This is a genomic window from Nocardioides immobilis (assembly GCF_003515065.1).
Taxonomy (GTDB): Bacteria; Actinomycetota; Actinomycetes; order Propionibacteriales; family Nocardioidaceae; genus Nocardioides; species Nocardioides immobilis.
Genome location: NZ_QXGH01000012.1, coordinates 109,659 through 165,270 on the forward strand (window position 1 = coordinate 109,659; position 55,612 = coordinate 165,270).

At 70.9% G+C, this 55,612-nt stretch carries 58 protein-coding genes and 1 other RNA gene (2 of these 59 only partly in view); 37 read left to right on the forward strand and 22 right to left on the reverse strand.

Translation table 11 applies throughout. The annotated features are described in order from the left end of the window. From D0Z08_RS07850 to D0Z08_RS07865, 4 genes are all read right to left on the reverse strand, one after another. A protein-coding gene (locus D0Z08_RS07850) for a DEAD/DEAH box helicase (RefSeq protein ID WP_118924382.1) crosses the window boundary here: on the reverse strand, window positions 1-331 show its 5' end (the start). The gene continues 2,093 nt to the left of window position 1, outside the view; only the first 331 of its 2,424 coding nucleotides appear in the window; the start codon lies at window positions 329-331; its stop codon lies beyond the left edge, outside the window. 43 nt (window positions 332-374) lie between these two features. Then, entirely contained in the window at window positions 375-1,187 is an 813-nt protein-coding gene (locus tag D0Z08_RS07855; RefSeq protein WP_118924384.1) for a GSU2403 family nucleotidyltransferase fold protein, read from the reverse strand. Continuing rightward, on the reverse strand, window positions 1,159-2,322 hold the full coding sequence (locus tag D0Z08_RS07860) for a hypothetical protein (RefSeq protein ID WP_118924385.1): 1,164 nt from the start codon (window positions 2,320-2,322) through the stop codon (window positions 1,159-1,161). The genes D0Z08_RS07855 and D0Z08_RS07860 overlap by 29 nt, the downstream gene beginning before the upstream one ends. Window positions 2,323-2,390: 68 nt before the next feature. Next, a complete protein-coding gene (locus D0Z08_RS07865) occupies window positions 2,391-2,672 on the reverse strand; it encodes a hypothetical protein (protein WP_118924713.1) in 282 nt (93 codons plus the stop codon). 93 nt (window positions 2,673-2,765) lie between these two features. Here D0Z08_RS07865 and D0Z08_RS31630 point away from each other — a divergent pair, with 93 nt between their 5' ends. The 5 genes from D0Z08_RS31630 to D0Z08_RS07885 all read left to right on the forward strand — a co-directional run bounded on the left by D0Z08_RS31630 (window position 2,766) and on the right by D0Z08_RS07885 (window position 8,689). After that, the gene (locus tag D0Z08_RS31630) at window positions 2,766-2,975 is read left to right on the forward strand and encodes a hypothetical protein (protein WP_147381362.1); all 210 of its coding nucleotides are present in this window, start codon (window positions 2,766-2,768) and stop codon (window positions 2,973-2,975) included. 314 nt (window positions 2,976-3,289) lie between these two features. Beyond that, the gene (locus D0Z08_RS07870) at window positions 3,290-5,332 is read left to right on the forward strand and encodes a thioredoxin domain-containing protein (RefSeq protein WP_118924387.1); all 2,043 of its coding nucleotides are present in this window, start codon (window positions 3,290-3,292) and stop codon (window positions 5,330-5,332) included. Between the two features lie 8 nt (window positions 5,333-5,340). After that, a complete protein-coding gene (locus tag D0Z08_RS07875) occupies window positions 5,341-6,108 on the forward strand; it encodes a matrixin family metalloprotease (RefSeq protein ID WP_182481222.1) in 768 nt (255 codons plus the stop codon). Between the two features lie 35 nt (window positions 6,109-6,143). Next, window positions 6,144-7,046 carry a DUF1353 domain-containing protein gene (locus tag D0Z08_RS07880; protein ID WP_118924391.1) on the forward strand — a complete coding sequence of 301 codons (903 nt, stop codon included), beginning with the start codon at window positions 6,144-6,146 and terminating at the stop codon, window positions 7,044-7,046. Between the two features lie 149 nt (window positions 7,047-7,195). Further along, complete coding sequence (locus D0Z08_RS07885; RefSeq protein ID WP_118924393.1) at window positions 7,196-8,689, forward strand: aldehyde dehydrogenase family protein; 1,494 nt, start codon at window positions 7,196-7,198, stop codon at window positions 8,687-8,689. Window positions 8,690-8,701: 12 nt separating this feature from the next. Here the strand turns inward: D0Z08_RS07885 and D0Z08_RS07890 are convergent, their stop codons facing one another. After that, window positions 8,702-9,424, reverse strand: coding sequence for a hypothetical protein (locus D0Z08_RS07890; protein ID WP_118924395.1), 723 nt, complete (start codon window positions 9,422-9,424; stop codon window positions 8,702-8,704). A 57-nt stretch (window positions 9,425-9,481) separates the two neighbouring features. Between D0Z08_RS07890 and D0Z08_RS07895 the strand changes: the two genes are divergently transcribed. Next, window positions 9,482-10,129 (forward strand): UdgX family uracil-DNA binding protein, encoded by a 648-nt coding sequence (locus tag D0Z08_RS07895; RefSeq protein ID WP_118924397.1) that lies wholly within the window; start codon window positions 9,482-9,484, stop codon window positions 10,127-10,129. A 4-nt stretch (window positions 10,130-10,133) separates the two neighbouring features. Next, window positions 10,134-11,285 carry a methyltransferase domain-containing protein gene (locus tag D0Z08_RS07900; protein ID WP_245993756.1) on the forward strand — a complete coding sequence of 384 codons (1,152 nt, stop codon included), beginning with the start codon at window positions 10,134-10,136 and terminating at the stop codon, window positions 11,283-11,285. Here D0Z08_RS07900 and trhA read toward each other — a convergent pair. Both trhA and D0Z08_RS07910 read right to left on the reverse strand, forming a co-directional pair. Continuing rightward, on the reverse strand, window positions 11,282-12,022 hold the full coding sequence (gene trhA / locus D0Z08_RS07905; RefSeq protein ID WP_118924399.1) for a PAQR family membrane homeostasis protein TrhA: 741 nt from the start codon (window positions 12,020-12,022) through the stop codon (window positions 11,282-11,284). The genes D0Z08_RS07900 and trhA overlap by 4 nt on opposite strands. An 82-nt stretch (window positions 12,023-12,104) precedes the next feature. After that, window positions 12,105-13,283 carry an AIM24 family protein gene (locus tag D0Z08_RS07910; protein ID WP_118924401.1) on the reverse strand — a complete coding sequence of 393 codons (1,179 nt, stop codon included), beginning with the start codon at window positions 13,281-13,283 and terminating at the stop codon, window positions 12,105-12,107. Window positions 13,284-13,394: 111 nt separating this feature from the next. On the opposite strand from D0Z08_RS07910, the gene D0Z08_RS07915 reads away from it, so the two are divergent. Beyond that, window positions 13,395-14,168 (forward strand): isoprenyl transferase, encoded by a 774-nt coding sequence (locus D0Z08_RS07915; protein ID WP_118924402.1) that lies wholly within the window; start codon window positions 13,395-13,397, stop codon window positions 14,166-14,168. Window positions 14,169-14,201: 33 nt separating this feature from the next. Here D0Z08_RS07915 and D0Z08_RS07920 read toward each other — a convergent pair whose 3' ends face one another. Then, on the reverse strand, window positions 14,202-17,303 hold the full coding sequence (locus tag D0Z08_RS07920; protein ID WP_147381363.1) for a patatin-like phospholipase family protein: 3,102 nt from the start codon (window positions 17,301-17,303) through the stop codon (window positions 14,202-14,204). Between the two features lie 110 nt (window positions 17,304-17,413). Between D0Z08_RS07920 and D0Z08_RS07925 the strand changes: the two genes are divergently transcribed. The 7 genes from D0Z08_RS07925 to D0Z08_RS07950 all read left to right on the forward strand — a co-directional run bounded on the left by D0Z08_RS07925 (window position 17,414) and on the right by D0Z08_RS07950 (window position 26,342). Then, window positions 17,414-18,172, forward strand: coding sequence for a siderophore-interacting protein (locus tag D0Z08_RS07925; RefSeq protein WP_118924406.1), 759 nt, complete (start codon window positions 17,414-17,416; stop codon window positions 18,170-18,172). Window positions 18,173-18,206: 34 nt separating this feature from the next. Continuing rightward, the gene (locus D0Z08_RS07930; RefSeq protein WP_118924408.1) at window positions 18,207-19,544 is read left to right on the forward strand and encodes a serpin family protein; all 1,338 of its coding nucleotides are present in this window, start codon (window positions 18,207-18,209) and stop codon (window positions 19,542-19,544) included. Between the two features lie 34 nt (window positions 19,545-19,578). Further along, complete coding sequence (mfd, locus tag D0Z08_RS07935; protein WP_118924410.1) at window positions 19,579-23,151, forward strand: transcription-repair coupling factor; 3,573 nt, start codon at window positions 19,579-19,581, stop codon at window positions 23,149-23,151. Window positions 23,152-23,171: 20 nt separating this feature from the next. Next, window positions 23,172-23,837, forward strand: a complete 666-nt coding sequence (locus D0Z08_RS32615) for a hypothetical protein (RefSeq protein WP_220454099.1) — start codon at window positions 23,172-23,174, stop codon at window positions 23,835-23,837. A gap of 13 nt (window positions 23,838-23,850) precedes the next feature. Further along, on the forward strand, window positions 23,851-24,480 hold the full coding sequence (locus D0Z08_RS07940) for a nucleoside triphosphate pyrophosphohydrolase (protein ID WP_220454100.1): 630 nt from the start codon (window positions 23,851-23,853) through the stop codon (window positions 24,478-24,480). Between the two features lie 297 nt (window positions 24,481-24,777). Beyond that, the gene (locus D0Z08_RS07945) at window positions 24,778-25,323 is read left to right on the forward strand and encodes a hypothetical protein (RefSeq protein ID WP_118924414.1); all 546 of its coding nucleotides are present in this window, start codon (window positions 24,778-24,780) and stop codon (window positions 25,321-25,323) included. A gap of 140 nt (window positions 25,324-25,463) precedes the next feature. Next, entirely contained in the window at window positions 25,464-26,342 is an 879-nt protein-coding gene (locus D0Z08_RS07950; protein ID WP_118924416.1) for an alpha/beta fold hydrolase, read from the forward strand. Window positions 26,343-26,419: 77 nt separating this feature from the next. On the opposite strand, the gene D0Z08_RS07955 is transcribed toward D0Z08_RS07950, so the two are convergent. Next, window positions 26,420-27,337, reverse strand: a complete 918-nt coding sequence (locus tag D0Z08_RS07955; protein ID WP_118924418.1) for a LysR family transcriptional regulator — start codon at window positions 27,335-27,337, stop codon at window positions 26,420-26,422. A gap of 97 nt (window positions 27,338-27,434) precedes the next feature. Here D0Z08_RS07955 and D0Z08_RS07960 point away from each other — a divergent pair, with 97 nt between their 5' ends. The 8 genes from D0Z08_RS07960 to D0Z08_RS07990 all read left to right on the forward strand — a co-directional run bounded on the left by D0Z08_RS07960 (window position 27,435) and on the right by D0Z08_RS07990 (window position 32,438). Beyond that, complete coding sequence (locus D0Z08_RS07960) at window positions 27,435-27,617, forward strand: hypothetical protein (protein WP_118924420.1); 183 nt, start codon at window positions 27,435-27,437, stop codon at window positions 27,615-27,617. 300 nt (window positions 27,618-27,917) lie between these two features. Then, a complete protein-coding gene (locus D0Z08_RS07965) occupies window positions 27,918-29,159 on the forward strand; it encodes a TadA family conjugal transfer-associated ATPase (protein WP_245993757.1) in 1,242 nt (413 codons plus the stop codon). A gap of 1 nt (window position 29,160) precedes the next feature. Beyond that, window positions 29,161-30,015, forward strand: coding sequence for a type II secretion system F family protein (locus D0Z08_RS07970; protein ID WP_118924422.1), 855 nt, complete (start codon window positions 29,161-29,163; stop codon window positions 30,013-30,015). Then, window positions 30,012-30,947 carry a type II secretion system F family protein gene (locus D0Z08_RS07975; RefSeq protein ID WP_118924424.1) on the forward strand — a complete coding sequence of 312 codons (936 nt, stop codon included), beginning with the start codon at window positions 30,012-30,014 and terminating at the stop codon, window positions 30,945-30,947. The genes D0Z08_RS07970 and D0Z08_RS07975 overlap by 4 nt, the downstream gene beginning before the upstream one ends. Window positions 30,948-30,987: 40 nt before the next feature. Beyond that, complete coding sequence (locus D0Z08_RS32025) at window positions 30,988-31,164, forward strand: hypothetical protein (RefSeq protein ID WP_182481223.1); 177 nt, start codon at window positions 30,988-30,990, stop codon at window positions 31,162-31,164. Continuing rightward, on the forward strand, window positions 31,161-31,547 hold the full coding sequence (locus tag D0Z08_RS07980; RefSeq protein ID WP_118924426.1) for a TadE/TadG family type IV pilus assembly protein: 387 nt from the start codon (window positions 31,161-31,163) through the stop codon (window positions 31,545-31,547). Before D0Z08_RS32025 ends, D0Z08_RS07980 begins: the two co-directional genes overlap by 4 nt. After that, window positions 31,544-31,993 (forward strand): hypothetical protein, encoded by a 450-nt coding sequence (locus tag D0Z08_RS07985; protein WP_118924428.1) that lies wholly within the window; start codon window positions 31,544-31,546, stop codon window positions 31,991-31,993. Before D0Z08_RS07980 ends, D0Z08_RS07985 begins: the two co-directional genes overlap by 4 nt. After that, the gene (locus D0Z08_RS07990) at window positions 31,986-32,438 is read left to right on the forward strand and encodes a pilus assembly protein TadG-related protein (RefSeq protein ID WP_118924430.1); all 453 of its coding nucleotides are present in this window, start codon (window positions 31,986-31,988) and stop codon (window positions 32,436-32,438) included. The genes D0Z08_RS07985 and D0Z08_RS07990 overlap by 8 nt, the downstream gene beginning before the upstream one ends. A gap of 7 nt (window positions 32,439-32,445) precedes the next feature. Here D0Z08_RS07990 and D0Z08_RS07995 read toward each other — a convergent pair whose 3' ends face one another. The 3 genes from D0Z08_RS07995 to D0Z08_RS08005 all read right to left on the reverse strand — a co-directional run bounded on the left by D0Z08_RS07995 (window position 32,446) and on the right by D0Z08_RS08005 (window position 35,750). Then, window positions 32,446-33,696, reverse strand: a complete 1,251-nt coding sequence (locus tag D0Z08_RS07995; protein ID WP_118924432.1) for a lysozyme family protein — start codon at window positions 33,694-33,696, stop codon at window positions 32,446-32,448. Window positions 33,697-33,853: 157 nt separating this feature from the next. Next, entirely contained in the window at window positions 33,854-34,843 is a 990-nt protein-coding gene (locus D0Z08_RS08000; protein ID WP_118924434.1) for a YihY/virulence factor BrkB family protein, read from the reverse strand. Window positions 34,844-34,904: 61 nt separating this feature from the next. After that, a complete protein-coding gene (locus tag D0Z08_RS08005) occupies window positions 34,905-35,750 on the reverse strand; it encodes a hypothetical protein (RefSeq protein WP_118924436.1) in 846 nt (281 codons plus the stop codon). A gap of 83 nt (window positions 35,751-35,833) precedes the next feature. Here D0Z08_RS08005 and prfB point away from each other — a divergent pair, with 83 nt between their 5' ends. Beyond that, entirely contained in the window at window positions 35,834-36,952 is a 1,119-nt protein-coding gene (gene prfB, locus D0Z08_RS08010; RefSeq protein ID WP_118924438.1) for a peptide chain release factor 2, read from the forward strand. A 12-nt stretch (window positions 36,953-36,964) separates the two neighbouring features. Here prfB and D0Z08_RS08015 read toward each other — a convergent pair whose 3' ends face one another. From D0Z08_RS08015 to D0Z08_RS08035, 5 genes are all read right to left on the reverse strand, one after another. Continuing rightward, entirely contained in the window at window positions 36,965-37,159 is a 195-nt protein-coding gene (locus tag D0Z08_RS08015; RefSeq protein ID WP_147381364.1) for a hypothetical protein, read from the reverse strand. Window positions 37,160-37,242: 83 nt separating this feature from the next. Beyond that, the gene (locus D0Z08_RS08020) at window positions 37,243-37,947 is read right to left on the reverse strand and encodes a histidine phosphatase family protein (protein ID WP_118924442.1); all 705 of its coding nucleotides are present in this window, start codon (window positions 37,945-37,947) and stop codon (window positions 37,243-37,245) included. Further along, window positions 37,944-39,020 (reverse strand): phosphotransferase family protein, encoded by a 1,077-nt coding sequence (locus D0Z08_RS08025; protein ID WP_118924444.1) that lies wholly within the window; start codon window positions 39,018-39,020, stop codon window positions 37,944-37,946. Before D0Z08_RS08025 ends, D0Z08_RS08020 begins: the two co-directional genes overlap by 4 nt. Next, the gene (locus tag D0Z08_RS08030; RefSeq protein WP_118924446.1) at window positions 39,017-39,772 is read right to left on the reverse strand and encodes an SDR family oxidoreductase; all 756 of its coding nucleotides are present in this window, start codon (window positions 39,770-39,772) and stop codon (window positions 39,017-39,019) included. Before D0Z08_RS08030 ends, D0Z08_RS08025 begins: the two co-directional genes overlap by 4 nt. Before the next feature lie 189 nt (window positions 39,773-39,961). After that, window positions 39,962-41,224 (reverse strand): acyl-CoA dehydrogenase family protein, encoded by a 1,263-nt coding sequence (locus D0Z08_RS08035; protein ID WP_118924448.1) that lies wholly within the window; start codon window positions 41,222-41,224, stop codon window positions 39,962-39,964. A 39-nt stretch (window positions 41,225-41,263) separates the two neighbouring features. On the opposite strand from D0Z08_RS08035, the gene D0Z08_RS08040 reads away from it, so the two are divergent. Further along, window positions 41,264-41,869 carry a TetR/AcrR family transcriptional regulator gene (locus D0Z08_RS08040; RefSeq protein ID WP_220454101.1) on the forward strand — a complete coding sequence of 202 codons (606 nt, stop codon included), beginning with the start codon at window positions 41,264-41,266 and terminating at the stop codon, window positions 41,867-41,869. Here the strand turns inward: D0Z08_RS08040 and D0Z08_RS08045 are convergent. Then, on the reverse strand, window positions 41,866-42,513 hold the full coding sequence (locus tag D0Z08_RS08045) for a hypothetical protein (protein ID WP_147381365.1): 648 nt from the start codon (window positions 42,511-42,513) through the stop codon (window positions 41,866-41,868). The genes D0Z08_RS08040 and D0Z08_RS08045 overlap by 4 nt on opposite strands. Before the next feature lie 104 nt (window positions 42,514-42,617). Between D0Z08_RS08045 and ftsE the strand changes: the two genes are divergently transcribed. From ftsE to D0Z08_RS08075, 6 genes are all read left to right on the forward strand, one after another. Next, on the forward strand, window positions 42,618-43,307 hold the full coding sequence (gene ftsE, locus D0Z08_RS08050) for a cell division ATP-binding protein FtsE (protein ID WP_118924454.1): 690 nt from the start codon (window positions 42,618-42,620) through the stop codon (window positions 43,305-43,307). Window positions 43,308-43,375: 68 nt separating this feature from the next. Beyond that, window positions 43,376-44,314 carry a permease-like cell division protein FtsX gene (gene ftsX, locus D0Z08_RS08055; RefSeq protein ID WP_118924456.1) on the forward strand — a complete coding sequence of 313 codons (939 nt, stop codon included), beginning with the start codon at window positions 43,376-43,378 and terminating at the stop codon, window positions 44,312-44,314. 53 nt (window positions 44,315-44,367) lie between these two features. After that, window positions 44,368-45,669 (forward strand): M23 family metallopeptidase, encoded by a 1,302-nt coding sequence (locus D0Z08_RS08060; protein ID WP_118924458.1) that lies wholly within the window; start codon window positions 44,368-44,370, stop codon window positions 45,667-45,669. Between the two features lie 42 nt (window positions 45,670-45,711). Further along, window positions 45,712-46,215, forward strand: a complete 504-nt coding sequence (gene smpB, locus D0Z08_RS08065) for an SsrA-binding protein SmpB (protein ID WP_118924460.1) — start codon at window positions 45,712-45,714, stop codon at window positions 46,213-46,215. 111 nt (window positions 46,216-46,326) lie between these two features. Further along, window positions 46,327-46,694: a transfer-messenger RNA gene (gene ssrA, locus D0Z08_RS08070) on the forward strand. 57 nt (window positions 46,695-46,751) lie between these two features. Continuing rightward, window positions 46,752-46,997, forward strand: coding sequence for a hypothetical protein (locus D0Z08_RS08075; protein ID WP_118924462.1), 246 nt, complete (start codon window positions 46,752-46,754; stop codon window positions 46,995-46,997). Window positions 46,998-47,010: 13 nt separating this feature from the next. Here the strand turns inward: D0Z08_RS08075 and D0Z08_RS08080 are convergent, their stop codons facing one another. Then, window positions 47,011-48,924: a linalool dehydratase/isomerase domain-containing protein gene (locus D0Z08_RS08080; RefSeq protein WP_118924464.1), complete on the reverse strand. Its 1,914-nt coding sequence runs from the start codon at window positions 48,922-48,924 to the stop codon at window positions 47,011-47,013. Continuing rightward, on the reverse strand, window positions 48,921-49,280 hold the full coding sequence (locus D0Z08_RS08085; RefSeq protein ID WP_118924466.1) for a hypothetical protein: 360 nt from the start codon (window positions 49,278-49,280) through the stop codon (window positions 48,921-48,923). Before D0Z08_RS08085 ends, D0Z08_RS08080 begins: the two co-directional genes overlap by 4 nt. Window positions 49,281-49,365: 85 nt before the next feature. On the opposite strand from D0Z08_RS08085, the gene D0Z08_RS08090 reads away from it, so the two are divergent. Beyond that, the gene (locus tag D0Z08_RS08090; RefSeq protein ID WP_182481224.1) at window positions 49,366-49,980 is read left to right on the forward strand and encodes a TetR/AcrR family transcriptional regulator; all 615 of its coding nucleotides are present in this window, start codon (window positions 49,366-49,368) and stop codon (window positions 49,978-49,980) included. On the opposite strand, the gene D0Z08_RS08095 is transcribed toward D0Z08_RS08090, so the two are convergent. Continuing rightward, entirely contained in the window at window positions 49,981-50,640 is a 660-nt protein-coding gene (locus tag D0Z08_RS08095; protein ID WP_118924470.1) for an SDR family oxidoreductase, read from the reverse strand. An 82-nt stretch (window positions 50,641-50,722) separates the two neighbouring features. Between D0Z08_RS08095 and D0Z08_RS08100 the strand changes: the two genes are divergently transcribed. From D0Z08_RS08100 to D0Z08_RS08120, 5 genes are all read left to right on the forward strand, one after another. Next, window positions 50,723-51,766 (forward strand): glycerophosphodiester phosphodiesterase, encoded by a 1,044-nt coding sequence (locus D0Z08_RS08100; protein ID WP_245993759.1) that lies wholly within the window; start codon window positions 50,723-50,725, stop codon window positions 51,764-51,766. A 142-nt stretch (window positions 51,767-51,908) separates the two neighbouring features. Next, a complete protein-coding gene (locus D0Z08_RS08105; RefSeq protein WP_118924472.1) occupies window positions 51,909-52,325 on the forward strand; it encodes an HIT family protein in 417 nt (138 codons plus the stop codon). Between the two features lie 61 nt (window positions 52,326-52,386). Further along, the gene (locus D0Z08_RS08110) at window positions 52,387-53,157 is read left to right on the forward strand and encodes an SDR family NAD(P)-dependent oxidoreductase (RefSeq protein ID WP_118924474.1); all 771 of its coding nucleotides are present in this window, start codon (window positions 52,387-52,389) and stop codon (window positions 53,155-53,157) included. Window positions 53,158-53,206: 49 nt separating this feature from the next. Continuing rightward, window positions 53,207-54,232: a DUF3048 domain-containing protein gene (locus D0Z08_RS08115; protein WP_182481225.1), complete on the forward strand. Its 1,026-nt coding sequence runs from the start codon at window positions 53,207-53,209 to the stop codon at window positions 54,230-54,232. A gap of 57 nt (window positions 54,233-54,289) precedes the next feature. Then, on the forward strand, window positions 54,290-54,841 hold the full coding sequence (locus tag D0Z08_RS08120; RefSeq protein ID WP_118924478.1) for a GNAT family N-acetyltransferase: 552 nt from the start codon (window positions 54,290-54,292) through the stop codon (window positions 54,839-54,841). 23 nt (window positions 54,842-54,864) lie between these two features. Here the strand turns inward: D0Z08_RS08120 and D0Z08_RS08125 are convergent, their stop codons facing one another. Further along, window positions 54,865-55,612, reverse strand: partial view of an HNH endonuclease signature motif containing protein gene (locus D0Z08_RS08125; RefSeq protein ID WP_182481226.1) — the 3' portion only. 746 nt of this gene lie beyond the right edge of the window; only the last 748 of its 1,494 coding nucleotides appear in the window; the start codon falls outside the window, past its right edge; the stop codon is at window positions 54,865-54,867.

Consider the following 55,612-nt stretch of genomic DNA (forward strand, 5'->3'; position numbering starts at 1 on the left):
CCTCGGGCGTCAGCGGCAGGTGTCGTATGTCGGAGGCAGAGCGTCCCTTGCGCCAGCCGCCCTCGACGGCGGGCATCCATCCCGACTTGCTGGTGCGGGCGTTCTCCCAGCGCACGGCGTAGACGTCACGTCGTGCGCCGAACAATGAGGCATAGAACTCAAGCTTCGCCTGTGAAGACGACCGAGCATCCACCGGGCCCGGCGCTTTGTCGAACCATGCTGTCTGGGTGCCTTGGGCTGGGGCAACCTCGGCGTCGGTGAGCTTGAGGAGTCTGCGTAGGCGCGCGTTCTCGGTCCGTAGGCTCTCCAACTCGGCTTGCAGGTCGGTCACGGTGTCAATCCTCCCGGTTCAGAACCGCGGGCCCCGTCGCCGATCACGCCAAGGCCGACAGCAGGTCCTGTGCGAGGAAGCTGACCGAAGCCGAAACAGTGTCTGGCTGGCCGACTCCTTCCTCGGCGCGACCGGCCATCGTGGCGCCGAGGGCATCTGCGCTTGCGAAGAGTTGCTCCAAGTAGCCCAGCGCCTGGGTTGTGGCCACTTGGGAGATCTCGTCGGCGTGTAGCCGCTGCATGGTCTCGGCGAGATCTGGGGTCTCCGTCGCAACCAGCAGTCGGTAGATGTCGTGTGCGTCCTTGTCGTTGAGACGGGCTGGAGTGTCGACCCGTTCGCCGAGCTTGTGGAGCTTCGCCACGAGCAGTGCCGCCGGACCCGCGACGTTGATCACGGCGCTCCGGCCGTCGCCATCGAGCGACTCGACGCTCATGGGCGACCGGTCGATGATCGCCGCCTCAAGTCCGGCCGCGCGGCGTGCCGAATGCTTGTCGTGGGGCGGGATGCGGACGCCGCGTCGGCTGCCGGAGCCAGCGAGGTGCTCGGGGACCATAAGATCCACGGGTACTCCGTTGGGCGACATCCAGGCACCGGGCTGTCGGCTGACCGGGTTGAGGATGAAGCCTGCTTTGGTCATCGCTTCTTCGAGACGCGGATCCTCGCCGAGCTTCCGTGGATCGATCGCCAGGTCGGTGTCCTTGGTGGCCTCGGCCAGCGCGAAGGTGGCGCTGCCGGTGCGCAGGTAGATCGCCTGAGCGCCGATGAGGGTCACCGAGTCCTTCTGCGCTTCGAGAGCTGCGACCGCGTCGAGCAGAGCCGCGCGAGCTTCAACGATCAAATTGCCGGCGCCAGGCATCCGGGTTCTCCTTCATCCAGTCCAACAGGTAATCGCCCTCGGCGGGGTTTCGGCCCGGGCCGCCAAGGAGGTCGGCGACTGCCTGGCTGGGAGCAACGATGGTGATGCCTCTCCAGGTCGACGTGCGCTCGAAGACCACCGGGGAGCGCGGCGCCGCGAGGATGACATTGGCACCGGCCTCCACAGGGCGCAGCCCAAGGTCCGACGCGAGCCTCGGTGGATCGTCCGCGTAGATGAGCCCCAAACGGGCTTCCGCGTATGAGGCATAGGGCTGGGTGGCTATGGAGCCACTCACTGCGTAGCCACGCGATGGTGTCTGCTTGCCGAGCTTCTCGACGAGGCTGTCAAGCCCGCGCGGTTCGAGGAAGCCACGCGTCGTACTCGTGTCCAGGTATCGAGCGTCTTGGCTCCACCGCCGCAGCACCTCGGGCCAGTCGACATCCGAGATCGGCCCGCGTTCGCCGCGGGTCAGCAGCCCTTCGCTGACGAGGTAGTCGCTGAGGCGGTAGGCCGCGCCGAGCGATGCGCCAGCCAGGTCGGCGAGATCAGCGACGGAGTACGGCGGGGCGAAGTCAACCAGCGCACGCACGAGCCGGGCTGCAGGAAGGCCCTTCAGGCTGGTCGTCGGGCGTCCGGGACCGCGCCACGGATCAGCGCTCGCCCCTCGATCGGACAGCAGGATCAGCGGGTCGTCCGATGTGAGATACAGGTTTCCTGTTGCGTCGGCGTAGGCGATGCCCCGTTCTTGCAACACCCGCTGCTGCTGGAGGCTGAGGTAGCGAGCGACCAGCATCGGCTGCATCCGGGCCGAATTGGCGGACCTGGCGCCCTGTAGGGCAAGAAGCTGATTGATGGCGGGGAGCAGGTTGTTCGAAGCCAGGGCGCGTTTGGCTTCGACGACGTACGTCAGCACCGTCTGCCCTTCTCGCATGAGAGAGAGCCGTGAGTCGGGGCGGCGGGAAGCGTTGGTGGAGCTATCCAGTCCGCCGACCTGGGTCTTCGCCTGGACGGTCCAGCCCGTTGGGAGTGCGGCTTGGATCCGCGCAGCCGCCGTCAGCAGGACGTCCGCCTCGCTCTTGGGCTCACTTCCGTACCCTTCGGGGGGCAAGTTGAGCGTGCGCTGAACTCCAGCCATTTCTCGATAATAGCCGAGTTCCGCACATCGCGGAAGATCGCTATTTTCGAGAAGTTCGCACACATGCGTCACGCCGAACGGCGCCGTCGTTTGGGCTGGGGAAGCAGGTCGGTGACGGGCGGGGGCTCCCGGTCTGGCGCGGTGAGCGCCTCCAGCGCCGCCTCAGCCAGCGCCACGCGCTTCTCCTCCCACGCCAGTAGCTGGTCGAGGGGCCAGCGGTCCGGGTTGGTCATCACCGGAGGGGACACGAGCTCGCGGTCCTTGAGGTTCTGGCAGTCCTTCGTCTTGCCCCAGCCGTTGCGAGCCATCACCTCGCTCGCGTTGAGGAAGACGTGCCGCGGGTTGTCCATGGCTGTCACACCGCCTTCGGTCGACCGACTGCTGCCCGAGGTCGAACGCACCGGGGAGCTCCCGCCGGCCCGCCGGTGGTGCCGAATGGCTTCGTGGGCTACACCCACCGACCGGGTGACTTGGCTGACGAAGTGGTCAAGGCCGGCCTGCATCTCGATGATCTGGTCGGTGTGGAAGGTCTGCCGCTGGCCGCGACCGACATGCAGAGCCGGATCGGCGAGCCAGCTGCTTGGGATGTCCTCTCGACGCGGCACGAGCCATCGAACGGGTTCCAGAGTCGTTGGGTCTCAGCCCGCGCCTGATCCTCACGGCATCGTGAGGGACCATCCAGCGCCGCTCCGGAGGAAGCACTTTCATGCCGCATCCGTTCGCCGGCGGCGTGTCTTATCGCCATTGGTCCTCGCGCGACCCGCCGGTGAAGCCGGCGGCCAGGTGTTGGGGGCGTGCCACTGAAAACCAGTGACAGGCAAGGGAGCGAGTGATGCACGAGCCGCCAGATTGATACACGTGCCACTGCCAACCAGTGGCGGCGATCTTCGTGTATCACTCTCGAGCCGTTTCGTGTATCACTCAGGTCCTTTCGGTCCCTCGACGAGCGCGGGCTAGCGTGGGGAGCGTGCCGAATCACTTGGCGTCCGCGACCAGTCCGTACCTGCTCCAACACGCTCAGAATCCCGTGCATTGGTGGGAATGGAGCGAGGAAGCGTTCGCAGAAGCGCGCCGGCGGGACGTGCCCGTCCTCCTCAGCGTGGGCTACAGCAGTTGCCATTGGTGCCATGTCATGGCGCACGAGTCGTTCGAGGACGACGCGACCGCGGCGTTCATGAACGAGCACTTCGTCAGCGTCAAGGTCGACCGCGAGGAGCGGCCGGACGTCGACGCGGTCTACATGCAGGCCACGACCGCGATGACCGGGCACGGCGGCTGGCCGATGACGGTCGTGCTCGACCACGAGGGCGCACCGTTCTTCGCCGGCACCTACTTCCCGGACCAGCCGCGGCACGGCTCGCCGTCGTTCCGCCAGGTGCTGGCGGCGCTCTCGGAGGCGTGGCAGGACCGCGGCGACGAGGTACGACGCGTGGCCGACCAGCTGCGCGAGCACCTCGCCATGTCCGGCGACCTGCCGTCGGCGCCGATCACCCGCGAGCTGCTCGACGGTGCAGTCGCCACGCTGGCGAACGAGTTCGACCCGATGGCAGGAGGGTTCGGCAACGCTCCGAAGTTCCCGCCCACGATGGTGCTGGAGCTCCTCCGGCGGGTCTCGACAAGCTCGACCACCGACGCCGACGGTGAGACCGTGAAGCAGGCCCGGCACATGCTGGCCCGGACGGCGGCGGCGATGGCCGGCGGCGGCATGTACGACCAGCTCGGCGGGGGCTTCGCCCGGTACGCCGTCGACCGCGGCTGGGTGGTGCCGCACTTCGAGAAGATGCTCTACGACAACGCCCAGCTGGTGGGCCTGTACGCGCGGCTGGGCACCGAGACGGGAGACCGGGTCGCCCGGGAGACCGCCGACTTCCTGATCCGCGAGCTGCGCACGCCTGAGGGTGGCTTCGCCTCCGCGCTGGACGCCGACAGTCCCGATCCGGCGACCGGCAAGAGCGTCGAGGGCGCCTACTACGCCTGGACGCCGGCGCAGCTGGTCGAGGCCCTCGGTGAGGCCCGTGGCGCCTGGGCGGCGGACCTGTTCTCGGTCACCGAGGAGGGCACGTTCGAGCACGGCACCTCGACCCTGCAGCTGCGGCACTACCCGGCCGACAGCCACGAGCGGGCCCGGCTGGCCGAGGTCCGCGCCCGGTTGCTCGACGTGCGCGACCAGCGGCCGCGCCCCGGCCTCGACGACAAGGTCGTCGCCGCGTGGAACGGCCTCGCCATCTCCGGGCTCTGCGACGCCGGCCTGCTCCTCGGCGAGCAGGAGTACGTCGACGCCGCTGTCGCCGCGGCAGAGCTGCTCGCGAGGATCCACGTGGTCTCGACAGGCTCGGCCGACAACGGCGGCTCGACCAGCACGTCGATCCTGCGCGTGTCCCGTGACGGCGTGGCCGGTCCGCACGCCGGCGTCCTCGAGGACTACGGCTGCGTCGCGTCCGGCTTCCTCTCGCTCGTCCAGGCGACCGGCGACGCCCGCTGGCTGACCCTCGCCACCGGGCTGCTCGACCACGCGCTCGACGGCTTCCGCGCGCCCGACGGTGGGTTCTTCGACACCCACCAGGACGCCGAGGCACTCGTGGCGCGCCCGCGCGACCCGGGCGACAACGCCTCGCCGAGCGGTTTCAGCAGCATGATCCACGCCTTGGTGACCGCTCATGCGCTGACGGGCGAGGGCCGGTACCGGGACGCCGCCGAACAGGTGCTCGCGACCGTAGCCGGGCTCGCCGAGCGGGCGCCCCGCTTCACCGGCTGGTCGCTCGCCGCGGCCCACACCATGCTCGACGGACCGCTCGAGGTCGCGGTCGTCGGGCCCGCCGGCCCGGACCGCGACGCCCTCGCTGCCCGCGCCCGCCGGCTCCCCGGGGCGGTGGCGGTCGTGGCGGACGGTCCCCGCGACGACGTACCCCTGCTGGCCGGGCGCACGGCCGTCGAGGGCCGGGCGGCGGCGTACGTCTGCCGCGGTTTCGTCTGCGAGCGCCCGGTGACCTCGCCGGACGACCTCGGGTAAGGCCGGGCGTGGACACCCCGCTGAGCGAGCGCTGGCGCTCGGGACTCGCACTGCTGATCAGCTTGATCGTGCTCGGCGCGATCATCCTGTGGGCCCCGGCCGACGGTCCGGCCGGGCTGCGGCGGGCGCTCGGCATCGGCGAGGAGCCGTTGGGCGACCCGGCCGACGTACCGCCGGGTGGGACCTACGCGTTCCTCGAGCACCAACCGGGCGCACTGAAGGAGCCGGTGGCCTGGGACCCGTGCGACGAGATCCACTACGAGATCAATCCCGACGGCGCGCCCGAGGACGCCGAGGACACCGAGGAGTTCGTCGCCGACGCGATCGAGGTCGTCGCGCACTACACCGGCCTGGAGTTCGTGTACGACGGCCGCACCGACCGCCGCCCCGAGTGGGACCGCCAGTTCGTGCCCTCGCTCGGACAGCACGAGCCGGTGCTGATCGCGTGGGCGACCGAGAGCGAGGTGCCCCAGCTGGAGGACGAGGTCGCCGGCATCGGCGGCGCGGTGGCGGTGGAGGTCCAGCCCGAGGGATGGCTCCGCTACGTCACCGGCGGCGTGACCCTCGACAGCGATGCGTTCGAGGAGATGGATCCGGTCCTCGGCGACAATGAGCAGGGCCGGGCGGTCCTCCTGCACGAGCTCGGCCACCTGGTGGGCCTCGACCACGTGGACTCGACCGACGAGCTGATGTTCGCCGACAACGTCGGCAAGTCGGATTTCGGCACCGGCGACCTCAACGGACTGGTCCGGCTCGGCGAGGGCAGGTGCGCCTGACCCCGTAGCGTCGGAGGCAGCGCCACAATCGGAGGATGGAGCTCGGGCCCACCACACCTCAGCCGGCCGCGTTCTACGACGGCGGCCTCCCGCCGGGCGACCCACGCCCCGACCTTCGCGCCAAGATCATGCTCGAGCGGGTCGAGAAGGAGTCGGGCGGCCTCGCCCGGGAGTCGTTCCGGATGCTGCGGCGGATCGCCTACCAGGACGAGGAGTACGGCGAGATCCTCGTGCCGGCCGACCTCGACACCTTCGACACCGACCTCACGTCGGTCCCGGCGCTGCTCACCTGGCTGGTCCCGAAGACCGGCGCCCACCTGCCCGCCGCGCTCCTCCACGACGGGATGGTCGGTCGCAGGGACTACGTGGCGACCGGGTACCCACCGGATGCCGACCCGATCGACCGGGTCGCGGCCGACCTGGTGTTCCGCCGGGCGATGAGAGACAGCTACATCCCGCTGATCCGGCGCTGGCTGGTGTGGTCGGCGGTCACGCTCGGGACGATCCGGCACGGTTCCGACGGGTGGTCCCGTGCGCAGCACCTGCGCTACCAGGTCACCGCGCTCGGCACCCTGCTCCTCGTGGCCGTCCTCGGGGCCATCGCCACCCTCGACCTGTTCGACGTCGTCGCCTGGCTGCCCTGGATGGGCGCCGACCGCGGGTTCGTCGTGGAGCTGGCCGGCGGGCTCGCCGGCGCGATCGTCATCCCGCTCGTCCTCGGCCTGGCGTGGGGGAGGTTCGCGATCGCCGGCGCGATGACCGGCATCGCGCTCGCCGTACTCCTCCACGTGACGGTGCTCCTCCTCGCCGTCACCGGGCTCTACCAGGTCGCCGAGCGCGTCGCCCGCCGTACGCCGGTCGCCGGCCTGGTGCTGATCGGGCTGGTGCTCGCGGCGAGCCTGGTGTGGACCGTGCTGCTCGTCGGCACGTCGGGCTGACGCGGCCTCTCAGAGGCAAAGGGCACTACCTCGGCGATAGGTCCACTACCTCGCCGCTCTGACTGGTCACAGCACCCCGCAAGCACACCGAGGTCCGTGGGAGCACATCGAGGAGTGCGGGGGACCAGGCGGAGCAGTACTTTCGAACCATGACCACCGTTGCTCCCACAACTGCCACGTTCGACTCGCTCGACCCCGCCACCGGGGAGGTCGTGGGCACCCATCCGATCCACGACGCGGACCACGTCAACGCGGTCGTCGAACGTGCCCGGATCGAGGCGAGCTGGTGGGAGAGCCTGGGGTTCAAGGGCCGCAAGGAGCGGCTGGTCCGCTGGCAGAAGTACGTCGTGCAGCACCTGGACGAGCTGGTCGAGCTGGTGCAGCGCGAGAACGGCAAGCCCGCCGGCGATGCCGCGCTCGAGATCACGCTCGCGATCGACCACCTGCACTGGGCGGCCGGTCACGCCGAGAAGGTCCTCAAGCGCCGGAGTGTGGCACCCGGCCTGATCATGGCCAACCAGGCCGCGAGCGTCGCCTACCGGCCGCTGGGCGTGGTCGCGGTCATCGGGCCGTGGAACTACCCGGTCTTCACCCCGATGGGCTCGATCGCGTACGCCCTCGCCGCCGGCAACGCCGTGGTGTTCAAGCCCAGCGAGCACACGCCCGGCATCGGCGAGTGGCTCGCCCGGTCCTTCCTCGAGGCCATCGGGCGCCCGGTGCTCCAGGTCGTCACCGGCTTCGGTGAGACCGGGGGTGCGCTGTGCGCGGCCGGTGTCGGCAAGGTCGCGTTCACCGGCTCACCCGGCACGGCTCGCCGGGTGATGGCGGCGTGCGCCGAGACGCTCACGCCGGTGCTCATGGAGGCCGGGGGCAAGGACGCGATGATCGTCGACGAGGACGCCGACCTCGACGCGGCCGCCGAGGCCGCCATCTGGGGTGCCGCCGCCAACGCCGGCCAGACCTGCGCCGGCGTGGAGCGGGTCTACGTCCACGAACGGGTCTACGACGACTTCCTCCGCCAGCTCACCGACCAGGCCAAGGGACTCGCCGCGGAGCCGGGCGGTCAGCTCGGCCCGATCACGATGCCGTCGCAGATCGACATCATCCGGCGTCACATCGACGACGCGATCGCCCGCGGTGGGCGCGCGGTCGTCGGCGGTCCCGAGTCGGTGGGGGAGCGCTACGTCCAGCCGACCGTGCTGGTCGACGTACCCGACGACTCGACCGCGATCACCGAGGAGACGTTCGGCCCGACCGTCACCGTCACCAAGGTGCGCGACATGGACGAGGCCGTCGCCAAGGCCAACTCCACGACCTACGCGCTGGGATCGACCGTCTTCGGGAAGGCACGGGCCCAGGAGATCGCCGAGCGGCTCCGGGCCGGGATGACCTCGATCAACGCCGTGATCGCGTTCGCCGGCGTGCCCTCGCTGCCCTTCGGCGGCATCGGTGAGTCCGGCTTCGGACGGATCCACGGGCCCGACGGGTTGAAGGAGTTCACCTACGCCCACGCGATCACGCGCCAGCGGTTCAAGCCGGCACTGGCGATGACGACCTTCGGCCGCACGGAGAAGGACGAGCAGCGGGCCGGCAAGCTGGTCAACGCGCTCTACGGGCGCGGCAACAAGAAGAAGAAGGCCTGACGCCGTACGACGTCAGCCCGCCGAGCGACGTACCTCGTTGAGGACCGTGATCTTCTGCCAGACCTTGCGCGACATGCCGATGGTGAGGGTCTCGATCGTCGACACGGTGTCGAGCACGACCGCGTCCCGTGACTCCTCCGCGCACAGCGCAGCCGTCTTGCCGACAAGGCTGAGCAGCTCGGAGCAGTAGTCGAGGTAGTGCTCGAGCTCCTCGGAGGTGAGGTCCATCGCCGGGCTGACGGCCGTCGGGGTGAACGAGGCCCGCAACCGCTCGGGATCCTTGTTGAGCTGGTGCATGTCGATGATGTGCGCGAGCGAGCGCAGCTCGTGGAGCAGCGCGAGGGTCTCGGACCGCCGCAGCCGCTCCGGAACCGTGTAGAGGAACCAGATCGCGACCGCCGCGAACACCAGGTCGTTGACGCCGCTCTCGACCAGGGACAGCCACTCGACGTCGTGCTCCGGGCCCTCCATCGCTGCGGACCGCACCGCGAAGCCAAGGGCGACCAGGGTCAGCGCGGCCACGACGACGATCACCACCCGCGACACGATCCGTACGACGTGCAGCCGATTGCGGTTCTGGACGGAGCTCTGTGCCACGCGCTCCGCGAGCTCGACGAGCTCGCCGGACACGCTGTAGAGGCCGCGCTCGGGGAAGCGCGCGCCGATGCGCGCCCGCAGCTGGGCGAGGGTGGCGAGCACCGGGTCCGCCTCGAGCCGGTCCAGCGCGATTCCCATGCGCGCACTCTAGGGCGGCGCGGTGGTGAGCGCGGCCGGTTCGGGTACCGCGCACGCATGGCGGCAGCGAAGTACGTCGGTGCGGGGCAGTGGGTCCCCGACGACCCCAGCCTGACCGGCCTGCGCGAGGCCGTGCAGGCGTGTGAGGGCTGCGACCTGTACCGCGAGGCCACCCAGGGGGTGATGGGCGACGGCGACCCCGGCGCCGCCCTGGTGCTGCTCGGTGAGCAGCCCGGCGACCAGGAGGACCGCGCCGGCGAGCCGTTCGTCGGCCCCGCCGGCAAGCTGCTCGATCGGGCGCTGGCCGACGCCGGCATCGAGCCGGAGTCGGTCTTCCGCACCAACGTCGTCAAGCACTTCCGCTGGTCCGGCCGGCGCGGGAAGCAGCGGATCCACAAGTCGCCCGCGCGTGGCCACGTCACGGCGTGCCGGCCGTGGCTCGAGGCGGAGCTGGAGGTGGTGGCGCCGACCGGAGTCGTCGTGATGGGCGGCACCGCGGGCAAGGCCGTCTTCGGCGCCTCGTTCCGGGTCGGTGATGCCCGCGGCCGGCCGGTCGCCTGGCCCGAGGCATACCCGGTCGCGCAGCCACCGGAATGGGTCGTCGCGACGACCCATCCCTCGGCGGTGCTGCGGACCGAGGACCGGGAGGCGGCGTACGACGCCCTCGTCGCCGACCTGCGCGTCGCAGCCGACCTCCTACGATGAGTGCGTGACCGGTCTGCTGTTGGAGTGCGGCCACTACGACCGGTTCGAGTGCCGGTCGTGCACCTGGCTCGAGCGGCCGTACGACGACCAGCTCGCCGCCAAGCACGCGACGACCCGGGAGCTGGTGCGTGCCGGCCTCGGCCATCGGCCCGAGCCGGAGTGGCTGCCGCCCGTGCCGAGCGCGCCGGAGGGCTTCCGGACCAAGGCGAAGATGGTCGTCGGCGGGACGATCGACGCTCCCAGCGTCGGCCTCTGGGACCCGGGCCGCGGCGCGGTGGACCTGCGCGACTGCGCGCTGCACACTCCCGGGATCCAGGCCGCGCTGCCGGTGCTGGCCGGGTTCGTGACCCGCGCGGCGCTGGCGCCGTACGACGTCCCGACGCGCAACGGCGAGCTCAAGCACGTGCTCGTCACGGAGTCGCCGGCCGGTGAGCTGATGGTGCGCTGGGTCCTGCGGTCGACCGAGGCGGAGGCGCGGATCCGCAAGCACCTGCCGTGGCTGCTCGGGGAGCTGGCGGCGCTCCGGGTGATGACCATCAACGTCCAGCCGGCGCACGCCGCGCTGCTCGAGGGCGAGCGCGAGCTGGTGCTGACCGAGCAGGAGACGTTGCCGATGGAGGTCAACGGGCTGACCCTGCACCTAGGCCCGCGCAGCTTCTTCCAGACCAACACCGACGTGGCCGCCGCCCTGTACCGCTCGGCGCAGGAGTGGGTCGACGAGCTCGCCCCGGCGACGGTCCACGACCTCTACTGCGGGGTGGGCGGGTTCGCGCTGCACCTCGCCGCTCCCGGCCGCGCGGTGACGGGGATCGAGATCAGCGGCGACGCTGTGGCCGCGGCAGAGCGCGGCCGCGACGGCGCCGGGCTGTCAGCGGATCGGGTGCGGTTCGTGACCGGCGACGCGACGGCGTACCTCCTGGAGGAGCGTGCCGACCTGGTCGTGGTCAACCCGCCCCGACGCGGCCTCGGCGCCGAGCTGGCCGCCCGGCTGGAGGAGAGCGGACCCGCCGCAGTCCTCTACTCCAGCTGCAACCCCGAGACGCTCGCCCGGGATCTCGCGACGATGAGGTCCTACCTGCCGATCCGCGCCCAGGTGCTCGACATGTTCCCCCAGACCGCGCACCTCGAGGTGCTGGTGCTGCTCACCCGCGCCTAGCGCAGTGAGTACGTCGCGAGCGAGACGCCCACGTAGTGCGCCGCGAAGGCCACGATCGTGAACGAGTGGAACACCTCGTGGAAGCCGAACACCCGCGGTGACGGGTCGGGCCACTGGAAGCCGTAGACGAGCCCGCCGACGGTGTAGAGCGCACCGCCGACCGCGATCAGCACGAAGGTCGCGATGCCGATGCCGAGCCCGAGCGCGACCGCGCCGTCGAAGAACGCCGGGATGAAGAAGACGGCCGCCCAGCCCATGGCGATGTAGATGGGCGCCGACAGCCACCGCGGAGCGGACGGCCAGAACACCTTGAACGCGATGCCGAGCACGGCGGCGGTCCACACCACCGACAGGATCAGGACCCGGTTCATGCCGTCGAGCAGGATCAGGCTGAACGGCGTGTAGGAGCCTGCGATCAGCAGGAAGATGTTGGAGTGGTCCAACCGGTTGAGGATCAGCCACATCTTGGGCGACCAGGTGCCGCGGTGGTAGATCGCGGAGGTGCCGAAGAGCAGGATCGCGGTGGTCGCGTAGAGCGCCGAGCCGATCCGGGTGGTCGCCGTCGGTGACAGGCAGATCAGCACGATGCCGGCGGCGACGATCAGGGGAGTGGACCCGAGGTGCAGCCACCCCCGCAGCTTCGGCTTGACGTCGGCGATCGTCTCGCGGATCTCGTCGCCGATCTGCTCCAGGCCCGCGCGAACGCGCTCGTTCGCTTGGTGGAGTGCCTGGTTCATAGGGGCAGGCTATCGGGCGGCGCCAGCCCCCCGGGCGTCCCCGTCGACGTGACGGCGAGCACCTCGGGGGGGCTGGTCCGGCTCAGTGCGTGTGCGGGGGAACGATCGCGCCCTCGGACGGCTGCACGATCACGAAGCCCTGGCCTGCGAACGAGACCTGGAACGCCTCGCCCGAGCCGCGTCCGATCAGCGAGCCCGCGGTGAACGACTTGTTGATCGAGGTCTGGAGCTCGATCGACCAGGCGACGATCGCCTGGGTGTCGGCGAAGGTCGGCGCCTCGGCGGCGTTCAGCACGACCGGCTCGCCGTCGGTGGTGATCGCGACCCAGCCGTTGCCGCGCAGGGTGGTGTTGAACAGGCCGCCCGCGGCGATGCTGCCGCCCTTGACCCGCTCGATGTTCCAGTCGAGGCCGGCCGAGAACGCGAGGACGTGCGCCCCGTTGATCGAGATGCCGCTGTTGTTGAGGTGCAGGATGTGGACGTGCTCGGCCGCGCTGGCGAGGAACACGTCACCGGCGCCCTCGACCCGCATCAGCGACAGCCCCTCACCGGTCAGCGCCTTCTTCAGGAACTTGCCGGCACCGCCGCCCTGGTAGGCGAACTGGACCTGGCCCTGGTAGGCCACCATCGCGCCCTGGCGGGCCATGAACGGCTCGGCGATGCGGACCCGCAGCAGTCGGTTGTTCTGGAGGGACGGCCCGACTCCGGACTCCTTCTCGGCGAACCGGCCGTCGACGAGGTCGCCGGAGATGCCCGGCATGGCGGAGTAGCCCGGGGACGCCGCCGGCGCGGCAGCGGGCTGGGCGGCGTACTGCTGCGCGGCGTACGGGTCGCCGGCCATCGGAGTCTGGGGCGGGGTCGCCTCGGCCATCGGCTCGTACGCCGGCGGTGTCTCGGCCGGCGGTGCCTCGGCTGCGGGCGCCTCGGCGGCGGGGGCCTCGGCCATCGGCTCGTACGACGGAGGCTCGGCGGCCGGCGGCGACCCGACCACGCGGGTCTCCATCATGAAGGCGTCGTCGGCCGGCGACTCGTCCATCTGTCCCTCGGGGCGGTCGGTGGCGGCCAGGTCCTGGGTCGCCGGCGTCGCCGTCTCCTGTGCGCTGGACTCCCTGCTGGACTGTGCGGTGGGCTCCTCGGGCGGGGTGAGAGGCGACACCGACTGCACACCGCCGTCGGAGACGTGCTCGGTCCACTGGGTCCCGTCCCAGTAGCGGAGCTCGTGTCGGCCAGTGGGGTCCGGGTGCCAGGCTGCGGCGGTCATCGTCGGTTCCTCTCGAAGGTCAGGTTGCGTCCTCGGTAGCCCATCGTGTCAGTCCCCGCAACCACGGAGGAAGAACACCGCGCCGAACGCGGCAATGGCTACGATCGTCAGGTGGTCGACTGGAAGCGGGGCGTTCGCCGGGTGCTCTACCCCGCCTACGAGAACCGCGTCCTGCGCCGGATGCCCGACAACCTGCCCAAGCACGTCGGAGTGATGCTCGACGGAAACCGGCGCTGGGCCAAGGCCGTCGGCCGCGACACCGCCCACGGACACCGCGCCGGGGCGGCCAACATCGAGCCGCTGCTCACATGGTGCGAGGAGATCGGCATCGAGGTGGTCACGCTGTGGCTGCTGTCGACCGACAACCTCAACCGGCCGGCCGCCGAGCTCGAGCAGCTGCTCGAGATCATCGAGGAGGCCGTCGACAGCCTGGCCGACCAGCGCCGCTGGCGGCTCAACCCGGTCGGCGCGCTCGACCTGCTGCCCGCCGGCACCGCCGCCCGGCTCAAGACCGCGGCCGAGCGCACCGCCGACGTCGACGGGATGATCGTCAACGTGGCCGTCGGGTACGGCGGACGCCGCGAGATCTCGGACGCCGTACGCTCCCTGCTCCAGGAGCATGCCGCGAAGGGGACGTCGCTCGAGGAGCTCGCCCAGATCATCGACCCCGAGCACATCGCCGAGCACCTCTACACCAAGGGCCAGCCCGACCCCGACCTGGTGATCCGCACCTCCGGGGAGCAGCGGCTGGGGGGCTTCCTGCTGTGGCAGAGCGCCAAGTCGGAGTTCTACTTCTGTGAGGCCTACTGGCCGGACTTCCGACGCGTCGACTTCCTGCGCGCGATCCGCGCCTACGCCCTGCGCGAGCGCCGATTCGGGTCCTGACCAGGTTCCTCCCGCAGGTCGACGAGCTGCGGTCTACGCACGATAGTCGTCGGACGCGAGCAGCTTGCGCACCGCGGTAGTGCCGAGAGCCCGGTAGGCCTCGAAATCGAACTCGCTGTAGAGCTGGTTGCCGGTGCTGGTGCGCGGGAAGTCGAGGTTGTCGGCGGAGTAGGCCTCGATGTCCCACGAGAGGTCGTTGAGCAGGATCGCCTTGGCCAGGTAGATCGTGCCCTCGCCGCTGCGGTCGGCGAACTCGTAACGGCCCCGGCACCACGCCGCCCCGGACCGGGTCTCGGACAGCCGGCGCATCCCGCGCGGATCCATCTCGACCTCGCAGTCGAGGTCCATCCGCGCGGTTGCGATGGCCCGGCCCAGGGTGCGGAACGTGTCCTCTTTGTCGTTGGACGCGTCGAGGACGAAGATCCGATCCGGCTTCCGCCGCAGCGCCTCGATGAGCCCGAGGTTGTCGTAGTGGCCCCCGTCGGTGACGTAGAGGAACCGGTCATAGACCGAGGCCTTGCCGAACGCCTCCTTGGCCAGTCGTGAGACGCCCGGCTTCTTGAAGACGGCGCGGACCAGCTCGCCCGCCACGGCCATCCACGGGTCAGGTTGGGGAAGCGCGGCGAGCATCTCGTGCAGCGCCGTCTCGGCGGCCTGCCGTTCCGCCGGGTCCACAGCCTCGTCCTTGACGACCCGGGCGCGGTCGACAGGGCCGTCGAGGTGCTCCTGGGTCCGTGCGGACAGCCGTGAGTACTCGCCATCGGGCAGCCCGGCAGCGATCCAGGTCGCCTCGTCCCACCGGCGCAGCCGCACCAGCCGTCGGACCAGGCCGAGCTCGTCCACCCACAGCGGGTTGGGCAGCCACACCCCGAGCCGGGCGTTCCCGAGGGCGAGCACCGCACGGTAGGGCCCGAGCCGCACGTTCTCCCGGCCGGCGAGCGGCGAGAACGCCGCGGCACTCATCGCCACCGCTGCCGGGATGGTGGCATCGCGGTACCGGGCGTCCGCCGCGAACTCATAGGTCGCGCTCACCCGCCGGGCCGCGCCGGCGGGGAGCAGCCGGTCGGTGAGGCCGATCTGGCGGTGGTCGAAGACGAACGGGACGCAGCCGCGCCGCGAGGGCACGAACTCCTCGTCGCTGACGTTCGCGACCGCGCACGCCACGAGCTGCGGGCCCCGGCCGGCGGGCGGCAGCGCCTCGGAGAACCGGAGCGCCCGTTTGTAGGGCACCGGCTGGACGCTGTTCCCGTTCCGCCGCACGAGGAACGCGTAGGAGATCCGCTCCCGGAAGAAGTGGTGGAGGGACGTCCGGTTGGCGTCGGTGATCAGCTTGGTCAGGAGCAGGAGTACGGCGAACCACCCGGCGTACTCCCACTTCGAGATCAGGTCCGGGTCCGCGACGAGCACGGCGACCCACCTCAGCAGCACCGTGATGGCGATGAGGGCGACGGCAACGAGGGCCGCCCACGGCACGACCGGGTCCTTGATCTTGGTCCACACCTTGCTCAGCAGCCCGCTGAGCCGGGTCGCGGTCTCCGCCTCCTGCTTGTCCGAGGCGGCGCTCTTGGCGCTCGCGAGCACCGCCAGGATCGACGCCACCACGGTAGCGATCGAGACCCCGGGGACGGTGGCTGGCGACGTGCCGGCGACGGCGTCGGACGGGGTGGTGGCCTCGGCCACCGCCTGGCTCACCCCACATGCGTCGGTCGAGGCCAAGGCATCCATGCACACCTCGGTCGGCACGAACCCCAGCTGGTGCAGGAGCCCGGCCCACATCGAGTCGCTGGTCGCGGCGTACTCGGCCAGCTCGGCCACGAGCGCCGGAACGCCGACAAGCAGCGCAACCATCGCCAGACCCCCGATCAGGAGGTAGCCGGTCAGGATGCGCAGGAAATTGCGCGCGCCCCAGGGGATGGTGGTGAGGCGGTCCGTGGCCTTCTCGACGAGGAAGACAGCGACACCCGCCGCGGGCACCAGCCACACCCAGCCGAGGAACCACCAGTCGTCGGCGAGCTCGCCGCTGATCGCGGTCCCCTGCCAGGTGGTGAGCCGTCCTGACGCGAGCATCAGCCAGGCCAGCACCCAGGCGGTGCCGCCGAGCACCGCCGCCATGAGCAGCAGGTTGACGGCGATGCCGAACATCAGCGAGAGCGCGCCCTGGGCCGCGATGCGGATGCCGTTGAGGACGTACTGCGTGTGCCGGCGAAGCCACTGCATCTCCGGGCTGCCCGGTGCGAACGCCGGCTCGGCGCTGTTGAGCGACCCCCAGTCCTTCTCGCCGACTTCACAAGCCCGCGGGGGACTGTCGACCGGATTCCAGCGCAGCACGTGGTAGGCCGCGCCGACGTACCCTCCGCCACTGACGCCGACCACGGCCCGCGCGTCCGGGTAGATGTCGTGCTCCGTGAGCGCCTGCAGGCCACCGAGGCTGAAGGCCGCCGACCGGATGCCGCCGCCCGAGCAGCAGATCACGGTGCCGCCCTTGTCGAGCTTGGCGAGCTCGGCGAGCGCCGGCCGGCCGTCGGCGCTCGCCCGGGGGAACCCGATGAAGCTGACCGCCTGGAAGCCGAACCCGGCCGCGACGACAGCCCACATCACCAGCGTGTAGCCGTGGCCACCGTCTCCGGTCGTGAACACCTCGTCGAAGCCGAGCGTCAGGTCGTGCGGAACCTGCCCGAAGAGGACCCAGAGCCGGAGGTCCTCCCAGAGGTCGAGCCCGGCGCCTGCGAGCACGAGGGCGAGCCCGACCTTGTTGACCACCAACGGGGGAGGGATCCGCGAGCGGTCCCCGCCCGCCCACTCGGGCCAAGCCTCGGCCCGGGACGAGCGGAGGAGACCGAACGCGCGGTAGGCGACGAAGACGTACGCCACGACGAGCATCACGTCGACGATCAGGGACATGCGCGCCGGAACGACGTCGTTGAACTCGTGCACGCTGTCCAGTCGGTCGACGAACCAGGGAGCGTCCACGACCCATCGCAGCGGCTGCTGGAGGACGAGCAGGCCGGCGGCGATCAGGAGAGTACGGCGGAACTCCCGCCAGCGCCCGCGTTGGACGACCCTCGTGACGTCCATCCGGGCGCCCTTGCCGGCCCGCGGCTCGTCCCGTTGCTCGGCATATCCGGAGCTTTCCACGGTTCCTCCCGCGGTCCGTCCCCCGACGTCTTGGAGCTGGGTCCTGAGACTTCGGATGCTAGCGAGACGCGCGGCGCGGCGTCCTCGGAACGACCAAGTCGCCTCGCCACGTGTCGAAGCCGATCACCCCCCTGACCGTCACCGCGAGCGAGCAGCTCAGTCCCGGGATGGTTCGGCTGCACTTCCGCAGCGACGACCTGTCGGCGTTCCTGGGCAACGACTTCACCGATCGCTACGTGAAGCTGATCTTCGGCGACCCGGAGCTGCTGGCGCAGGGGGAGCGGCCCACGATGCGCACCTACACGGTCATCGACCCCGACCCGGAGACCGGGACCCTCGCCATCGACTTCGTCGTGCACGGGACCGAGGGCATCGCCGGACCGTGGGCGTCGACCGCCCTGCCGGGCGACACGATCTCGGTGCGCGGCCCGAGCGGCGCCTACGCGCCCGATCCCACGGCCGACTGGCACCTCTTCGCGGGCGACGAGGCCGCCATTCCGGCGATCCGGCAGTCGCTCGCAGCGCTGCCGTCCGACGCACAGGGGTACGCCGTCGTCCAGGTCGGCAGCGCAGCGAAGGAGCTGCCGCTTCCCGCCCCCGCAGGCGTGGGCCTGCACTGGCTCCACCGCGACGACCCGGCCTCACCGGGCCTCGCCGCAGCCGTCCGCGACCTGCCGTGGCGGGACGGTCGCGTCGACGTCTTCGTGCACGGCGAGGCCCAGGCCGTGATGAAGGAGATCCGGCCCCACCTCGTCGCGCAGGGGGTCGACCCGCGCGCCGCCTCCATCTCCGGCTACTGGAAGCGGGGCCTGGTCGACGAGGAGTTCCGCGCCTGGAAGCGCGAGCAGGCCGTCGCCGAACCCGGCTGAGGAACCGAACCGGGGCAGGGGACGTCACAGCTTCATGATCACTCGTAGGGATGCGATCCGGTTCGCCGTACTCGCGGCGCTGGCCCAGCCACTGCTGGCGGCCTGCGGCGGCGACGGCGATGATGGTGGCGACAGCGGGAAGCACCGACCGGGAGGCAAGGACGTGGGCAGCGGTGGGGAGATCGAGCTGGTCAGCTCGCACGTGGAGCGCGTCGCGGGCAATCCCGGCGCCGTCCCCGACGTCGTCGCCGCGATGCACCGCTTCGGAGGAGGCGTGTATGCCGCCCTGCCGAGCGACGGCAACCTCGTGCTGTCGCCGTACTCCATCGCGGTGGCGCTGGGCATGACGCTCAACGGCGCCGCCGGCACCACCGCGGAGGAGATGCGGACGGTGCTGGGTGCCGACGATCGGTTCCACGCGGGGCTCAACGCGCTGACCGCGCACGTCGAGGGGCTCGCCGGGCGGCAGGAGCGCGCCGACGGGAGCAAGGCCGAGATCGCGATCGACGCCGCCAACCAGCTCTTCGGCCAGCAGGGCGTCGGCTGGGAAGCCGGCTTCCTCGACCCGCTCGCGGAGCAGTACGGCGCCGGCATCCGGCTCGTCGACTTCGAGACCGCCGCCGAGGTGGCGCGGGTGCTCATCAACGACTGGGTCGAGCGGCAGACGCACGACCGGATCGAGGAGCTCATCCCCGAAGGCGTGATCAACGCCCTGACCCGCCTCGTCCTGGTCAACGCGATCTACCTGAAGGCGCCCTGGGAGCGGCCGTTCGACAAGGTGCTCACGGCGCCCGGCGACTTCCGGCGCGCGGACGGGAGCACGGTCACCACCGACCTCATGCACAGCACAGACGTGACCGGCACGCTGCGCAGCGGGCAGGGCTACCAGGCCGCCACGCTGCCGTACGCCGGCGGGGCGATCGCGATGACGGTCGTGCTGCCCGACGAGCAGGCCTTCGCCGACATCGAGCGGCAGGTCGCCGGCGGCGGCGTCGCCGCGCTGGTCGAGGGCGGACGGCCCGCGCTGCTCGACCTCAGGCTGCCCAGGTGGACCTTCCGCAGCGACGCGCCTCTCAAGGACGTGCTGACGGATCTCGGGATGCCGACCGCCTTCGACCCGGACCGCGCCGACTTCAGCCCGATGACGTCGGAGGACCTCGACCTCTACGTCGCGGCCGTGGTGCACCAGGGCTTCATCGCGGTCGACGAGGAGGGCACCGAGGCGGCCGCGGCGACCGCGGTGGCGATCGGCGTGACGAGCGCGCCGGTGGCGACGCCGTTCCACGTCGACCGGCCTTTCCTCTTCGTGATCCACGACGTCGAGCACGGCACCCCGCTCTTCCTCGGTCGCGTGCTGGACCCCACTGCTTAGGGCCCGTCGGGGCGGCCCGATATCGTCGGGCCACGTGACGCTCGCCGGACTCGCTGACCTGGTCCTCACCGATCCGGCGCTCGACGCCGCGGTGGCCGACGCGACCGACGGGCGGCTGGCCACCCACGAGCTGACCGGCCCGGACCCGCTCCGTCCGTTCGTCGTCGCCGGCCTCGCCCGCGCCGGTCGCTCGGTGCTCGCGGTCACGGCGACGACCCGCGACGCCGAGCAGCTGGTCGCCGAGCTCGGCGACCTGCTCGACCCGGGCACCGTCGGCTACTACCCGAGCTGGGAGACCCTCCCGCACGAGCGGCTCAGCCCGCGCAGCGACACGGTCGGCCGCCGGCTCGCGGTGCTGCGACGGCTCTGCCACCCCGGTTCGCAGACCGGCACCGGCCCGCTGTCGGTCGTGGTGGCGCCGGTCCGGTCTCTCCTGCAGCCGCAGGTGAAGGGGCTCGGCGACCTGACGCCGGTCGAGCTCGCGGTGGGGGAGGCCGCCGACCTGGACGAGATCGTGGCCGGACTCGTCGGCGCTGCGTACTCCCGGGTCGACCTGGTCGAGCGCCGCGGTGAGTTCGCCGTGCGGGGCGGCATCGTGGACGTCTTCCCGCCCACCGAGGAGCACCCGCTCCGGATCGAGTTCTGGGGCGACGAGGTCGAGGAGATCCGCTCGTTCGCGGTCGCCGACCAGCGGACCATCGCCACCCAGGACCGGCTGTGGGCGCCCCCCTGCCGCGAGCTGCTGCTCACCGACGACGTCCGGGCCCGCGCGGCCGACCTCGGTCGCGCCCACCCGGAGCTGCGCGAGTTCACCGACAAGCTCGCCCAGGGCATCGCGGTCGAGGGCATGGAGGCGCTGATCCCGGCGCTCGTCGAGGACCTCGAGCTGCTGGTCGACCTGATGCCCGACCGCACCCAGGTCCTCGTGCTCGACCCCGAGCGGGCGCGGGCGCGGGCGCACGACCTGGTGGCGACCAGCGAGGAGTTCCTCGGCGCCTCCTGGGCGGCCGCCGCCGGTGGTGGCCAGGCCCCGATCGACCTGCAGGCGGCGTCGTACCACGAGCTCGCCGACGTACGCTCCCACGCCCTCGAGCGCGGCCAGTCCTGGTGGACCTTCTCCCCGTTCGGGCTCGGGGAAGGCGACGTACCTGAACTTTCGGCCCCGAATTCGGACGAATCAGGGCCCGAACTTCAGGTACGACGCATCGCCGCCCGCCCCACCGATCCCTACCGGGGTGATGTGGAGAAGGCGTTCGCCGACATCGCGCGGTGGCGGGCGGACGGGCACACCGTGGTGGTGGTGCACGCGGGCCACGGACCGGCGCAGCGGATGGTCGAGGCGCTGGGGGAGCGCGACGTCCCCGCCCGCCTGGTCGACGGCCTGCCGGCCGGCAGCCCGCCGGACGGAGACGTGGTGACGGTGACCTGCGGCAACCTCGCCCACGGTCTCGCCCTGGACGCCGCTGACGGCCGTCGCCTGATCGTGCTGACCGGCGAGGACGTCGTCGGACAGAAGGCCTCGACCCGCGACATGCGGGCGATGCCGGTGCGGCGCAAGCGGCAGATCGACCCGCTGGAGCTCAAGCCGGGCGACTACGTCGTCCACGAGCAGCACGGCGTCGGCCGCTTCCGCGAGATGCGGCAGCGCGAGGTCAAGGGCGTGACCCGGGAGTACCTCATCCTCGAGTACGGCCCCTCCAAGCGCGGCGGACCGCCCGACCAGCTGATGGTTCCGGCCGACACCCTCGACCAGGTGACCCGCTACGTCGGCGGTGAGCAGCCCAGCCTTGACCGGCTCGGCGGCGGCGACTGGACCAAGCGCAAGAACCGGGCGAAGAAGGCCGTCCGCGAGATCGCGGCGGAGCTGATCAAGCTCTACGCCGCGCGGCAGGCGACCAAGGGCCACGCCTTCGGGCCGGACAGCCCGTGGCAGCGCGAGCTCGAGGACGCGTTCCCGTTCCACGAGACCCCCGACCAGCTGAGCACGGTCGACGAGGTCAAGGCCGACATGGAGCGGACCATGCCGATGGACCGGCTGGTCTGCGGCGACGTCGGCTACGGCAAGACCGAGATCGCGGTCCGGGCTGCGTTCAAGGCCGTCCAGGACGGCAAGCAGGTCGCGGTCCTGGTGCCCACCACGCTGCTGGTGAGCCAGCACCTGTCCACCTTCATGGAGCGGATGAGCGGCTTCCCGCTCCTCATCAAGGCGCTCAGCCGGTTCCAGACCGACAAGGAGGCCGCCGAGGTCATGGCCGGCCTCGCCGACGGCACCGTCGACATCGTCGTCGGCACCCACCGCCTCCTCAATCCCGACATCCGGTTCAAGGACCTCGGGCTGATCATCGTCGACGAGGAGCAGCGGTTCGGCGTCGAGCACAAGGAGCAGATGAAGCGGCTCCGTACCTCCGTCGACGTGCTGAGCATGAGCGCCACCCCGATCCCGCGGACGCTGGAGATGGCGATCACCGGCATCCGGGAGATGTCCACGATCACCACCCCGCCCGAGGAGCGGCACCCGGTCCTCACCTACGTGGGTGGCTACGAGGACCGACAGATCGTCGCCGCCGTACGACGTGAGCTGCTGCGCGACGGCCAGGTCTTCTACATCCACAACCGGGTGCAGTCGATCGAGAAGGCCGCAGCCCGGCTCCGCGAGCTGGTGCCCGAGGCCCGGGTCGCGACCGCCCACGGTCAGATGGGGGAGCACCTGCTGGAGCAGGTGATGCTCGACTTCTGGGAGAAGCGCTTCGACGTGCTCGTCTGCACGACGATCGTCGAGTCCGGGCTCGACGTCTCCAACGCCAACACGATGATCATCGAGCGCGCCGACGCGCTCGGCCTCAGCCAGCTGCACCAGCTTCGCGGCCGGGTCGGCCGGAGCCGGGAGCGGGCCTACGCCTACTTCCTCTACCCGACCGAGAAGCCGCTCACTGAGACCGCGCACGAGCGGCTCGCGACGCTCGCCCAGCACAGCGACCTCGGCGGCGGCATGGCGATCGCCATGAAGGACCTCGAGATCCGGGGTGCCGGCAACCTGCTCGGCGGCGAGCAGTCCGGCCACATCGCCGACGTCGGCTTCGACCTCTACGTCCGGCTGGTCGGCGAGGCGGTCCGCGACTTCCGTGATGACGCGCCCGAACAGCTCGACGAGATCCGGATCGAGCTCCCCGTCGATGCCCACCTGCCGCACGACTACATCCCGAGCGAGCGGCTGCGGCTGGAGATGTACAAGCGGCTGGCCGAGGTCCGCTCCGACGCCGACGTCGACGAGATCAACGAGGAGCTCCTCGACCGGTACGGCGAGCCACCGATGCCGGTCGTCGCGCTGATGCTGGTCGCGCGGTTCCGTGCCCGCGCCCGGCAGGCGGGGGTCAAGGAGATCACCACGATGGGCAAGAACGTGCGGTTCGCGCCCGTCGTGCTCCCGGACTCCAAGGTGGTCCGCCTGCAGCGGATGTATCCCAAGTCGATCGTCAAGACCCAGGCCGAGTCGATCCTGGTCCCGCGCCCCGGCACTCCCGGGGCGACCGGCCGCCCGCTCGAAGGGGTCGCCCTGCTTGAATGGGCGCGCGTTGTGATCGACGCGGTGATCGACCCGAAGGATTGAGTGTGAAGGGGAGTCGGCAAGTGAAGAAGGTCGGACGGACCCTGGTGGTCGCTGCGACGACGACCGGCCTCGCCCTCGTTGCGACCGGGTGCGCCAACAACGTGATCGGCGCCGACGGGCCGCAGCCGGGCATCGCGGCCCAGGTCGAGGACACCGAGATCACGCTCGACGAGCTCACCGAGGTCGTCGACGGCCTCTGCACGCTGCAGGCCTCGGACCCCAGCGCCGCGACCACCAGCCGCGCCTTCGCGCAGTCGAGGATCCTGGAGGCCTGGGTCGGGTCCCTGGTCGACGCCGAGTTCGCCGAGGACCGGGACCTCGACGTGACGACCCAGAACCCGGGCCTCGAGCTCGCGCCCGGGTGGGACGATGTCGACGAGGACGACCGCGACTCGCTGCGGGCGTACGTCGAGGCGTACGTCTTCTCCTTGGCGGTCCAGGAGGCGGCGGCCGACGAGACGCCCGACCCCACCGAATACGACATCACGATCAACCCCCGGTTCGACGCCAAGCTCGAGGATCGCGTCCTGGTGCCCGCCGGCGACCAGCTCTCGGTGCCCGTCAGTGGTGAGGCGTCCCTCGAGACGGAGGCGCCGACGCCGGAGATGCTCCAAGACCTCCCCGACGACGAGCTGTGCGGCAAGCGCCCCGAGGCCCAGGAAGCGCCGCCGATCCCCCTCGGCTGAGCCCGACCACTCCATGGAGCCCACGGACGACGCCCTCGCGGAGTTCGTCGCTGTCATGCGGCGGCTGCGGGCCGAGTGTCCGTGGAAGCAGGAGCAGACGCACCGGTCGCTCGCGCGCTACCTGCTCGAGGAGACCTACGAGACGCTCGAGGCGATCGACACCGGCGACCGCACCGGGGACTGGGCGCACCTGCGCGAGGAGCTCGGTGACCTGCTGCTCCAGGTCGTCTTCCACGCGGTGATCGCCGAGCAGGCGGGGGAGTTCGACCTCGATGACGTGGCCCGCGACATCACCGCCAAGATGCGGCGCCGCAACCCGCACGTCTACGGACCGGACGCCGGTGCCCCTGCCGACGCTGCCTCGGTGACCGAGGCCTGGGAGGCGATCAAGGCGGCCGAGAAGGGGCTCGACAAGCAAGACCACCGGAACGCCACGCTGGGCCTGCCGCCGGGCCTGCCGGCCCTGCTGTACGCCGACAAGGTGCTCGACCGTCTCGACCGGGTCGGCCGACCCGTGGCGCCTCTACCACCGGCGGCCGGCGCCGACCTGGGCGACCGGCTGCTGGCGCTGGTAGCCGAGGCCCGCCAGGCGGGCGTCGACCCGGAGCAAGCGCTGCGCGACGCCGTACGGCGGCAGCTCTGACGCCGGTCCTCGTGGCTTCCCGAGGTTTTACTTCGAGAACTCACAATCGCCTGCGCGGCAGGATCGCGACGGGGACCATCGAGGCATGCACGCCCCTCGCTCCATGGTGGCCGCGACGATCCTCGTCGCCGCCTGGCTGACGGTTGCGCCACTGGGTGAGGCGATCTCGCCGCCGTAACCACTCGGGTCTGACTCCAGAGGCCGCGCATCCCCCACAGACGCGCGGTCTCTGGGCCTGCTCACGCACAGGCGGGCGTCGCCGGGAACCGGCCCGGTGCCGGCCACGTCCGAGGAGACATGCGCACCCGACTGCTTCCGCTGGCATCCCTGTCCGTCCTCGTTGTCCTGCTCGGGGCGTGCGGGGACGACGACGACGGGGGCGGGCGCGGCCTCGAGCCCGCATCGCCCGGGTCCGGCCTCGCAGCGGTCGACTTCACGGAGGACCTGCCGTGTGGCTACGGCTTCGCGGCCGCCGACGAGCCTGATAAGGCGCTGCTGAGCATCCACCACTCCGGCGGCGACGACGCCGAGGTCGATCGCACCGTGACCCTTCCCGATCCGGCGTGGGACGCCGAGGTCCGGGTCGGGTCCCACCTCTCCGCGAACTGGTGCGCCGACGTCATCGAGGACCCGCAGGCGGAGGTCGAGGAGACCTGGACGATCGTCGAGGGGACGCTCCGGTTCGAGGGGGACCTGCCGCCGTTGGAGTTCACGGAGCAGGGCGCTGTCGAGCGGGTCCATGCCGAGCTGACGGGGGTCGTGGTCGAGGGGCCGGACGGCGAGCGGGTCGAGCTGGGTGACATCTCCCTGAGCAACCGGGCGTGGGGGTTCTTCGCCGGGTGACCCGCGTGACCTCGACGGTCGCATTCGTCGTGGTGGTGGCCTGGGTGCTGCGGGCTCTCCGATCGGGAGCATCTGAAAATCGGAGGTTTCTAACTGTCCGTTCGCGACTAGGGTGAGCCAACCCTCTGATTGGATCACCCATGCGCCACAAGCTCCTCACCTCGCTGTGCACCGTCGCCGCGCTGCTGGCCAGCGGTCTGGTCGCGACCGTGTCCGCGCCTCCGCCGGCCGCGGCCGTGACCAGGCTCGACCGGCCGCCCAAGGGCGCGAACGACTGGTCCTGCCAGCCGAGTGCCGCGCACCCGCGGCCCGTCGTACTCGTGCACGGCCTCGGCGCCAACATGGGCATGAACTGGAGCTACCTCTCGCCGAAGCTGAAGGCGCGCGGCTACTGCGTCTTCGCGTTGACCTACGGGCTGCACCCGCTGGCGGCACCCTTCGGCTCTCCCGGCGGCACCATCCCGATCCAGGACAGCGCGCGCGAGCTCGCCGTGTTCATCGACCGCGTGCTCCGCGAGACCGGCGCCGCCGAGGTCGACCTGGTCGGCCACTCCGAGGGCACCTTCATGCCGCAGTACTACCTGAAGTTCCTCGGCGGAGCCCCGAAGGTGAAGCGGTACGTCGCCTGGACCCCGCTGTACGACGGCACCAAGCTGCTCATGATCCCGGCCCTGCGCGATGCCGGTGAGAAGGCCGGCCTGTCCCAGCCGCTCATCAACCTGGTCAGCGCCCTCTGCGGCTCCTGCACGCAGTTCCTCGCCGGCTCACCGATGCAGCAGAAGCTCGTCCGGGGCGGTGCCGCGGTGCCGGGCGTCGAGTACACGACGGTGATGAGCAGGTACGACGAGCTCGTGATCCCCTACACCAGAGGCTACCTCGAGGGCGCCGACAACTTCGTGCTCCAGGACCTGTGCCCCCTCAACCTCTCCGAGCACGCCGCCGTGGCCTTCGACCCGGTCGCCGCCCAGATCACGTTCAACGCCCTCGACCCGGATCATCGCGAGCCCATCGTGTGCTGAGGTGGACGCCCTCCCGAGAGCTTGACGCTGGGCTGAAGCGCCCCACGTTTGATGCCGGCTGTGCGAGTGCTACCTGCTCAGACCGGCTCGGTGATCGACTGGATGTGCTTGGTCGCCAGCTCGATCATCAGTTGTGCCGCGGGTGACAGCACCGCGCCCGCTCGGTGCACGATTGCCATCACGTCGTACTGCTTGGGGCGCAGCGAGGCGTAGCCGACGTGCGGCGCCAGCTGCGGGATGAGCTGCTCGGCGCCACCGCGGGGGATGACCGAGTCGCCGAACCCGCGGCCGACCAGGTCGACCGCCGTCTCCACCTCCTCGACCTCGATCCGGGTCTGCGGGTTGTGGCCGGCCTCGTGCAGGAAGCGGCGCAGCACGATCCGAACGGAGTCGCTGGACCGCCATGTCGTCTCGGGCATGATCAGCGACGCCTTCGCGAGCCGGGCCGCGGTCACGGGGGAGGTGAGCCGCTCGGGGTCGGCCGAGATGTAGACGAGCTCGTCGCGGGCCACCGGGATCACAGTCATGCCCTCGCTCTCGACGCTCGTGACGGCGATCATCGCCGCCTCGAGGTGCCCGCGCCGGAGCTGTTCTTGCACCTCGTTGGAGTGCTGGCCGATCAGCTCCACCCGGACGCCGGGGTAGCGCTCGAGCACGTCGGCGACGATCTGGGCACCGGCGTACAACCGCGCGGCGCCGAACATCCCGAACCGGATCGTCCCGCTCTCCAGCGACACCGCGCTCTGCACCGCCCGCCGCGCCTCCTCGGCCGCGGCGATCGCCTGCTCGGCGTAGGGGCGGAGGGTGTCGGCCAGCGTGGTCGGTACGACGCCCCGACCGACCCGTCGGAACAGAGGCACGCCGAGCGTCTTCTCCAGGCCTCGGACTTGTTCGGACACCGACGGTTGCGCGTAGCCGAGCTCCTCGGCCGCGGCGGTCAGCGAGCCGTGCTCGTAGGTGGCCAGGAAGCAGCGCAGCTGATGCAAGGAAAGCATAGGAATCTCCTTTGGATGCCTCTGGAAACCGAGGCTACCCCTAGAGACGCGAGCCCGGGATGATTGACCTACGCAACTGATCTATGGAGGGTCAACGATGTTCGACAACAACTGCCAGGTGTGCGCCAGCCGAGTGCTCATCTTCCCGAGCCAGATCACGTCGCTGGCCAATACCGACCACGGCATCGTGCTCACGTTCACGTGTTGGTGCGGCACGGAGCAGACCCTGGTCACGGGCAAGGCCGCCCGCGCCGACCGCGACCACGTCGTCGCCGCCTGAGTGAGGCGCCGCCGGGTCTTGCCTCAGTGAGAGGCCGCTCTTTGACAGCGCGTCGTCGAGGCGGTCGACGACCGCCCGGGAGTCCTGGTCCAACATGGCTGATGTGTGGTCATATCTGCCAACACCGGTCTATCGGTGATGCGCAGTTGTCCACAGGATTCGGGCAGCCTCTCGTCAACCGGGTTCTGGTCCTTTACTGTTCGGGGGCCGCCGGATCTCATTCTCGGGAGAGTCGCCATGGCCATGCTGCAACCTGCGCAGCCGCCACCCCCGCCGGTCGGGGGTGACCGTCGCGTTGCCGTGCTGCGCACACAGGACGACGTCGTCGGTCATCTCGACGAGGCGCTCCGCGCCGCCGTACGGCGTGAGGGTCTCGATCCGCAGCGCGAGGTGGCCGCCGTACGACGGCTCGCCGAGACACTGGTCCGCGACCACGACGACCGCAGCCTGACCGGTGTCGTGCTGCCCGTCGCGGACGCCGAGGGTGTCGTCGCCGAGCTGGTCGCTCGGGTGTCGGGCTTCGGGCCGCTCCAGCCGCTGCTCGATGACCCGACGGTCGAGGAAGTGTGGATCAACAGTCCGGACCGTGTGTTCGTGGCGCGCAACGGTCGGCACGAGCTGACCAACCTGATGCTCACCGACGCGCAGGTGTCGGAGCTGGTCGAGCGGATGCTCAAGACCACCGGGCGCCGGGTCGACCTGAGCCGCCCGTTCGTCGACGCGATGCTCCCGCAGGGACACCGGCTGCACGTCGTGCTCCAGGGCATCAGCCGAGGCTTCTCCGCCGTCAACATCCGCAAGTTCGTGGTCCGCGCGTCGCGGCTGTCCGAGCTGGTCGACCTGCAGAGCCTCACCCCGTCCGCCGCGCTGTTCCTCGAGGCATCGGTCCGAGCCGGACTCAACATCCTGGTCAGCGGCGGCACCCAGGCGGGCAAGACGACGATGCTCAACTGCCTGGCGGCCGCGATCCCTGGCGGGGAGCGGGTGATCTCCGTCGAGGAGGTCTTCGAGATCCGCTTCCCGCACCCGGACTGGGTGGCCCTCCAGACCCGGCAGGAGGGACTCGAGGGCACCGGTGAGATCCGGCTGCGCGATCTCATCAAGGAGTCGCTGCGGATGCGGCCGAGCCGGATCATCGTCGGCGAGGTCCGCGCGGAGGAGGCGCTCGACCTGCTCCTGGCTCTCAACAGCGGGCTCCCGGGGCTGTGCACGATCCACGCCAACAGCGCACGGGAGGCCTTGACCAAGGCCTGCACGCTGCCGCTCCTGGCAGGCGAGAACATCTCCGCGCGATTCGTCGTCCCGACCGTCGCCTCGTCGGTCGATCTCGTCGTGCACCTCGAGGTCGACCACCGCGGCACGAGGCGGGTCACCGAGATCGTCGCCGTGCCCGGGCGGATCGAGCAGGACATCATCGAGGCGGAGCCGGTCTTCGAGCTCCGCGACGGGCAGCTCCGCCGCGGGATCGGGATGCCGCCGCGGGCCGAGCACTATGAGCGCGTCGGGATCGACGTACGACGCCTCCTCCACGAAGCCCAGTGACATGGGCGCGCTGGTCGGTCTGGGGGTCGGGCTCGGAGCCCTGCTGATCTGGTCGGCGTTCGCGACCCCGCGCCCGCCGCGGCCGGACGCAGCGACCCCCGGCCGGGTCGAGCAGCTGCTGGCAGAGGCCGGCATGGGCGGCGTCTCGTCGAGGTCGCTGCTGCTCCTGTGCGGGGCTGCGGGGATGGTCGTTGCCGTGATCGTGCTCGCGATCTCAAGGACGGCACCGCTCGCCGTCGTGGTGGGTGTGCTGGCGGCGTACCTCCCGATCGCGGTCGTCTCCGGACGGGTGCGCCGCCGCCGCCGGGAGTTCGCCGAGGTGTGGCCGGAGGCGGTCGACGACCTCACCTCCGCTGTGCGGGCCGGGATGTCGCTGCCGGACGCGGTGGCGGCGCTGGCCGTTCGGGGCCCGGAGCCGCTGCGGCCGGCGTTCGAGTCGTTCGCCCTCGACTACCAGGTGTCGGGCCGGTTCGGCGACTGCCTCGACCGCCTCAAGGCGCGGCTCGCGGACCCGGTCGGTGATCGCGTGGTCGAGGGGCTGCGCGTCGCCCGCGAGGTGGGTGGTGGGGAGCTCGGCCGCCTGCTGCGCAACCTGTCGGCCTACCTCCGTGACGACCTGCGCACTCGCTCGGAGCTTGAGGCACGGCAGTCCTGGACCATCAACGGAGCCCGGCTCGCGGTCGCGGCGCCGTGGGTGGTGCTGCTGCTCATGTCTTTCCAGACCGACGTGATCACCCGCTATCGGTCGGCGACGGGAGCGGTCGTCCTGGCCGTGGGCGCTGCACTGTGCGTGTTCGCCTACCGGCTGATGATGCGCGTCGGCCGGCTCCCGACCGAGCGGCGGATCTTGTCATGACCGCGGCTGCATGGGGTGGAGTGCTGGGCGGGACCGCCGCGCTCGGTCTGCTGCTGGCGGTGGCGCGGGTGGTCGCCGTACGCCGGCCGCAGCTCGAGGCGAGGGTCCTGCCCTACGTGCGGGACCTGACGACGACCTACCCGGTCGATGCCGGACGCCCCGGTGAGCCGCGGTCGGCGCTGGTCGCGCTGGCCGCCCCCCTGCTCCGCTCCGCGGCCGACGTGGTCGAGCGGGCCCTCGGCGGCGCCCCGTCCGTACGACGCCGCCTCGCCCGGGCGGGCCTCGACCGCAGCGTCCACGACTTCCGCGTCGAGCAGGTGCTGTGGGGACTTGCCGGCTTCGCGGTCACCGCGGCGTACGGCGTCCTCAGCGCGCTCTCGCGCCCCGGCAACCCGCTGCCTCTGGTCGTGCTCTGCGGGCTCGGTCTCGTGAGCGGCGTGCTCGCCAGGGACCAGCACCTGGCGGCCCAGGTGCGCAAGCGCGAACGAGCGATCGTCGAGGAGTTCCCGACCGTCGCGGAGCTGCTGGCGCTCGCCGTCGCCGCGGGAGAGGGGCCGGTGTCCGCGCTCGACCGGGTCGTACGACGCTCCCAAGGAGCGCTGTCGACGGACCTCAGTGCGGTGCTGGGCGCGATCCGCACCGGCGAGCCCGTCGCCGACGCCTTCGACCGGCTCGCTACGACGACCGGGGTGCCGATCGTCGCGCGGTTCGCCCACGGTGTCGCGGTCGCCGTCGAGCGGGGCACTCCGCTCACCGACGTCCTGCACGCGCAGGCCGGCGACGTGCGCGAGGCCGGCCGCCGCGCGCTGATCGAGCAGGCGTCGCGGCGGGAGATCCTGATGATGGTGCCCGTCGTCTTCATCGTGCTGCCGGTGACGGTCGTCTTCGCCTTCTGGCCCGGATTGGTCGGCCTGTCGCTGGCCGCCCCCTGACCCCCACTCCAGTTGGATTCCGCCTCGGGAAGGAACCTGCATGTATCCACTGCTCAACCTCTGGCTCTGGTGGACGCGACCACGCGACGAGCGCGGCGACGTCCCGGGCTGGGTCCTGGTCACCGTGATGTCCGTGGGTCTGGTCACCGCGCTGCTGACCTTCGCCCGGCCGGCCCTGGTCGGCATGCTGCGCAGCGCTCTCAACTCGGTGCAGTGACCACTCGGCGCGGCCAGCGCGGGTCCGCGGTCGTCGACTTCGTGCTGGTCGTCGTGGTGCTGGCGCCGCTCGTGGTCGGGCTGCTGCAGGTCGCGCTGGTGCTCCACGTCCGGGCCACCCTCGCCGCAGCAGCGTCGGACGGCGCTCGTTACGCGGCGACCGCCGACCGCAGTCCTGCTGAGGGCGTGGCCCGCACGCGCTCCCAGATCGACGCGGCGATCGCCGGGCGCTTCGCGCAGCAGGTCCGGGTCGAGCAGGCTCCGGTCGACGGCCTGCCCGGGGTGATCATCACGGTCACGGCCGAGGTTCCCGCGCTCGGGCTGGGTGGCCCCGGCGTCAGGTTCTCGGTGTCGGGGCGCGCCGTGGAGGAAGCCCCGTCGTGACGCGCGGGCGGAGGGACCAGCGCGGTAGCGCGATCGTGGAGCTGGTGTGGCTCGGCATCCTGCTGCTGGTGCCGTTGCTGTGGATCGTGCTCTCGGTCTCGCAGGTGCAACAGGGCGCGTTCGGCGTGACTGCGGCGGCACGCGCGGCCGGCCGCGCCTACGCCCTCGCCCCCGACGACGGCTCCGGGCAGCGCGCCGCCGAGGAGGTCGCGCGCCGCGCCCTGGCCGACCAGGGCCTCGAAGATGCGCCGTTGCGGGTGATCGTCACGTGTACGCCGTACCCCCGCGACTGCCACAACGGCACCTCGGTGATCACCGTCCGGATCAGGTCCAGTGTCGAGCTGCCGTTGCTGCCCGACGCCCTCGGCGGCGGACAACCGACGTTCGCGCTCGACGCCACGCACACGGTTCCGATCGGCCGCTACCAGGAGGTCGGCGGTGACTGAGGCCGGCGTTCGCCGCGACGACTGCGGCCAGACCAGCGTGATCATCATCGGCTTCGCGGCCGTCGTGCTGCTCGTGATCGTCGTCGTGGTCGACGCCGGGGCGGCCTACCTCGAACGCCAGAGCCTCGACTCGCTGGCCGACGGCTCCGCCCTGTACGGCGCCGACGCCGCGGCCGAGGGCAGGGACGTCTACCGGGGCGGTCTCGGCTCCCGCGATCTCGACCTGAGCGTCGACGTCGCCCGCGCCGCGGTGCGCGACTACCTCCGGTCGGCAGGTGCGTACGACGCTCACCCCGGCCTGCAGGTCTCCGTCGCGGTCCGGGACGACCGGGTGGTGGTCGAGATCGCCGCTCCCGTCGACCTGCCCCTCACCTTGCCGGGCGGTCCGGAGCGGCCGATGGTGCGCGCGACCGGGTCGGCCGTCGTCCGCCCTGAGGTCGGATGACCGGCGATCAATCGGTCTCGTCGGACTCCGGCGTCGGGGTCGGGCAACCGGGATCGGTCGGCAGGTCGGTCTCGTCGTCGGTCGGCTCGGCCGTTGCCGTGTCCGTGGGCTCGAGGGGCTCGAGGGGCTCGGTGGCGGTCGGCAGGTCCGTCGGCTCGCTGGGGTCGGTCGGGTCCGTCTCGTCCGGGACGTCGGTCAGGCACGGGTCGTCCGTGGGGTCGTCCGTGGGCTCTTCTGTCGGGTCGTCCGTCGGCGTCTCCGTCGGCGTCTCCGTCGGTTCGTCGGTCGGGGTGTCCGTCGGGTCGGGCGGTTCGGGCGTCCAGGTGACCGGGTCGCTCGGGCCGGTCTCCGGCGGGTCCGGCGCCTCCGGCAGCGAGGTCCGCAGATCGGTCGGGAAGTTCGTGGGCAGGTCCGTCGGGAGGTAGGTCGGCGCTTGCGACGGCACCACGATCGGCTCGTCGGAACCCGCCGCCAGCTGCATCCGGTAGGCGCGGTCGACGGCGAGCACGGTCTCGATGAACGTGCGGCCGTCGTTGATCCGGCGGACGCCGTCGACCCGGCCGGCGCGCTTGCTGAGATCGCCCTCGCCGGAGCAGAGCAGCACCGAGACCGAGAGCGCAGCGTCGTCGATGTCGTGCGGGTTGCGCTTGCCGTCACCGTCACCATCGACGCCGACGACCGCCCAGGTGGCGGGGGAGAGCTGCATCGGCCCGACCGGCCGGTCGAACCGCGCGTCGCCGTCGAGGCGGCCGGCGTCGCTGTCGGGGACCCGCCGGTCGCGGTCACCCGTGAGCGGCTTGCCGGCGTACCGAGGCCGCATCACCCCGCGCGCGTCGAGCGCGCTCCCGGCGGTGCTGCCGTGCCCGGTCACGACCTGAGCGACCGCGGCGATGAGCGTCCAGTCGAGGTGGCAGGCCTCGTCGGCCTCGGAGAGCACGACCTCGGCCCGCTGGTAGGCCGCCAGGGCCGCCGTCGGGATGTCCTCGAGGACGGGGCCGTCAGCGGCGACCAGCGCGATGTCCGGGACCCCCGCCGGGACGTCGCCGACCTCGACCGGGGGATCCAGCAGCCCTACGTCGGCCGACGTGGTGGTCCGGGCGGCGGGCGGAGCGGGTCGCGGCTCACCGTTGGCCAGCGTCACCGCGGCCGCCGTGATCGTGATCGAGGTGAGGGCCAGGGCCGACAGCACGGACGTCGCGGCCGCGCGCCGGACCGCGCCGGCGGCCGGCTCCGGCTGCTGTCGGTGTCGGGGGGTCATCGGTTTCACCTCGTGGTCACGTCCAAGGATGCATCCACCAGGGGTCCCCGCAAACACAAATCACCAGAATTCATCCGGCAGGACGAAACCAGTGCCGGCATTCATCCGGCAGGACGAAATCAGTCCCGGCCGGCCTACCGCTGCGCGACGACCGGGCTCACCCCGCGTGTCGCGGCGAGGGAGCCTCGTCCCAGGGGAGCGTGTCGGCCTTCACCGCACCCCGCTCGCCCAACGGCTCCGGCGGCCCGGTCGTCGTGTCGCGGACCGTCTGCTGCTCGGACTCGGCGTTGATCTCGGCCCCGAGGAGGACGACGTACATCGTCAGCCACAGCCACAGCAGGAGTACGACGACGCCGGCCAGTGCGCCGTACGTCTCGTTGTAGGACCCGAAGTTGTCGACGTACAGCGAGAAGCCGAGGCTGGCGGCCAGCCAGACGACGGTCGCGACCACCGCGCCGACCGACACCCAACGGAACTGCGGGTCTTCACGGTCGGGCGCGACCCGGTAGAGGATCGCCAGCGCGACCGACATGGCGACCAGCAGCCCGAGCCACCGCCCGGCCTCGAGCAGCCAGCGCAGGGGACCGGACCCGATCACGCTGTCCAGCACCGCCGGCGCCACCGCGACCAGTCCGATCGCGACGACGGCGAAGACGATGGCGCCGAGGGTCAGGGCGAGCGCGATCGCCTTGCGCTTCATGAAGCCGCGGGTCTCCTCTTCGTCGTACGCGATGTTGATGGCGGTGATGACGTTGCCGACTCCGCCGGACGCACCCCACAGCGCCAGGACCAGGCTGGCCACGAGGCCGAGGCCGAGCGATCCGGACGGCGTCGCGGCCACCGCCCGGAGCTGCTCGGTCAGCAGGCTCGCGGCGTCGGCCGGCAACGCCCGGGTGAGCTCCTCGGCCTGCGCCTCCACCTCGGCCGGATCCCGGACCAGCCCGTAGATCAGGACGGCGGCGATCATCGTCGGGAAGATCGCGAGGAACGAGTAGAAGGCGACACCCGCGGCGAGCAGGGGCACCTGGTCGGCCGACGCCTCGCGCCAGGCGCGGCGGGTCACCTGCCACCAGCCGCGGGGCGGGATGTCGTCGGGACTCTGGGCGGTCGCGCCGGAGATGTCGCGCTGTGTTGCCGGGACCGTCATGGTGGATCGGTACCCCGGCCGTTGTGGTCCAGCCGCCACCGATGGCCGTGGCGCGGGTCCCTCAGGACGCGTCGTCGAGGAGGCCCAGTGCGACCAGGTCCGCGAGCGGCTCGACGATGCTGCACGAGCCGTAGGACGTGAACCAGCGACGCGCACCAGCGAGGTCGAGCTCCGCCGCCTGCGCGACGAGCGCCCCGCCGTCGCGCTCCTCCAACACGTCGACCGCCTGGTCGACCGGAGTGCCGTCGAACAGGAGCCGGGTCGCGACCAGCACGTTCAGGAAGCCGTGGTGCTCGAACCCGGTGTCGCTGGTGTGCCGTACGGCGTGATGCAGCCCGGCGGTGCACTTGAAGGGCGTCTCCCGGTCCAGGGCGGCGTCGATCCACCGCGCCAGGGCGTGCGCGAGCGGGAACGCGTCGGCGGTCAGGCCGCCCGTCCGGAACTTCAGCCGGAGCTCGTTCTCGGCGACCACGTCGGCCGCGGCGAGCCAGGATCCGGTCGCCGCGACGTGCGGGAGCTCGACGTAGATCGCGACCTCGTCGTCGAGCACGCCCTCAGCCCGGGCGGCGTCCACGGCCGCGACGACCCGGCGCGCGTTGCCGGGCAGGTCGTCGTGGTCGGCCAGCGCGATCTCCAGGGCGGACAGGCTGGTGGGGGAGGCTCCGCAGATCTTGGCCGCGCCGTGGACCGCGCCCGCGCCGCCGGTGAGGACGACGGACACGGCGATCGGGGCGTCGACCTTGGGGACGTCGACGTCCTTGACGACCAGCGGCCCGACCAGGTCGGCGTACCACTCCTCGCGCCGGACCAGGTGGGCCGCGACGGCCTCGGAGAGCGGGAGATCGCCCGGCGGGAAGATCGCCGCGTCGTCGACGATTCCACGCCAGGCGGGCGAGAAGGTGGACACGCGGCAACCCTAGTGGCCCGTCTCGCCGGCACCAGGGACCGGCGAATGGCAGTGGTGCACGCCGGCCCGTAACCTAGATCCTTGTGGCAGGCCCCGAGTACGAAACCGACATCAAGCAGCTCACCGCGACGATGCACACCATCGAGCAGGTGCTCGATCTGCCCGCGATGAAGCGCGAGATCGACGACCTGGGTGTCCAGGTCGCCGCTCCGGACCTGTGGGACGACCAGGCCAACGCGACCCGCGTGACCGGCCGGCTCTCGGCTCTGCAGGGCCAGGTCGACCGGTTCGAGGCGCTCCGGGGCCGCATCGACGACCTCGCGCTGATGGTGGAGCTCGCCACCGAGGAGGGCGACGCAGAGTCGCTCGCCGAGTCCGAGGCCGAGCTGCGCAAGATCAAGAAGGCCGTCGAGGGACTCGAGGTCCGCACCCTGCTCTCCGGTGAGTACGACGAGCGCGAGGCCATCGTGACCATCCGCTCCGGCGCGGGCGGGGTCGATGCCGCCGACTTCGCCGAGATGCTGATGCGGATGTACACCCGGTGGGCCGAGCGCAACAAGTACCCCGTCGAGGTCTTCGACGTCTCCTACGCCGAGGAGGCCGGCATCAAGTCGGCCGAGTTCGCGATCCACGCGCCGTACGCCTACGGCACCCTCTCCGTCGAGGCCGGCACCCACCGGCTGGTCCGGATCAGCCCGTTCGACAACCAGGGCCGCCGCCAGACCAGCTTCGCCGCCGTCGAGGTGGTGCCGGTGCTCGAGCAGACCGATGAGATCGAGGTCGACGAGAACGACATCCGGGTCGACGTCTTCCGCTCCGGCGGCCCCGGCGGCCAGTCGGTCAACACGACCGACTCCGCCGTACGGCTGACCCACATCCCGACCGGCCTCGTCGTCAGCTGCCAGAACGAGAAGAGCCAGCTGCAGAACAAGGCCAGCGCGATGGTGGTCCTCAAGGCCAAGCTCCTCGCGTTGAAGAAGGCCGAGGAAGCCGCGCAGATCAAGGACCTCAAGGGCGACGTCCAAGCCAGCTGGGGCGACCAGATGCGCAACTACGTGCTCAACCCGTACCAGATCGTCAAGGACCTGCGCACCGGCTTCGAGAGCGGCAACCCGCAGGCGGTCTTCGACGGCGACCTCGAGGACTTCCTCGAGGCCGGCATCCGCTGGCGCCGCGGCGCGGAGAAGTCCGCCGACAACTGACTGGCAGGTTAGCTAGCGCTCGCGGTCGGCTGCGTCGTACACGACCTCGGCGACCGCAAACGCCACCAGTACGGCGACCGCACCCGCCAAGCTGCGCTCGGCCAGGAGCGCGAAGGCGATGAACGCGCCGCACACGCGCCACGCGCCGCGCGGGGGAAAGCGGTCGTGCCAGCGGCTCGGCTGGTGGTGGTGGTTCATGACGCTCATTGCTGCCTCCGACCTATTGAGTACTAACCATAGTCAATAAGTAGACAAAAGGCGAGGGTCATGCGGCCCGCTGCGCGACCGCGTCAGCGATACGTGAGCAGCCTGCGGTCGTGCTCGACGTGGCTGTGGTCGTTGTACGACGACAGGGTCAGCCCGCTACGGCCACGGATCACCTTCGTGACCGCCGTGTTGACCGCGACCTTGTTGAACTGGGGCCAGAGCGAGGCGTCGCCCGCGAGCAGGTGGGACACCGCCAGCCCGATCGGGCCGCCCGAGGTGACGACGACCGCGGTGCCCTTCTCGGGTAGGTGAGCGGCAGCGGCGAGCAGCGCCGCCTCGATCCGGGCGGCGAACGCCGGGAACGACTCGTGGTAGTCGTCATCGGCCTCACCGCCGGTCCAGCGCGCGGTCGCGTCCTCGAAGATCTCCTGGAACTTCTGCCGCGGCGCCCGGCTGCGGGCGAGGTCGGCCAGCATGACGGCGCGGGAGCGGTAGAGCGGCTTGTGGACCTCGACCACGTGCTGGAAGTCGAACTCGTCCCACCCGGCGTCGACCTCGACCGGCACGACCTTGTCGACGCCCACGTCGGTGAGGCCGGTCAGGATGCCCTCTGCGGTCTCGCGGTGCCGCCGCAGCTCGCCGCGGATCACCACGTCGGGCACGATCTCGCGCACCGCGAGCGCCCGGCCGAGCAGCCGCGACTGCTCGTGCCCGAGGTCGGAGAGCGCGTCGTAGTCGCGCTTCCCGAAGGAGGCCTGGCCGTGGCGGACCAGGTAGATCAGCCTCATCCGCCGGCCTTCCGGATGATGGCCCGGGCCCGTCGGTGGAGCACCCAGGAGGCGAGCCAGAACTTCTTGAAGCGCGGGTTCGTCGTCTGCTTGTGGTGGTAGCGGTAGTAGATCTGCTGCAGGATCACCGCGAGCCGGAACAGGCCGAACGCCTCGTAGAACGCCCACTCCTTCCCGGTCAGCTCGATCCCGGTGCGCGCGCAGTAGTAGTCGACGGCCTCCGTGCGGGTCAGCATCCCCGGCAGGTCGGTCGGCTGCATCCGGAACACCTGGTACATCCGGTCGTCGTCGGCCTGGACCCAGTAGGACATGACGGCGCCGAGGTCCATCAGCGGGTCGCCGAGCGTGGCCATCTCCCAGTCGAGGAGCGCGACCGGCTTCGTCGGGTCGTCGGCGTCGAGGACCACGTTGTCGAAGCGGAAGTCGTTGTGGATCAGGCAGGTACGACGGTCGGCCGGCTGGTTCTCGTCCAGCCACGCCATCGTCCTCTTCCACGACGGCACGTTCCAGGTCTTCGACTTCCGGAACCGGGCCGACCAGCCACCCACCTGGCGTGCGACGTACCCCTCGCCCTTGCCGAGCGAAGCGAGGCCGGCCCCGGCCGGGTCGACCGAGTGCAGGGCGACGAGCAGGTCGAGCACGTTGGTGCACAGCTCCCGGACCCGCTCGGTCGGCAGGTCGATCCCCAGCTCGCGCCGCGGGATGTGGCCGGGGACCCGGTCCATGACGTAGAACTCCGACCCGATCACGGAGGGGTTGTCGCAGTAGCCGACCATCGTCGCGACGTACGGGAAGACCGGCGCCAGCGCGGCCTGGATCCGGTGCTCGCGACCCATGTCGTGGGCGCCCTTGGCCTTGGTGCCCGCCGGCGGCCGGCGCAGGATCAGGTCCCGGCCGGAGTCGAGCCGCAGCAGGTAGGTCAGGTTCGACGCCCCGCCGCTGAACTGCTGGACCTCCACGATGCGGCCGGGGACGCCGTCGACACGGTCCTGCAGCCACGCCTCGACGGCGGGGACGTCGAACGCGTCCTCCTCACGGACCTCTTGCGCGCCTGCGACGCCGGGTCCGCTCACGTGAGCCTCCGGACGATCGGCATCGGCAGGTTCTTCAGCGCGAAGCCCAGCGGCACCCACGGCCACGCCGGGACGAGCGCCTTCTCCTTGCGCTTCTCGATCGCGTTGACCATCGCCCGGACGCCGGTCTCGGTGTCGACCATGAACTTCGTCTTGTTGGCGACCTTCTCGTTCATCTCCGACGCGATGTAGCCCGGGTAGATGATCGAGACGTCGATGCCCTTCGCCTTCACGTTCTCGTTGATCAGGCCCTCGGCCAGCGCGGCGACACCCGCCTTGGTCGCGGCGTACGTCGTGATCGTCTTGCGCATGCCGCGCATCGCGGAGACCGACGAGATCATCACGAGGTGGCCGCTGCCCTGGGCGCGGAAGATCTCCATCGCGGCCTCGGTCTGCGCGAGGGCAGCGACGAAGTTCGTCATCGCGGTGGCCTTGTTGGCGTCGTACCGGCCGGTGCCGAGCGGCGCACCCTTGCCGAGGCCGGCGTTGATGATCACCCGGTCGATCGTGCCGAGCTCGGCTGCGAACTCCTTGAAGACCGAGAACACCGCGTCGTCGTCGTTGACGTCGAGCGCCTTGACGGCGACCGTCACGTCGGGGCTCGCCGCGGAGATCTCGGACCGCAGCGCGTCGAGCCGCTCGGTGCGGCGTGCGCACAGCGCGAGGTCGTAGCCGAGGGCGGCGAACTGGCGCGACATCTCCTCGCCCAGGCCCGAGCTGGCGCCCGTGATCAGGATCGTTCCCTTGCTCATGCTCTCTCCTCTGTCATTGCGAAGATGCGGGCGGCGAAGCCGCGTTGCTGGCGGTCGTGGAGCGGATGCATCGTGCGCTCGGTGAGTACGGCGATCCGCGCGGTGCGGTCGGGCACGATCACCATTCTCTTCTGTCGATCCCGGTCATGACCGCTCGGCGACCAGATCTGCGGTGCAGGACCCGGCGGGTCACCGCGAGACGCCGTACTTCATCAGCTCGAGGCGGGCGATCAGGCCGAGGTGCACCTCGTCGGGGCCGTCGGCGTACCGCAGCGACCGGGCGGTGGTCCACGCCGCGGCCAGCGGGAAGTCGTCGGTGAGCCCGCCGCCGCCGTGGATCTGCATCGCGAAATCGATGACGTCGAGAGCCATCGCCGGAGCGGCGACCTTGATCTGGGAGACCTCGCTGATCGCGTTCATCGGGCCGCCGACGTCGAGCTTCCACGCGGCGTTGAGCACGAGCAGGCGGGTGGACTCGATGGCGATCCGGGCCTGCGCGATCCGCTCGCGGTTGCCGCCGAGGTTGACCAGCGGCTTGCCGAAGGCGACCCGGTCGGTGCCGCGCTGGCAGGCCAGCTCGAGGGCCTTCTCGGCCAGGCCGATCAGCCGCATGCAGTGGTGGACGCGGCCGGGGCCGAGCCGTCCCTGCGCTATGGCGAAGGCCTCACCGGGGCCGGACACGAAGTTCTGGATCGGCACCCGGACGTCGGTCAGCGAGACCTCGCCGTGGCCGTGCGGCTCGTCGAAGTAGCCCATCGTCGTCAGCATCCGCTCGACCTTCACGCCCGGGGTGTCCCGCGGGACCAGCACCATCGAGTGCCGGTGGTGGCGGTCGGCCTCGGGGTCGGTGAGACCCATGACGATGAAGATCTCGCAGTCGGGGTGACCGACGCCGGTCGAGAACCACTTGCGGCCGTTGAGCACGATCTCGTCACCGTCGACGATCGCGCTGAGCTCCATGTTGGTCGCGTCGCTGGACGCCACCCCGGGCTCGGTCATCAGGAACGCGCTGCGGATCCGGCCGTCGAGCAGCGGGTCGAGCCACTGGTCCTTCTGCGCCTGAGAGCCGTACTTGAGCAGCACCTCCATGTTGCCGGTGTCGGGGGCGTTGCAGTTGAGGACGTAGGGCGCGACGAAGGACCGGCCGGTCAGCTCGGCGATCGGCGCGTACTCGACGTTGGACAGGCCGGCGCCGCCGAGGGTGCCGTACTTCTCGGCGTACGGCCCCTCGTGGCCGGCCGGGAGGAAGAGGTTCCACAGGCCGCGCTCGCGCGCCTTCGCCCGGAGGTCCGCCATGACTGGGAGCTCCTGCCACTGCTCGCCCTGCCCGGCGTCGCGGCGGCGCTTGATCTCGTGGTGGTACGCCGCCTCGACCGGCTCGATCTCGGTCTCGATGAAGTCCTTGACCAGCGCCGTCAGCTCGGCCGCCCGCGGGGAGGGTGCGAAGTCCATGGGTTGACCCTGGCACACTGTTGAGCAATGCTCAATAGCGTGGACGCAGATCACACGGCGCAGTCGGGACCGCCCGCGGCTCGCACGCGCACCCGGCTCAGCCAGGACGAACGGCGGCGACAGCTGCTCGGCATCGGCCTGCGGATGCTCGTCGAGAAGCCGATCCAGGACCTCTCCCTCGACGCCGTCGCCGCGGAGGCGGGGATCTCCCGGGGCCTGCTGTTCCACTACTTCCCGACCAAGACCGACTACTACGACGCGGTGGTCGGCGCCGCGCTGCGACGGGTGCTGCGCAACATCTCGCCCGATCCGGACGTCGCCGCCGATCTCGCGCTGCGCCAGTTCGTCGAGCGGTTCTACGCCCAGGTCGACCGGCGCCGGGAGTTCTACCTCGCGCTGGTCTTCGGCAGCGACGCCATCTCGATCGGCGGCGAGGGCGTCGAGTCGCACCGGATGACCGTCGCGCACCGCGTCGTCGATGCGGTCGGGCTGGAACCGGCCACCACCCCGGTCGTGCACGGATGGACGGCGTACGTCGAGGACCGGGCCCTGCTCTGGTCCGGCACCGCGGCCGCCGAGCGGGTGCCGCTCGCCGACGAGGTGGCCCACTGCTGCCGGGCGCTCACCGCCCTGCTCGCCGCCTAAGAGGCAGCCGCTGCCTTCGCTACCGCGACGCACCACCGGCCGGCCCGGTCGAGCAGGTCCTGCTCGGGGACCGACGTGGGCGCGGCCAGGCTGCAGGTGAGCCAGGCGTCGCCGAACAGGCCGCGGAACGATGCCCAACGACGGTCACCGGACGGGCAGACGAGCGCGACGCTGGGAGCGCCGTACGCCGGCGCCTGGGCCGGTCGCGTGCATCCGGGCCGGCCGCTCGCATCGGCGATCAGCTCGGTCGCCCGCGACCGGGGGACCGGCGGCACGAACAGCCACGCCCGGAGCTCACCGTCTGCGAGGCCGGCGCCGTCGACCCGGCAGCCGTACTCGTGGGCGACGTCGTCGACCCCGGGCGCCATCTGTGCCGCCTGGCCGTTGCGGTAGGCCGTCACCGTCCAGCCGACGTCGCCGGCGAGCGCCTCGGTCAGCGCCTCCTCGGGGATCCGGTCGCAGAACGGCGCGCGGCTCAGTGCGACGACGGTCGTGTCGTAGTCCGTCAGGGGCGTCGAGGCGTAGGCGGGCGGCTCGGGCGGCGTCATCGCCGGCGCCTCGTCGTCCAGCACGAGGACGCCCGTCGCGACCGGAAGAGTGGTCAGCACGACGGCGAGCATCAGCCATCGCAGGGTCCTCGGCACCGGCCCACGATAGACGTCGGTCGGGGGAGTCTCCTAAGTCACAACGACGCTCCGAGAGGCGGGCGTCCGATCGCCGGTTGCCGTCCTGGCGTACCGTCTGGTCAGTGATTCGCTTCGAGAAGGTCACCAAGAACTACCCCGGTCCCGGCAAGCCGGCGCTCGACCAGGTGACGGTCGACATCGACAAAGGCGAGTTCGTCTACCTCGTCGGACAGTCCGGGTCGGGCAAGTCGACCGCGCTCCGGATCGTGCTCCGTGAGCTGCGCCCCACCAGCGGGCGGGTCTACGTCGCCGGCAAGGAGATCAACCGGATGGCGGGGTGGAAGGTGCCCCGGCTGCGCCGCCAGGTCGGGACCGTCTTCCAGGACTTCCGGTTGCTCCCCAACAAGACCGTCACCGAGAACGTCGCCTTCGCGCTCCAGGTCATCGGGAAGTCGCGTCGCGAGATCAACCGGGTGGTGCCCGAGACCCTCGAGGTCGTCGGGCTCAAGGACAAGGGCTCCCGGATGCCCGACGAGCTCTCCGGCGGTGAGCAGCAGCGGGTGGCGATCGCCCGCGCCTTCGTCAACCGGCCGATGATCATCATCGCCGACGAGCCGACCGGCAACCTGGACCCGGCCACGTCGGTCGGGATCATGAACCTGCTCGAGGACATCAACAAGCGGGGCACGACCGTGGTGATGGCGACCCACGACCACGGGCTCGTCGACCAGTTCCGCAAGCGGGTGGTCGAGCTCGACCAGGGCAAGGTCGTCCGCGACGAGGCAGCCGGAAGCTACGGCTTCCAGCACTAGCCGGCCCGCCCGCCCCGACCGACGGCACCGCCCCCGCCGCCTGACTGCACCCAGGAGAGCCCACCCACATGCAGCTCCGCTACGTCTTCACCGAGCTTCGCTCCGGCCTGCGTCGCAACCTGTCGATGCACGTCGCCGTGATCCTCACCCTGTTCGTGTCGCTGACCCTCGCCGGCTGCGGCATGCTGCTGCAGCGCCAGGCCGACAAGACCGCCGAGGCGCTCGGCAACGAGCTCCAGATCCTCGTCAACCTCTGCGTCGTCGACGACCCGAACGGCAGCCCCACCTGCGGCGGCGGCGCCGTCACCGACCCGCAGCGCAAGGCGATCGAGAACGCGCTGAAGGAGAACCCCGAGGTCGAGTCCTACGAGTACCAGACCCAGGAGGAAGGGTTCGAGGAGGCGCAGGACATCCCCCAGTACGAGCCCTACTTCGACGGACCGGACCCGATCATCACGGTCGAGGACTGGCCGCCGCAGTACTGGGTGACGCTCAAGGACCCCAAGGAGGCCGAGGGCGTCAAGAGCGCGGTGGAGGGGCTCGAGGGAGTCTCCGTCATCCAGGACCAGCGTGAGGACCTCGAGCCGGTGTTCGGGATCATCGACTCGCTCAAGTACGGCTCCTGGATCGGTTCCGGCCTGCTCCTGCTGGCCTCGCTGCTGCTGGTCGCGAACACGATCCGGCTCGCCGCGATGGCCCGTCGGCGCGAGATCGGGATCATGCGCCTGGTCGGGGCATCGACCCTCTACATCGCGCTCCCGTTCCTGCTCGAGTCACTGGTCACCGCTGCGATCGGCGTGGCTCTTACCGCCGGCGCCCTGGCCGCGTTCACGAGGTTCGCGATCCTCGACGGGCTGGCGGACGTGATCGAGTTCGTGCCGTGGATCGGGTGGGACGACTACGTCCAGTCGCTGATCGGGCTGGTACCGCCCGGGATCCTGATCCTCGGCCCGGCGCTGACGCTCATTCCGACACTCCTGCTGACCCGCAAATACATCAAAGTCTGACCCGGCGCGGATACGGTCGACGCGTTCACTTCCCCGAACAGAAGGTTGTACCCGTGCGCTCCTTCCCCGGCGCCCCGTCCGACTGTCCTGCCCCCAGGCCCCTCCGTCCGTCCCGGTCCCAGCGCGTCGCCGCGCTCGTGGTCGGTGCCGTCGCCATCGGCAGCTTCGCGGTCCCCAACGCGTTCGCCGACGACGACGAGAAGAAGCTGCGCCACGAGCAGGAGCAGGTCGAGAACCAGATCGACCGGGCGCACGACGAGCTCGAGCACGCCAGCCGTGCGGTCGCCAGCACCACCCGCCGTCTCGAGCGCGCCAACGCGCGGCTCGACGGGGCGCGCAAGCACCTGCAGCGGGTGCGCGCCGACCTGTGGGACGCCCGCGCCGAGCGACGCTGGCTGGCCCGCCGGCTGGTCCGTGCCGAGGCCAGGCTGGACCGGGTGGCGGCCGAGCTGCGTGCCGCCCGCGCCGAGGTCGACGCGCAGCGCGAGCTGGTCCGCAACACCGTCCTCGGGATGGAGACCCAGGGCAACGCCGATCTTGCGGTGATGGACGCGATCACCTCGTCCGGGTCGATCCAGGAGCTCCAGATCGCCCAGACCGCCGGCACGATGATCCTCGGCCGCGAGGACCAGGCGCTCGCCGACTACCAGGCCGCTGAGGAAGAGCTCGCGGACTGGAAGGACGAGGTCCGTGGCGCGCGCGACGCCGTCGCCCGGCAGAAGGAGGCGGCGCGGCAGAACCTGCTCACCATCCGTGGCCTCTTCGCCGACGCCCATGACACCCGCGCGCAGGTGGCGCGCCTGGTCGTCCGGTCGCGGCACGCCCGCCGGGCCGCCGTACGCGCTCGTCAGCACGACCGCGCCGCGCTCGAGCGGCTCAAGAACCGCGAGGCGCGGATCCGCCGCCAGATCCTGGCCCTCACGAACGACAACCCCGGGCCGTCGTACAACGGCTCCACCGACGGCCTCCTCCAGATGCCGGTCGCCGGGCCGGTGACGTCGCCGTTCGGCTGGCGGACGCACCCGATCTACGGCTACTGGGGCCTTCACGACGGCACCGACTTCGGTGCCGGCTGCGGCGCCGCGCTGTGGGCGGGGGAGTCGGGCACCGTCATCAACACCTACTACGACCAGGTCTACGGCAACCGGCTCTACCTGTCGGTGGGCTCGGTCAACGGCGCGAACCTGACGCTGGTCTACAACCACCTGTCCAGCTACAACGTCTCCGAGGGCGCGCGCGTCGGCCGTGGCGACGTCGTCGGGTACGTCGGCTCCACCGGCTGGTCCACCGGCTGCCACCTGCACTTCACGGTGCTGCGCAACGGCAGCCCGGTCGACCCGATGAACTACCTGTAAGCCACCCGAAACGCCGTTGACCCCGCCTGGGAGAATGGCGGGATGGCCAAGCAGGGAAAGTCCCCTAAGGACGCGGGTGAGCCCCGCAAGCTCGTCGCGTCCAACAAGAAGGCGCGCCACGACTACCACATCGACGACGTCTTCGAGGCCGGCCTGGTCCTGCAGGGCACCGAGGTGAAGTCGCTGCGGCTCGGCCGCGCGAACCTCACCGACGGCTTCATCGACATCGACGGCGGCGAGGCCTGGCTGCACGGTGTGCACATCCCCGAGTACTCCCAGGGCTCCTGGACCAACCACGCCGCCCGGCGCAAGCGCAAGCTGCTGCTCAACCGCGCCGAGATCGACAAGATCGAGCGCAAGGTCAGCGAGAAGGGTCTCACCGTCATCCCGCTGTCCCTCTACTTCGTGAAGGGCCGGGCCAAGGTCGAGATCGGCGTGGCCAAGGGCAAGAAGTCGTGGGACAAGCGGCAGGCCCTCTCCGAGCGCGAGTTCGACCGCGAGAAGCAGGTGGAGCTCGGCCGGCGCCTGAAGGGGATGCGGGACTGACGCCGAGGTCGAGCAGGGTCACGGCGGTCTGCTGGGGCAACGCCGCGCGCCTGCTGGAATCGAATGCGCGTTCTGGCGGTTGGGTCCGTAAGATGGAATCACAACTCAAGAGGGGCTGATCGGTTTCGACTTGGGACGTTTGTTCCAGGGGAAGCGGGTCGAGGAGCCAGCGTCATCTCGTAAACGATCGCTGGAAACTAATAACTGCCGACAACAAGCAGTCCTTCGCTCTCGCCGCCTGAGCGGTGATCGAAGCGTCAGACAGGGCATCCGTCTCCGTCCCTGATCCTGGCGTCGACTAGGAGACTTGCTGGCCAGACCTCCGTCGGGAGGGTCGGCCGGGACTCAATCCCGAATAGGCCTGTCGGCGACGTGTCAGTGCGAGCGCCGGGGCAGAAAAAACGACATCGCTGACTGCACCCGGAGAAGACCTGGTTCGACGCTCGAGGACGCGGGTTCGATTCCCGCCAGCTCCACGTGAAGACATCGGCGGTGCCTTGCGGCACCGCCGATGTCTTTTCTGCGACCATCGGGCTATGGAGCCGACTCTCGACCTGATGCCCAAGGTGAGGGGCAGCCTCGCGATGGGCGCGTCGGCGTACGGCGCCAGTGCGGTCGGTGCCGCGGCGCTGGGCGCACTGGCGATCGGGGCCGTCGCCATCGGCGCCGTCGCGATCGGGAAGCTGGCGCTCGGTGAGGGCCGGATCAAGAAGCTCGTGATCGAGGAGCTCGAGGTGCGGGTGCTGCGGGTCGGCTCGATCGAGCCGCTCGAGGAGTCCTGACCGACGAATCGGGTCAGCGAGGGGCGATGCGAACCTCCTGGCGACCTCCGAGGTCGATCTCGATGGCGGCGGTGCCGTCGGCGTCCGCGACGTACGTCGACTGCGCCGCGCCAGTGACGGCGTACTCACGGCCCGGCACCAGCCGCTCGACGAGCAGGACGGTGCGCACCGGCCCGGCGCCCGGTCGCAGCACCAGGTCCAGGGCGACGCCGTCGGTGACGGCCTTGGCCACCAGGACGTCGGGGTACGCGACCTCGGCGAGGACCGGGCCCCGACGCCATGCCTCTGGTGTCCCGAAGGTGACCAGGTCGCGCAGACCGCTGCGCCGCCCGAACCGACCGAGGTTCGCGTAGAGGTTGGCCAGTCCCGAGGCGTTCGCGTAACGCCAGGCCCCGTCGGCCTCGGTGACCTCCTCGCGCTCGTCGAGCCCGCGCTGGACCTGGGCGGCGAGGTCCTCGTCGCCGACCTCCCGGCCCGCCATCAGGGTGACGACCTGGCTGTAGGTGTCGGTGCCGAGCTGGTAGTTGCCGGGGTCGAGCCGCGCGGAGACGCCGGGTCGCGTGGCGACGGTGTCGCCCTCGGTGCGCAGCTCCTGCTCGCGCAGCAGCCACCAGGTCCGTTGCGCGATGTCGGGCAGCGCGGCGTGCATCCAGTACGACGTGGTGAGCTGGATCGAGGGCCCGGCCCAGAGGTTCCACGACAGTCCGAGGTGGCTGCTGCGGACGCCGATGATCCGCCCGTCCGGCCGCAGGAACTCGGTCTCGTAGGAGTCGCGGAGTCGTGCCTCGACCGCAGGGAAGTAGCCGGTGCCGTGCAGCCGGTCGTGGCTGACCATCGTGTTCATCCCGAACGTGTTGCAGACCGTGTAGATCCAGTTGGGCTCGCACGGGAACAGGGCGTACGGCGACCGCTGCACGTTGCGGTGGATCGACGCCGCGAGACTGCCGTAGTCGTTGACGTAGCCGACGTCGTCGTTCCAGCGGTAGGTGAGCGCGCCGGGGCGGGAGAAGCGGTCGTCGTTGAGGGTCTCGTACATCCCGACCATCAGTCCGTGGAAGCCGGTCAGCATGATGTTCTCGCTGTTGTCGACCGGGTCGCGGTCGAGGTCGAGGTTGCCCCAGGCGTTCTCGACGGCCCAGTAGCCCCAGATCCGTCGGTCGAGCATCTTCTCGATGGCGTTGCGCTGGCCCTCGGCCAGGTAGCCGGTGAAAGCGGGGGTCCGGGTGAACTGGGCCATCGACAGGGAGTAGCCGAGCGCGTTGAGCTGGTAACGGGTCGCCGCCTCGCGGAACTGGTCGATCTTGGTGAAGCCCACGAACGAGTCGATCGGCTGGAGCGCCAGGTCGAGGGCGTAGCGGAGGTGGGCGAGATCCTGCGCCGAGTGCTCGGTGACCGGCACGCGTACGTCGAGCCCGGGCGGCCCGGTGATGACGAACTCGACGTCGCGCAGCCGTTCGTTGAGACGGGCGCCGGTGCGCGCCTGACGCACGTGCCGCAGCCGGTGCACCCCGACCGCCGTCACGATGAGCGCCGGGCCGAGGCTGAGGACGACGACCTGGGTCGCGGTCGCGCCGGGGTCGGCGACCAGACCGCCGAGGACGGCCGATCCGAGCCACATCAGGGGCGGGAGCACGGTCGGTCCTGTCGCCCACCAGGTGAAGACCGACAGCACCACCGCCGCGACGGCCAGGAGCGCGAGCACGGGGTGTCCGCCGTACGCGAGACCGCCACCGGGCAGGACCAGCCCGAGGCCGGTCGCCGTCCAGGCCGTCCCGAGATCGAGCAGGCCGGGGAGGGCACCTAACGCCCAGAGCGCGCTGTACGTCAGGATCGCGCGGCGCTGGCGACGCGCGGTCGTCGGCGGTACGGCGCGCGTGGGGCTCGGGAGGAGCAGCTGGACCCGTTCGTCGGTCGCCGGAATGGTCATGCCCGCACCGCCAGGAGCGCGAATCCGGTGGCCGCGACCCAGAGCCCGGACGCGTGGAACGCGGTGTCGCTGAGCAGGGATCCTTCGGCCCAGGCGAACCATCCGAAGACGTGCATGCCGACCACGCCGAGCGCGAACCAGGCGAGTCCACCGCCGACCAGCGCCCGGGCCGCGGGCCGCCTGGTCGAGGTGAGGCGCGCGGTCGGGAGGCCGAGGGCCAGCGCCGGTCCGCCCGGCGCCGGCCGGCGGGCCGGGGGAGCGAAGGCGGCGGTCGTCGGGTGCGCCCCCGGCACCACGGTGAACCAGGTCCGGCGCACCAGCGCGACCAGGTAGGCGAGAGCGAGACAGCAACCCACGGGACACCTCCGGGACAAAGTAAGAACGGCAGCGTTCCTGTTTCAGAGCATGAATCAGGAACGGGTCCGTATCAAGATGTCTGCCGTGGCAGATTCCGTCCGTCCCTACCGTGGGGTCAGCGCCGACCAGCGGCGCGCGCTGCGCCGTACCCAGCTGCTCGAGGCGTGCCTCGACGTCGTCGCCGAAGCGGGCGTCGCTGGCGTCACTGCGGAAGCGGTGTGTGCGCGGGCCGGCCTGTCCAAGCGCTACTTCTACGAGAGCTTCGCCGATCGGGAGACGGTCCTCGTCGCCGCTCTCGACGCATTCTTCGACGCCGCTCGAGCCGCCGTGACGCCGGCTCTGTCGGGGCCGGCGGCCACGACGGGGGAGCGGCTGACCCGGACGGTCGCAGCACTGGTCCGCGCGGTCTCGGCCGACCAGCGCGCCGCACGCTTGTACGTCGAGTCGTCGCGCGATCCGGCACTGGAGCAGCGGCGGAATGCGGCGTACGACGAGTTCGCCGAGCTCATCCTCGGCTACGCCCTCGAGGTCGAGCCCACCGATCCGCGGGCCCGGGTCGTCGCGCTGCTAATCGTCTCCGGCACGACCGAGGTGATGGCGCGCTGGCTCGCCGGCGACCTCGATCTCGACGAGGCGGCGCTGGTGCGGACGATCGCTGGGATCGGCCTGGCGTCGGCGGAGTCGTTGAAGCGCGCCTGATCAGTCGGCTGCGGCCCGGTCGACCGCCTCGGCGATGCCGAGGTCGCCCGACACCAGGTTCCACTGGTGGCCGATCGTCGCCGGTCGGTCCAGCACGGCCGCCAGCACGGCGGCGACGTCGGCGCGCGGGACCGACGCGCGTGCGACATCGGGGCCGAGGCCGACCCGTCCGGTCGCCGGCTCGTCGGTGAGGCGCCCGGGCCGGATGATCGTCCAGTCGAGGTCGGTCGCGCGCAGCGCCGCATCGGCGTCGCGCTTGGCCTCGACGTACGCCCGCCAGACCTCGCCCGTGTCGGGAGCCACCGGGTTGTCGACGTCGATGGCCGACACCTGCACGAACCGCTGGATCCCGGCGAGCCGGGCCGCCTCTGCCGACTTCAGCGAACCCTCGAGGTCGACGGTCCGCTTGCGCTCGATGTTGCCGTCCGGCCCGCCGCCCGCGGCGAAGACGACCGCGTCGCACCCGGCGAACGCCCGGGCGAACGCGTCGGCGCCCTCCTGCTCGATGTCCAGGAGCCGCACCTCCGCACCGGCCGCCTCGAGCTCGGTGCGATGGCTCTCGTTGCGCACCAGCGCGACCGGCTCGTGACCGGCCTTCACGAGGAGGGGGTGCAGCAGACGGGCAATCTGGCCATGGCCTCCGACGATCACGACACGCATGTCACCAACGTACGTGGCGACGGGCAGCGGCCGTTCACCGTGCGCTCAGCCGGCCGCCACCTCCGGCTGGTCGGGTGACGCCATGACATCCCGGCTCCATCTCTCGCCCCGGCGCGCCCTCGTGGCCGCCTCCGCCTTCACCGCGCTGGCACTCGCGCCCGTCGTGAGCGCGGCCAACGCGGCTCCGCTCGAAAGCGCGAGCCCCGACCGGCTCGGCGGGCACGTCGTCCAGCTCGACGAGCCGCTCGTGTTCGCCCACCGCGGCGCGTCCGGCTACCGCCCCGAGCACACGCTGGCGTCGTACCGGCTTGCCATCGAGCAGGGTGCCGACTACATCGAGCCCGACCTGGTCTCCACCAGCGACGGCGCCCTCGTCGCCCGCCACGAGAACGAGATCAGCGGTACGACCGACGTCGCCGACCATCCCGAGTTCGCCGACCGCCGTACGACCAAGACCATCGACGGCAACCAGGTGACCGGCTGGTTCACGGAGGACTTCACCCTCGCCGAGCTCAAGACCCTCCGCGCGAAGGAGCGGCTGCCGCAGGTGCGGCCGGACAACACCGCGTACGACGGACTCTTCGAGGTCCCGACGCTCGAGGAGGTGCTCACGCTCGTCGACCAGCTCGAGGCGGAGACCGGGCGCACCATCGGCGTCGCGCCCGAGATCAAGCACTCGACGTACTTCGACTCCCTCGGGCTCTCGATGGAGGAGCCGCTGGTCGACACGCTCGACCGGTTCGGCCTCGACAAGGAGCGGTCGGCGGTGGCGATCCAGTCGTTCGAGGTGAGCAACCTCAAGGAGCTGAACGGGCTCACGGACGCGCCGATCGTGCAGCTCCTCGACGGCGCCGGCGGCCCGTACGACCTCAAGGCCCAGGGTGTGACCTACGCCAGCATGCTGACGAAGAAGGGAATCAGGGCGATCGCGAGCTACGCCGACTGGCTCTCGCCGAACAAGAACTGGATCCTGCCGCGCGACCCCGCCACCGGTGCCACGGGCGAGCCGAGCAACGTGGTCGGCCTGGCCCACCGGGCGGGACTGCCGGTCGTGATCTGGACGCTCCGCGCGGAGAACCAGTTCATGGCGACGAACTTCCGGGTCGGCGCCGACCCGAACGCGTAGGCGACCTGGCTGCCGAGATCACCGCCTTCCTCGACGCCGGCGTGGACGCGCTGTTCAGCGACCACCCCGACCTCGCGGTGGCCACGCGCGACGCCTGGATCTCGTGACGCTGCTGTCCTGACGTTCTTCTAGGGTGCGGCGCATGGCCGGGTGTGTCTTCTGCGAGATCATCGCGGGCGACACCCCGGCCGATGTCGTGCTCGACGACCCGGACCTGATGGCGTTCCTCGACCGTCGCCCGGTGTTCAAGGGACATGTCCTGCTCGTGCCTCGGGCGCACGTCGTGACGCTTCCCGACCTGCCGTCGGACCTGCGGGACGGCTTCTTGGCGGCCGCTCAGCGGCTCGCGACCGCGATGGTCGACGGGCTGGGCGCGCAGGGCAGCTTCGTGGCGGTGAACAACGTGGTCAGCCAGTCGGTGCCGCACCTGCACTGCCACGTCGTGCCCCGCACCAAGGGCGACGGGCTGCGTGGCTTCTTCTGGCCGCGCACGAAGTACGCCGCCGGCGAAGCCGCGTCGTACGCCGACCGGCTGCGCCGGACCCTGGGATCCGGCTGAGTCAGCCGGGTCGTAAGGTGTCGAGTCGCCAACGCGATAAGACGAACAGCGAGGAACAGCCATGGGTCGTTTCGACGGGCGAGTCGCCGTCATCACCGGAGCAGCACGCGGGATCGGGTTCGGCACTGCCTCCCGGTTCGCCGAGGAGGGCGCGTCGGTCGCGATCGTCGACCTCGACGAGGCCGCAGCGAGCGAGGCGGCCGCCAAGCTGCCCGTCGCCGAGGGCGCGAAGGCGATCGGTGTCGGTGCCAACGTGTCCGACTCCGCATCGGTCGACGCCGCGATCGAGCGGGTCGTCGCCGATCTCGGCGGCATCCACATCCTGGTCAACAACGCGGGCATCACCCGCGACAACCTGCTCTTCAAGATGAGCGAGGAGGACTGGGACCTGGTCATGGGCGTGCACCTCAAGGGCGCGTTCCTGATGACCAAGGCTGCTCAGAAGCACTTCGTCGAGCAGAAGTACGGCAAGATCGTGAACATCTCGAGCATCTCCGCGCTCGGCAACCGCGGCCAGGCCAACTACTCGGCAGCCAAGATGGGCGTCCAGGGCCTCACCCGGACCCTCGGCATCGAGCTCGGCCCGTTCGGCATCAACACCAACGCGGTCGCGCCGGGCTTCATCGCCACGGAGATGACCGACGCCACCGCCGCGCGGCTCAAGCTGGACGTCGACGAGTTCCGCCGGCTCAACGCCGAGGCCAACCCGGTCCGCCGCGTCGGCTTCCCGGAGGACATCGCGGCAGCCGTGTGCTTCCTGGCGAGCGACGAGGCGTCGTACATCACAGGTCAGACGCTGTACGTCGACGGCGGAATCAGCCTCGGCACCTGATCCAATAGCTTCGAAGACGACCACCCGCAACCGACGAACGGAGTCCGTCGTGCGCGACGCGCGCCAGCTCATCCGCATCACCGCCACCCTGACCGCTCTCAGCCTCGGGCTCGCCGCCTGCGGGGGCGAGGACAAGAAGGACGAGGACGCCTCCGACGACCCGAAGTCGATCGCCAGCAGCGAGGGCGACCCGGCGACGTGGCCGCTCACCGGCCTCCCGGTGGAGGGCGGCGACTCGGCCGAGCAGGACCACCCGGTGCTGGTCCTCAAGCTGGACAACACCGAGGCGAGCTCGCCGCAGCAGGGGCTGTCGCACGCCGATCTGGTCGTCGAGGAGCTGGTCGAGGGTGGCATCACCCGGCTCGCGGCCTTCTACTACTCCGACATCCCCGGCGACGTCGGTCCGGTGCGGTCGATGCGCTCCAGCGACATCGGCATCGTCTCGCCGGTCGACGGCGCGATGGTCACCAGCGGCGGTGCCGCCCAGACCGTCGAGCGGGTCGTGGACGCGGGCATCAAGATCTACAACGAAGGCAGCCCGGGCTTCTACCGCGAGAGCAGCCGGAGTGCGCCGTACAACCTCTTCACCGACATGAAGAAGGTCGCCAACGCTTCCGAGGACGACGAGACCGCCCGGCCGGTCGACTACCTGCCGTGGGGCGCCGAGGGCGACCTGCCGGACGGCAAGGCGGCCAACACGCTGACGGCGGACTTCGGCTCGCACGCCACGAACTGGACCTTCCAGAACGGCTCCTACGTCAACCAGAACAGCCACGCCGCTGATGGCGACGAGTTCCCGGCCGACAGCGTGCTGGTGCTGCGGGTCGACGTCGGCGACGCCGGCTACACCGACCCGGCCGGCAACCCGGTCCCGGAGACGATCTTCGAGGGCGACGGCAAGGCCCTGCTCTTCCACGGCGGCAAGGTCGTCGAGGGAACGTGGAGCAAGGACGAGCTCGGCTCGGCCGTGGAGCTGAAGACCAAGGACGGTGAGCTCACCGTGCCCGCCGGGCGGGTCTGGATCGAGCTGGTCCCGATCGACGACAAGGGTGGCTCGGTCACCTTCGGGAAGTAGGACGGCTCACCAGGACGGTGCCCGAGGCGGGCACCGTCCGGTGGCACGATTCGATGCGTGCCTGGCGCCCCCTTGCCGTACCCGTCGACGCCCTTGAGCGACGGACGGTTCGGGGTGCGGCCGTGGGCCGAGGCCGATCTGGACTGCGTCCGGCAGGCCAGCGAGGATCCTGAGATCCCACGGGGAACGACCGTGCCCGCGACCTTCACGCCGGAGGAGGGCATCGCCTTCCTCCATCGCCAGATGGGTCGCGCCACCGACGGCGTCGGGGTGTCCCAGGCGATCGTCGACCTGTCCGATGACCGCGCCGTCGGCCTCGTCGTCGTCAGCCTGAGACCGCAGCCCCGCGTCGGAGGGCTGGGCTACTGGGTCGTCCCGGCGGCTCGCGGACGCGGCGCGGCGACAGTGGGGGGCCGCCTGATCATGCCGTGGTCGTTCGAAGCTCTCGGGCTCCAGCGTCTGGAGGCCTGGGTCGAACCGACCAATCTCGCGTCACAGCGCGTGCTCCTGCGTGCTGGATTCCAGCACGAGGGGCGTCTTCGGAACTTCTTCACCACCGCGGACGGGCAACCGTCCGATGCGCTCGTCTTCGCCGCCGTGCCCAGATAGGTACGGCGACGGCATCCGCCGGCTCAGGCGACGAGGGGTGGTGGTCGGGTTGGTGGGTGGTAGGTGAAGCGGTCGCGGTCGTCGACGGGTGGTGGGCGGATCCACACGGGTCGGTGGGTGTTGGGGTCGAGGTGGACCTGCCAGGGGGTTTGGTGGGTGAGGGTGTGGTGTTTGCGGCAGAGCAGGACCAGGTTGTGCAGGCTGGTGGGTCCGCCGTCGGCCCAGTGGATGATGTGGTGGGCGTCGCAGGCGATGGGCAGGCGGGTGCAGCCGGGGAAGGCGCAGTGCTGGTCGCGCAGGATGAGGGCGAGCCAGAGGGCGGTGGTGACCAGGCGGGTGGCGCGGCCGAGGTCGAGGATCTGGCCCTCGGCGCCGAGGACGCCGGGGATGATCTCCGCGTCGCACGCGAGCCGGCGGACCGCGGTCGCGGACAGGGTGTCCCCCGACGGGAGTAGCCCGGTGCCCGTGCTCCTGCGTTCGGGCTGCGGCTGGTCGGGCTGGTCGGGCTCGTCGGCCTGGTCTGCCTGGTCGTCTGCCTGGTCGTCGGCCTGGTCGTCGGCCTGGTCGTCGAGGCGTTGGCGGAGGTCGTCGTAGGTGGTGGTGACGGTGATCCGGGCGGTGGTGCCGTGGGCGTGCGGCAGGGAGTCGGTGGCTTGGAGGCGGGTGCAGGCCTCGATCAGGGCGTCCCACATCCGCACCCCGTGGTCGCGGGGGTCCTTGCCGTCGTGGGCACAGACCGGGTCGGGGCAGCCGTGCCCGACCCGACGCCCG

Coding starts and splice junctions, on each gene's coding strand:
- D0Z08_RS07855 (WP_118924384.1), bottom strand. CDS start 1,187: ATGCCTGGCGCCGGCAATTTGATCGTTGAAGCTCGCGCGGCTCTGCTC.
- D0Z08_RS07860 (WP_118924385.1), bottom strand. CDS start 2,322: ATGGCTGGAGTTCAGCGCACGCTCAACTTGCCCCCCGAAGGGTACGGA.
- D0Z08_RS07865 (WP_118924713.1), bottom strand. CDS start 2,672: ATGGACAACCCGCGGCACGTCTTCCTCAACGCGAGCGAGGTGATGGCT.
- D0Z08_RS07880 (WP_118924391.1), top strand. CDS start 6,144: ATGGAGCTCGGGCCCACCACACCTCAGCCGGCCGCGTTCTACGACGGC.
- D0Z08_RS07885 (WP_118924393.1), top strand. CDS start 7,196: ATGACCACCGTTGCTCCCACAACTGCCACGTTCGACTCGCTCGACCCC.
- D0Z08_RS07890 (WP_118924395.1), bottom strand. CDS start 9,424: ATGGGAATCGCGCTGGACCGGCTCGAGGCGGACCCGGTGCTCGCCACC.
- D0Z08_RS07895 (WP_118924397.1), top strand. CDS start 9,482: ATGGCGGCAGCGAAGTACGTCGGTGCGGGGCAGTGGGTCCCCGACGAC.
- trhA (WP_118924399.1), bottom strand. CDS start 12,022: ATGAACCAGGCACTCCACCAAGCGAACGAGCGCGTTCGCGCGGGCCTG.
- D0Z08_RS07910 (WP_118924401.1), bottom strand. CDS start 13,283: ATGACCGCCGCAGCCTGGCACCCGGACCCCACTGGCCGACACGAGCTC.
- D0Z08_RS07930 (WP_118924408.1), top strand. CDS start 18,207: ATGATCACTCGTAGGGATGCGATCCGGTTCGCCGTACTCGCGGCGCTG.
- D0Z08_RS07940 (WP_220454100.1), top strand. CDS start 23,851: ATGGAGCCCACGGACGACGCCCTCGCGGAGTTCGTCGCTGTCATGCGG.
- D0Z08_RS07945 (WP_118924414.1), top strand. CDS start 24,778: ATGCGCACCCGACTGCTTCCGCTGGCATCCCTGTCCGTCCTCGTTGTC.
- D0Z08_RS07950 (WP_118924416.1), top strand. CDS start 25,464: ATGCGCCACAAGCTCCTCACCTCGCTGTGCACCGTCGCCGCGCTGCTG.
- D0Z08_RS07955 (WP_118924418.1), bottom strand. CDS start 27,337: ATGCTTTCCTTGCATCAGCTGCGCTGCTTCCTGGCCACCTACGAGCAC.
- D0Z08_RS07960 (WP_118924420.1), top strand. CDS start 27,435: ATGTTCGACAACAACTGCCAGGTGTGCGCCAGCCGAGTGCTCATCTTC.
- D0Z08_RS07970 (WP_118924422.1), top strand. CDS start 29,161: ATGGGCGCGCTGGTCGGTCTGGGGGTCGGGCTCGGAGCCCTGCTGATC.
- D0Z08_RS07975 (WP_118924424.1), top strand. CDS start 30,012: ATGACCGCGGCTGCATGGGGTGGAGTGCTGGGCGGGACCGCCGCGCTC.
- D0Z08_RS32025 (WP_182481223.1), top strand. CDS start 30,988: ATGTATCCACTGCTCAACCTCTGGCTCTGGTGGACGCGACCACGCGAC.
- D0Z08_RS07995 (WP_118924432.1), bottom strand. CDS start 33,696: ATGACCCCCCGACACCGACAGCAGCCGGAGCCGGCCGCCGGCGCGGTC.
- D0Z08_RS08000 (WP_118924434.1), bottom strand. CDS start 34,843: ATGACGGTCCCGGCAACACAGCGCGACATCTCCGGCGCGACCGCCCAG.
- D0Z08_RS08015 (WP_147381364.1), bottom strand. CDS start 37,159: ATGAGCGTCATGAACCACCACCACCAGCCGAGCCGCTGGCACGACCGC.
- D0Z08_RS08020 (WP_118924442.1), bottom strand. CDS start 37,947: ATGAGGCTGATCTACCTGGTCCGCCACGGCCAGGCCTCCTTCGGGAAG.
- D0Z08_RS08030 (WP_118924446.1), bottom strand. CDS start 39,772: ATGAGCAAGGGAACGATCCTGATCACGGGCGCCAGCTCGGGCCTGGGC.
- D0Z08_RS08035 (WP_118924448.1), bottom strand. CDS start 41,224: ATGGACTTCGCACCCTCCCCGCGGGCGGCCGAGCTGACGGCGCTGGTC.
- ftsX (WP_118924456.1), top strand. CDS start 43,376: ATGCAGCTCCGCTACGTCTTCACCGAGCTTCGCTCCGGCCTGCGTCGC.
- smpB (WP_118924460.1), top strand. CDS start 45,712: ATGGCCAAGCAGGGAAAGTCCCCTAAGGACGCGGGTGAGCCCCGCAAG.
- D0Z08_RS08075 (WP_118924462.1), top strand. CDS start 46,752: ATGGAGCCGACTCTCGACCTGATGCCCAAGGTGAGGGGCAGCCTCGCG.
- D0Z08_RS08080 (WP_118924464.1), bottom strand. CDS start 48,924: ATGACCATTCCGGCGACCGACGAACGGGTCCAGCTGCTCCTCCCGAGC.
- D0Z08_RS08095 (WP_118924470.1), bottom strand. CDS start 50,640: ATGCGTGTCGTGATCGTCGGAGGCCATGGCCAGATTGCCCGTCTGCTG.
- D0Z08_RS08100 (WP_245993759.1), top strand. CDS start 50,723: ATGACATCCCGGCTCCATCTCTCGCCCCGGCGCGCCCTCGTGGCCGCC.
- D0Z08_RS08105 (WP_118924472.1), top strand. CDS start 51,909: ATGGCCGGGTGTGTCTTCTGCGAGATCATCGCGGGCGACACCCCGGCC.
- D0Z08_RS08110 (WP_118924474.1), top strand. CDS start 52,387: ATGGGTCGTTTCGACGGGCGAGTCGCCGTCATCACCGGAGCAGCACGC.